Source organism: Natrinema gari JCM 14663 (assembly GCF_000337175.1).
GTDB lineage: Archaea > Halobacteriota > Halobacteria > Halobacteriales > Natrialbaceae > Natrinema > Natrinema gari.
Window position 1 is genome coordinate 3,426 of the sequence record NZ_AOIJ01000047.1, and the last position, 56,761, is coordinate 60,186.

General features: G+C 65.6%; 51 protein-coding genes (2 of these 51 only partly in view). 21 read left to right on the top strand and 30 right to left on the bottom strand.

What is annotated here, in order from left to right; genetic code table 11:
- The 4 genes from C486_RS08290 to C486_RS08305 all read right to left on the bottom strand — a co-directional run.
- A protein-coding gene (locus tag C486_RS08290) for an LUD domain-containing protein (protein WP_008455074.1) crosses the window boundary here: on the bottom strand, positions 1–117 show its 5' end (the start). The gene continues 492 nt to the left of window position 1, outside the view; only the first 117 of its 609 coding nucleotides appear in the window; the start codon lies at positions 115–117; its stop codon lies off the left edge, out of view.
- A gap of 113 nt (positions 118–230) precedes the next feature.
- Positions 231–527 carry a hypothetical protein gene (locus C486_RS08295; RefSeq protein WP_008455077.1) on the bottom strand — a complete coding sequence of 99 codons (297 nt, stop codon included), beginning with the start codon at positions 525–527 and terminating at the stop codon, positions 231–233.
- Between the two features lie 162 nt (positions 528–689).
- Positions 690–2,279 carry a sulfatase gene (locus C486_RS08300; protein ID WP_049910305.1) on the bottom strand — a complete coding sequence of 530 codons (1,590 nt, stop codon included), beginning with the start codon at positions 2,277–2,279 and terminating at the stop codon, positions 690–692.
- A 260-nt stretch (positions 2,280–2,539) separates the two neighbouring features.
- Positions 2,540–3,445 (bottom strand): phosphatase PAP2 family protein, encoded by a 906-nt coding sequence (locus C486_RS08305; RefSeq protein ID WP_008455082.1) that lies wholly within the window; start codon positions 3,443–3,445, stop codon positions 2,540–2,542.
- A 314-nt stretch (positions 3,446–3,759) separates the two neighbouring features.
- Between C486_RS08305 and C486_RS21660 the strand changes: the two genes are divergently transcribed.
- The 3 genes from C486_RS21660 (at position 3,760) to trpB (ending at position 6,221) form a co-directional block, all read left to right on the top strand.
- Entirely contained in the window at positions 3,760–3,903 is a 144-nt protein-coding gene (locus tag C486_RS21660) for a hypothetical protein (protein WP_008455084.1), read from the top strand.
- 3 nt (positions 3,904–3,906) lie between these two features.
- Positions 3,907–4,890 carry a YeiH family protein gene (locus tag C486_RS08310; RefSeq protein ID WP_008455086.1) on the top strand — a complete coding sequence of 328 codons (984 nt, stop codon included), beginning with the start codon at positions 3,907–3,909 and terminating at the stop codon, positions 4,888–4,890.
- 179 nt (positions 4,891–5,069) lie between these two features.
- Positions 5,070–6,221: a tryptophan synthase subunit beta gene (gene trpB, locus C486_RS08315; RefSeq protein WP_008455088.1), complete on the top strand. Its 1,152-nt coding sequence runs from the start codon at positions 5,070–5,072 to the stop codon at positions 6,219–6,221.
- Between the two features lie 48 nt (positions 6,222–6,269).
- Here trpB and C486_RS08320 read toward each other — a convergent pair whose 3' ends face one another.
- Positions 6,270–6,680 (bottom strand): HIT family protein, encoded by a 411-nt coding sequence (locus tag C486_RS08320; RefSeq protein ID WP_008455090.1) that lies wholly within the window; start codon positions 6,678–6,680, stop codon positions 6,270–6,272.
- A gap of 82 nt (positions 6,681–6,762) precedes the next feature.
- The gene (locus C486_RS08325) at positions 6,763–7,824 is read right to left on the bottom strand and encodes a glycosyltransferase (protein WP_008455092.1); all 1,062 of its coding nucleotides are present in this window, start codon (positions 7,822–7,824) and stop codon (positions 6,763–6,765) included.
- Positions 7,825–7,982: 158 nt separating this feature from the next.
- Here C486_RS08325 and C486_RS08330 point away from each other — a divergent pair, with 158 nt between their 5' ends.
- The 3 genes from C486_RS08330 (at position 7,983) to C486_RS08340 (ending at position 11,695) form a co-directional block, all read left to right on the top strand.
- A complete protein-coding gene (locus tag C486_RS08330) occupies positions 7,983–9,794 on the top strand; it encodes a S9 family peptidase (protein ID WP_008455094.1) in 1,812 nt (603 codons plus the stop codon).
- 96 nt (positions 9,795–9,890) lie between these two features.
- Positions 9,891–10,862 (top strand): ABC transporter ATP-binding protein, encoded by a 972-nt coding sequence (locus tag C486_RS08335; RefSeq protein WP_008455096.1) that lies wholly within the window; start codon positions 9,891–9,893, stop codon positions 10,860–10,862.
- Complete coding sequence (locus C486_RS08340) at positions 10,859–11,695, top strand: ABC transporter permease (RefSeq protein ID WP_008455098.1); 837 nt, start codon at positions 10,859–10,861, stop codon at positions 11,693–11,695. Before C486_RS08335 ends, C486_RS08340 begins: the two co-directional genes overlap by 4 nt.
- A gap of 46 nt (positions 11,696–11,741) precedes the next feature.
- Here the strand turns inward: C486_RS08340 and C486_RS08345 are convergent, their stop codons facing one another.
- Complete coding sequence (locus tag C486_RS08345; RefSeq protein ID WP_008455100.1) at positions 11,742–12,800, bottom strand: NAD(P)-dependent glycerol-1-phosphate dehydrogenase; 1,059 nt, start codon at positions 12,798–12,800, stop codon at positions 11,742–11,744.
- 163 nt (positions 12,801–12,963) lie between these two features.
- Here C486_RS08345 and C486_RS08350 point away from each other — a divergent pair, with 163 nt between their 5' ends.
- Positions 12,964–14,040 carry an HtpX protease-like protein gene (locus tag C486_RS08350; RefSeq protein ID WP_008455102.1) on the top strand — a complete coding sequence of 359 codons (1,077 nt, stop codon included), beginning with the start codon at positions 12,964–12,966 and terminating at the stop codon, positions 14,038–14,040.
- Between the two features lie 6 nt (positions 14,041–14,046).
- Here C486_RS08350 and C486_RS08355 read toward each other — a convergent pair whose 3' ends face one another.
- A complete protein-coding gene (locus C486_RS08355; RefSeq protein ID WP_008455104.1) occupies positions 14,047–15,036 on the bottom strand; it encodes an NAD-dependent epimerase/dehydratase family protein in 990 nt (329 codons plus the stop codon).
- 161 nt (positions 15,037–15,197) lie between these two features.
- Here C486_RS08355 and C486_RS08360 point away from each other — a divergent pair, with 161 nt between their 5' ends.
- The 3 genes from C486_RS08360 to C486_RS08380 all read left to right on the top strand — a co-directional run bounded on the left by C486_RS08360 (position 15,198) and on the right by C486_RS08380 (position 18,598).
- On the top strand, positions 15,198–16,202 hold the full coding sequence (locus tag C486_RS08360; protein WP_008455106.1) for an RAD55 family ATPase: 1,005 nt from the start codon (positions 15,198–15,200) through the stop codon (positions 16,200–16,202).
- A 1,295-nt stretch (positions 16,203–17,497) separates the two neighbouring features.
- On the top strand, positions 17,498–17,911 hold the full coding sequence (locus tag C486_RS08375) for a GIY-YIG nuclease family protein (protein ID WP_008455115.1): 414 nt from the start codon (positions 17,498–17,500) through the stop codon (positions 17,909–17,911).
- Between the two features lie 81 nt (positions 17,912–17,992).
- Positions 17,993–18,598, top strand: a complete 606-nt coding sequence (locus tag C486_RS08380) for a peroxidase-related enzyme (RefSeq protein ID WP_008455116.1) — start codon at positions 17,993–17,995, stop codon at positions 18,596–18,598.
- Between the two features lie 563 nt (positions 18,599–19,161).
- Here the strand turns inward: C486_RS08380 and C486_RS08385 are convergent.
- From C486_RS08385 to proS, 4 genes are all read right to left on the bottom strand, one after another.
- Positions 19,162–19,968: a DUF6498-containing protein gene (locus C486_RS08385; RefSeq protein WP_049910306.1), complete on the bottom strand. Its 807-nt coding sequence runs from the start codon at positions 19,966–19,968 to the stop codon at positions 19,162–19,164.
- 44 nt (positions 19,969–20,012) lie between these two features.
- Positions 20,013–20,924 (bottom strand): hypothetical protein, encoded by a 912-nt coding sequence (locus tag C486_RS08390; RefSeq protein WP_049910308.1) that lies wholly within the window; start codon positions 20,922–20,924, stop codon positions 20,013–20,015.
- A gap of 416 nt (positions 20,925–21,340) precedes the next feature.
- Positions 21,341–25,897 carry a glutamate synthase large subunit gene (gene gltB, locus C486_RS08395; RefSeq protein ID WP_193787471.1) on the bottom strand — a complete coding sequence of 1,519 codons (4,557 nt, stop codon included), beginning with the start codon at positions 25,895–25,897 and terminating at the stop codon, positions 21,341–21,343.
- A gap of 414 nt (positions 25,898–26,311) precedes the next feature.
- A complete protein-coding gene (proS, locus tag C486_RS08400; RefSeq protein WP_008455123.1) occupies positions 26,312–27,793 on the bottom strand; it encodes a proline--tRNA ligase in 1,482 nt (493 codons plus the stop codon).
- Between the two features lie 180 nt (positions 27,794–27,973).
- Between proS and C486_RS08405 the strand changes: the two genes are divergently transcribed.
- Complete coding sequence (locus tag C486_RS08405) at positions 27,974–28,948, top strand: quinone oxidoreductase family protein (RefSeq protein ID WP_008455126.1); 975 nt, start codon at positions 27,974–27,976, stop codon at positions 28,946–28,948.
- Positions 28,949–28,990: 42 nt separating this feature from the next.
- Here the strand turns inward: C486_RS08405 and C486_RS08410 are convergent, their stop codons facing one another.
- From C486_RS08410 to C486_RS08440, 7 genes are all read right to left on the bottom strand, one after another.
- On the bottom strand, positions 28,991–29,491 hold the full coding sequence (locus tag C486_RS08410) for an 8-oxo-dGTP diphosphatase (protein WP_008455127.1): 501 nt from the start codon (positions 29,489–29,491) through the stop codon (positions 28,991–28,993).
- 216 nt (positions 29,492–29,707) lie between these two features.
- A complete protein-coding gene (gene speB, locus C486_RS08415) occupies positions 29,708–30,595 on the bottom strand; it encodes an agmatinase (protein ID WP_008455129.1) in 888 nt (295 codons plus the stop codon).
- Entirely contained in the window at positions 30,595–30,969 is a 375-nt protein-coding gene (locus C486_RS08420; RefSeq protein ID WP_008455131.1) for a translation initiation factor IF-5A, read from the bottom strand. The genes speB and C486_RS08420 overlap by 1 nt, the downstream gene beginning before the upstream one ends.
- A 251-nt stretch (positions 30,970–31,220) precedes the next feature.
- Positions 31,221–32,330, bottom strand: coding sequence for a hypothetical protein (locus C486_RS08425; RefSeq protein WP_008455134.1), 1,110 nt, complete (start codon positions 32,328–32,330; stop codon positions 31,221–31,223).
- 124 nt (positions 32,331–32,454) lie between these two features.
- Complete coding sequence (locus C486_RS08430; protein WP_008455136.1) at positions 32,455–34,128, bottom strand: asparagine synthase-related protein; 1,674 nt, start codon at positions 34,126–34,128, stop codon at positions 32,455–32,457.
- Positions 34,129–34,215: 87 nt separating this feature from the next.
- Positions 34,216–35,862, bottom strand: coding sequence for an ABC1 kinase family protein (locus C486_RS08435; RefSeq protein ID WP_008455138.1), 1,647 nt, complete (start codon positions 35,860–35,862; stop codon positions 34,216–34,218).
- 66 nt (positions 35,863–35,928) lie between these two features.
- On the bottom strand, positions 35,929–36,300 hold the full coding sequence (locus C486_RS08440) for an Hsp20/alpha crystallin family protein (RefSeq protein ID WP_008455140.1): 372 nt from the start codon (positions 36,298–36,300) through the stop codon (positions 35,929–35,931).
- A gap of 202 nt (positions 36,301–36,502) precedes the next feature.
- Between C486_RS08440 and C486_RS08445 the strand changes: the two genes are divergently transcribed.
- Entirely contained in the window at positions 36,503–37,825 is a 1,323-nt protein-coding gene (locus tag C486_RS08445) for a molybdopterin molybdotransferase MoeA (RefSeq protein WP_008455142.1), read from the top strand.
- Positions 37,826–37,956: 131 nt separating this feature from the next.
- On the opposite strand, the gene C486_RS08450 is transcribed toward C486_RS08445, so the two are convergent.
- Positions 37,957–39,084, bottom strand: a complete 1,128-nt coding sequence (locus tag C486_RS08450; RefSeq protein WP_008455143.1) for an EstA family serine hydrolase — start codon at positions 39,082–39,084, stop codon at positions 37,957–37,959.
- A 110-nt stretch (positions 39,085–39,194) separates the two neighbouring features.
- On the opposite strand from C486_RS08450, the gene C486_RS08455 reads away from it, so the two are divergent.
- The 3 genes from C486_RS08455 to C486_RS08465 all read left to right on the top strand — a co-directional run bounded on the left by C486_RS08455 (position 39,195) and on the right by C486_RS08465 (position 42,651).
- The gene (locus C486_RS08455; RefSeq protein WP_008455145.1) at positions 39,195–41,081 is read left to right on the top strand and encodes a molybdopterin biosynthesis protein; all 1,887 of its coding nucleotides are present in this window, start codon (positions 39,195–39,197) and stop codon (positions 41,079–41,081) included.
- 155 nt (positions 41,082–41,236) lie between these two features.
- Complete coding sequence (locus C486_RS08460; RefSeq protein ID WP_008455146.1) at positions 41,237–42,238, top strand: ABC transporter substrate-binding protein; 1,002 nt, start codon at positions 41,237–41,239, stop codon at positions 42,236–42,238.
- Entirely contained in the window at positions 42,235–42,651 is a 417-nt protein-coding gene (locus tag C486_RS08465) for a desampylase (protein WP_008455148.1), read from the top strand. Before C486_RS08460 ends, C486_RS08465 begins: the two co-directional genes overlap by 4 nt.
- A 13-nt stretch (positions 42,652–42,664) precedes the next feature.
- Here the strand turns inward: C486_RS08465 and C486_RS08470 are convergent, their stop codons facing one another.
- Positions 42,665–43,105 (bottom strand): hypothetical protein, encoded by a 441-nt coding sequence (locus C486_RS08470; RefSeq protein WP_008455150.1) that lies wholly within the window; start codon positions 43,103–43,105, stop codon positions 42,665–42,667.
- Positions 43,106–43,610: 505 nt separating this feature from the next.
- Here C486_RS08470 and C486_RS21315 point away from each other — a divergent pair.
- From C486_RS21315 to C486_RS08480, 3 genes are all read left to right on the top strand, one after another.
- Entirely contained in the window at positions 43,611–43,766 is a 156-nt protein-coding gene (locus C486_RS21315; protein WP_008455151.1) for a hypothetical protein, read from the top strand.
- Between the two features lie 198 nt (positions 43,767–43,964).
- Positions 43,965–44,780: an eCIS core domain-containing protein gene (locus tag C486_RS08475; protein WP_008455153.1), complete on the top strand. Its 816-nt coding sequence runs from the start codon at positions 43,965–43,967 to the stop codon at positions 44,778–44,780.
- Positions 44,781–44,783: 3 nt separating this feature from the next.
- Positions 44,784–45,698 carry a hypothetical protein gene (locus tag C486_RS08480; RefSeq protein WP_049910310.1) on the top strand — a complete coding sequence of 305 codons (915 nt, stop codon included), beginning with the start codon at positions 44,784–44,786 and terminating at the stop codon, positions 45,696–45,698.
- A gap of 149 nt (positions 45,699–45,847) precedes the next feature.
- On the opposite strand, the gene C486_RS08485 is transcribed toward C486_RS08480, so the two are convergent.
- The 6 genes from C486_RS08485 to C486_RS08505 form a co-directional block, all read right to left on the bottom strand.
- Positions 45,848–47,326 (bottom strand): sulfatase-like hydrolase/transferase, encoded by a 1,479-nt coding sequence (locus tag C486_RS08485; protein ID WP_008455156.1) that lies wholly within the window; start codon positions 47,324–47,326, stop codon positions 45,848–45,850.
- 388 nt (positions 47,327–47,714) lie between these two features.
- Positions 47,715–47,888, bottom strand: a complete 174-nt coding sequence (locus tag C486_RS20145) for a DUF1059 domain-containing protein (protein WP_008455158.1) — start codon at positions 47,886–47,888, stop codon at positions 47,715–47,717.
- 555 nt (positions 47,889–48,443) lie between these two features.
- Positions 48,444–49,742, bottom strand: a complete 1,299-nt coding sequence (gene hisS, locus C486_RS08490) for a histidine--tRNA ligase (protein ID WP_008455160.1) — start codon at positions 49,740–49,742, stop codon at positions 48,444–48,446.
- 151 nt (positions 49,743–49,893) lie between these two features.
- On the bottom strand, positions 49,894–50,484 hold the full coding sequence (locus C486_RS08495) for a DUF7411 family protein (RefSeq protein ID WP_008455162.1): 591 nt from the start codon (positions 50,482–50,484) through the stop codon (positions 49,894–49,896).
- Positions 50,484–50,831: a DNA-binding protein gene (locus C486_RS08500; protein WP_008455164.1), complete on the bottom strand. Its 348-nt coding sequence runs from the start codon at positions 50,829–50,831 to the stop codon at positions 50,484–50,486. The genes C486_RS08495 and C486_RS08500 overlap by 1 nt, the downstream gene beginning before the upstream one ends.
- Before the next feature lie 98 nt (positions 50,832–50,929).
- A complete protein-coding gene (locus tag C486_RS08505; RefSeq protein WP_008455166.1) occupies positions 50,930–51,385 on the bottom strand; it encodes a 30S ribosomal protein S19e in 456 nt (151 codons plus the stop codon).
- Positions 51,386–51,482: 97 nt separating this feature from the next.
- Here C486_RS08505 and thiL point away from each other — a divergent pair, with 97 nt between their 5' ends.
- On the top strand, positions 51,483–52,361 hold the full coding sequence (gene thiL, locus C486_RS08510; RefSeq protein WP_008455168.1) for a thiamine-phosphate kinase: 879 nt from the start codon (positions 51,483–51,485) through the stop codon (positions 52,359–52,361).
- A gap of 44 nt (positions 52,362–52,405) precedes the next feature.
- Here the strand turns inward: thiL and C486_RS08515 are convergent, their stop codons facing one another.
- From C486_RS08515 to C486_RS08525, 3 genes are all read right to left on the bottom strand, one after another.
- Positions 52,406–53,563, bottom strand: coding sequence for a site-2 protease family protein (locus tag C486_RS08515; protein WP_049910312.1), 1,158 nt, complete (start codon positions 53,561–53,563; stop codon positions 52,406–52,408).
- Positions 53,564–53,814: 251 nt separating this feature from the next.
- Positions 53,815–54,060 (bottom strand): DUF7123 family protein, encoded by a 246-nt coding sequence (locus C486_RS08520; RefSeq protein ID WP_008455172.1) that lies wholly within the window; start codon positions 54,058–54,060, stop codon positions 53,815–53,817.
- A 250-nt stretch (positions 54,061–54,310) separates the two neighbouring features.
- Positions 54,311–55,150: a molybdopterin synthase gene (locus C486_RS08525; RefSeq protein ID WP_008455174.1), complete on the bottom strand. Its 840-nt coding sequence runs from the start codon at positions 55,148–55,150 to the stop codon at positions 54,311–54,313.
- Positions 55,151–55,251: 101 nt separating this feature from the next.
- On the opposite strand from C486_RS08525, the gene C486_RS08530 reads away from it, so the two are divergent.
- Complete coding sequence (locus C486_RS08530) at positions 55,252–56,313, top strand: CapA family protein (protein ID WP_008455177.1); 1,062 nt, start codon at positions 55,252–55,254, stop codon at positions 56,311–56,313.
- Positions 56,314–56,513: 200 nt separating this feature from the next.
- On the top strand, positions 56,514–56,761 hold the start of the coding sequence (gene pyrH / locus C486_RS08535) for a UMP kinase (RefSeq protein WP_007110927.1). 478 nt of this gene lie beyond the right edge of the window; only the first 248 of its 726 coding nucleotides appear in the window; its start codon is at positions 56,514–56,516; its stop codon lies beyond the right edge, outside the window.

The following is a 56,761-nucleotide window of genomic DNA, read 5'->3' on the forward strand; positions in this document are numbered from 1 at the left end:
AGATGTGTATAAGAGACAGCGCTCGATGGTCTCCGCGTCCGGGTCCCGATCGAAGCGGGCCGCATCGATCTCGAGGTCGTCCGCGAAGTCGTCTTTCGTGTAGTAGTCGTCGCTCATCGCCGTACCCGCGATTCGACACCGCGCGGGATCAACCTCGGGCAAGCGAATACCGGCTGTCGGTGCCGAACGGTCGGGTGGGTCCCGCTCGAGGCCGTGCGGTCGGGCCCCGATTACTCCGTGCGGGGCCGCGTGACGAGCGAGATCGTGAGAATGCCGTTGTTGTACCTCGCCTCGCGATCCTCGCCGAAGGCGAGGTCCGACGTGAGCGGTGTGACGGTTCGCTCGAGGACGTGGTCCCCTCGGTCGACGGTGAGTCGGAGGCGACGCGAGTCGGCTTCGATCGTCACGTCGTCGATCCCTGCGGGGGCGACGTCGACGACGGCCCGGAATCGGTCGGCCGCGCCCTCGTAGACGAACTGCGTCGGGAAGGGAAACGACGCCGCGTCAGGTGCCGAACTGGCGGACATGAGACGGCGTTCCGCCGACGGACGGAAGGGTCCCGGGGTGGACAGGTGGACGTTTGATATCCCCATCGCGCACGGGACGGACGCGGTGACGAGTGCAGTCCGCCCGACGCGATCACGACGGGAGAGCAAGCCGCCGTCTCCGCGGTCGTCTCGCGACACTCCTCAGAAGTAGCCGAGATCCGCCAGCCGCTCTTTGGTCCCGTCGCGCACCTCGACTTCGTCCGTGGTGCTCGCCTCGGCAAACGGGTCGAACCGGTCCTCGAGTCGCCGCCGCAACGTCCGGACCCGCTCGGGTTCCGCGTCGCTGAGATCGGTGTACTCGAGCGGATCGGTTCGCACGTGGTGGAGCCGCTCGGAGCCGTCGTCGCCGCGGACGTACTTGTACTCGCTCGTGCGGACCGCCCGCAGCCGGCGGTCGAACTTCCGAACGGATGCCGGCACCTCGCCGAACCGAGCTTCGAGACGTTCGATCGAGGGCTGGGGAGCGACGTACTCGGCGAAGACGGCGTCGCGGTCCCGGGCGTCGGACTCGGGGTGGAGCGACCGACTCGACCACTGCTCGCGGAGCTCGCGATCGTCGATCCCGGCCGTCTCGAGCAGCGTCGCCGGGAGGTCAAGCAGTTGGGCGAGGTCGGCCCGTCGCCCGCCGCCGGTGAAGGGGCCGCCGTGACAGACCAGCGGAACGGTCAGTAAGGTGTCGTAGAGGTTGTACTGGTGGCCGAAGAAGCCGTGTTCGCCGATATGCTCGCCGTGGTCGCCACAGACGACGAACAGGGTATCCGACCACTCGACCGCGTCCTCGAGGGCCGTTCGGAGCCGCCCGAGTTGGTGATCGACGTATGCGAGTTCGGCGCGGTAGAGCCCCCGGAGGAGGGCGAACTCGTGATCGGAGATGTCGTAGTCGTCACAGTCGTAGGCGCGGGGGTCTTGTCTGATCGCGGTCGCGTCCTCGTAGCTGGCTCCCACGGGGAGGAACCGTTCGGCGTACTCCCGCGGCGGGTCGTACTCGACGTGGGGTTCGATGAAGTTGCAGAACAGAAAGAACGGCCGGTCGTCGTCGCGGTCTCCGAGCCAGTCGGTGATCCAGTCGACCGCGCGGGCGGAGCCGTCATCGCCGGCTGGCTGGCACAGTTCGCTGTAGAGGATGTTGGCGGCGTTGACGACGGGGTTGCCGTCGAACAGACGCGCGCGGGTCGCGAGGAGTTTCTCCCGGAGGTCCTCGCCGCGGACGACCGCACCCATGTCGGCGTCGGACTGAATGTACTGCCAGCCCTTGCGGAGGTCCTCGAAGCCGCGATCGAAGCCGAACTCCTCGGTGATCCAGGTGTTGTTCGAGACGCCGATCGTCTCGAACCCCGCGTCGGCGAAGGCCTCGGGAACGGTTCGCAACTCGTCGTCGAGATAGGTGTGGCCGCCGTGCGTGCCGTGTTCGGAGGGATAGGTGCCGGTAAAAAACGACGCGTGAGAGGGAAGCGTCCAGGGCGCGGTCGCGAACGCGTTCTCGAACGCGGTTCCCTCCTCGGCGAGCCGCGCTAGGGTCGGCATCGGCTGTGTCCCAACCGAATCGTCGCTCGAGCCGGGCCGGTCGCCCGGAGCCGAGCGGAGCCCGACGGAATCGGTCGGGGACGTGGTTCGCTCGGCCGGCACCGACTGCATCCCGACGCTTTTCGCCCGCGCCGTATCGAGGACGACGAGAACCACGTTCCGCACAGTTCGACGTGACTCGCCGTCACGTCCGTTAGAGTCCGACATGGATACGTTATTCCACGGCAGGCAGGGAAGGTCACCAGCCCGGAGTATGCAGGGCGACGATGGCCGTTACCGGCTGATTTCCCGACGGATACGCCGAGCACTGGCCGATCCGGGATCGGGCCGCGACCCGCGATGGCCCGATCTCACGGGTCGAGCCGTCACCGCCGACCGCCCCTTCGTCCGGCTGGGTTCCACAAGCGGGCGCTGCTGGGCCCGGACGCGGACCCGGCGGGGTTCCGCGGAAGCACTCGAGAACGCGTTCAGCTACCGCTGCCACGCTCCGAGTAGAGCACGGGGAGCGTGACGAACGCGGCGACGGCGAGTCCGAGGACGCCGCTCCCGGCGAACGACGTGACGGGCCAGTAGTAGCTCGAGAGCGCGACCAGGGACACGATTCCGGCGGCGACGGCCGCGGCTCTCGCGGTGAGGGCACGGCTCCCTCGAATCGGGCCGCGACCCGCGTCTCCCGCTCGAGCGAGGGCGGCGAACTGCCAGCCGGCGAACGCGCCGACCGACGCGCCGACCAGGAGGACGGCGTCGGAGGCGGCACCGCTCGTGACGAACGCGACGGCGGCGAGGGCGACGGCCAGTCCGAACCCGAGCGTGCCCCGCCGGGCCGGATACCGATCCAGAAGCCGCCACACGAGGAGGAGGAAACCCAGTCCGATACCGACGCCGGCGACGACGTCGACGAGGTAATGTACCCCGAGACCGACCCGGGAGAAGCAGACCACAGTCACGATCCCGGCGGCTCCGATGTACCGATGGCGGCGGGTGCCGACGGAGCCGTACTCGGCCAGGCTCAGGTAGACGATCGTCGCCAGTAGGGCATGGCCGCTCGGAAACCCGTACCCGGTCGCCGTCGCAGTGGCCTCGTACAGCGGGTGGACCGCCTCCGGGAGCGCCTCGACTGCCACGAGCGTCCGCTCCGGCCGCGGCAGTGCGAAGACGTGTTTCAGCGCCGTGATGAGCGACAGGCCAGCGAGCAGTAATCCGAAGACGGCGGCGATCCGGTCTCGGTTGTCGGTCTCCAGCCAGTAGCTGGTTCCGACGAGCGCCCCGAGAAACCACACGTCGCCGAGTTGGGTCACTACCCCGAGTACGACGACGGCCCACTCGGGGACCACCTCGCGGAACGCGTCGAACCAGCCGATTCCTCGAGTCATACTTACGCTACGAACGAGGACGCATATAAGCGATTCCGCTCGGTCGGACGGCTAACCACACGCGTGTGCTCGTTCGCCTCCGCGAGGTCGGGGAGTCGGCGACGATCAGGAGCAGTGTCTCGACATCGTGCTGGGGTGTGTCGATCGGTGAGCGGTCGGAAGCGCAGGGCACCCGTCCCGGCTGGCCGACCACGAACGCCGTCGCAAGGAGCCGACGGCTCACGGCAGCCGCCGCCACAAGTAGCAGCAATTTACTCCGCTATCTCTGACGAGAGGGGGAACTATTAACTGTCGCGGTATCCGGAGTCGAACGTATGTCGACGTCGATCGAGCGGTGGCGGTTGCGTAACGGCATCAGGGCTCGCTGGGCAGCGCTCGAGCGCGACTGGCAGAGCGTCGTCGTCGGTGCCACGATCGTCGCACTCGTCAGTGGTCTCGGCCTGCCGATCCCCTGGTGACGAATGGGCGTCCGTCGGCTGCTTCCGGGGCTCGTCGCGCTCTGTCTCGGTGCCGTCCTGGCCCGGTGGGTCGCCCGTGTCGTCGGCGTCAACCACCTGCTCGTCGCCATCGCGTTGGGCGTCATCGTCTCGAACGTCGTCGGCCTCCCGGACGAGTGCGACCCCGGCGTCGCGACGCACAAACTGTGGCTCGGATCCGGGATCGTCCTCATGGGTGCGTCGATATCGACCGCGACGGTTCTCGCAGTCGGCGGTCCTGTCTTTCTCGTCGTGCTCGCTGTGACCGGGCTTACGCTCGTCGTCGTGGAACTCCTCGCGCGAAACGTCTTCGGCCTGACCGAACGGCTGGGGACGCTGCTCGCGGCCGGGGCGAGCATCTGTGGCGTCTCGGCGGTCGTTGCGGTCGCCGGTGCCGTTCGGGCAACGGAAGACCAGGTCGCCTACGCGGCGGCGACAGTCCTGCTGTTCGACGCGATTACGATCGTCGTCTACCCAATCGTCGGTGACCTGCTCGAGCTATCCGGCGCGGTCTTCGGAACGTGGGCCGGCGTCAGCATGTTCTCGACCGGGCCGGTCGTCGCGGTCGGCTTCGCCTACTCCGACGCCGCCGGTCAGTGGGCGACGATGACGAAACTCTCGCGAAACGCCCTGATCGGGGTCGTCGTCCTCGGGTACGCGAGCTACTACGCACGACGTGGCGACGACGGCACAGCCTCCGTCCGGACCCTCTGGGCGGAGTTTCCCAAGTTCGTGCTCGGCTTTCTCGCCCTCGCCGCGCTCTCCAGTCTCGGCGTCTTTTCGTCCGCCCAGCAGACCTCGATCGAACACGCGTACAACTGGTTGTTCCTGCTTGCGTTCGTCGGCCTCGGAACCGAAATCCGCCTCGCGGATATCAGGAGCACCGGACTACTGCCCGCGGTCGTCGTGTTGCTGGCGCTGCTCGTCGGGAGCCTCCTCTCGTTGACCGTCCTCTCCGTGCTGTTCTGAATTCGTCGTGAGGGGTGCCGATCCGGACTCGTCGCTCCCGATCCGTTCGGAGCCCGCGTCGGCGGTACCAGTAATACTTTCCCCTACACTGCGGGAACCGCCGCGTCGCCGCTCACTACGAGGATGCGCCCTCGAGCGCACGGAACTTACTTGACGATGAGCGCGCAACCAACCGCCATATGTCCAACGGAACGTTTGAGGGCTACGGCGGGCGACACGTGCCGGAACCGCTTCGGGAACCGCTCGAGCGACTCGCGACGGTCTACGACGACATCGCGGACACCGAGGCGTTCCAGTCCGACTTGCGGGAGCGACTCGCGGAGTTCGCCGGGCGGCCGACGCCGCTGTACTACGCCCGAAACCTGAGCGAGCGCTACGGGGCCGAGATCTACCTCAAGCGGGAAGACCTGCTCCACGGCGGGGCCCACAAGATCAACAACGCGCTCGGGCAGGCGCTGCTGGCCAAGCGGGCGGGTCGTGACCGCCTCATCGCCGAAACCGGGGCCGGCCAGCACGGCACCGCGACCGCGATGGTCGGTGCCCTGCTGGGCCTCGAGACGGAGATCTACATGGGGAAGAAAGACGTCGAGCGCCAGGCGATGAACGTCTTCCGGATGCGCCTGATGGGGGCCGAAGTCAACGAGGTCACCCGCGGTGACGAGGGGCTGGCCGATGCCGTCGACGCCGCGCTCGAGGACTTCGCCGAGAACGTCGCGGACACCCACTACCTGGTGGGCAGCGTCGTCGGCCCCGACCCGTTCCCGCGGATGGTGCGGGATTTCCAGAGCGTCATCGGCCGGGAAGCCCGCGAACAAATACAGGAGCGGACCGGCGACCTGCCCGACGCCGCGGTCGCTTGCGTCGGCGGCGGTTCGAACGCGATCGGGCTCTTCCACGCGTTTCGGGACGATCCCGTCGATTTCTACGGTGCTGAGGGCGGCGGCGACGGTGCGGACTCGAGCAAGCACGCGGCCCCGCTCGCGAAGGGGACCGACGACGTCATTCACGGCATGAAGACCCGCGTCATCGACGACGACGTCGAGGTCCACTCCGTCTCCGCGGGGCTCGACTACCCCGGCGTCGGCCCCGAACACGCCATGTTCCGGGCCGTCGGTCGCTGTGACTACACCGGCGTCACGGACGACGAAGCGCTCGCGGCGTTCCGGGAACTGAGCGAGACCGAGGGAATCATTCCCGCACTCGAGTCCAGCCACGGGATCGCTCGCGCGATCGAACTCGCGGAAGCCGGCGAGCACGATACCATTCTCGTCAACCTCTCGGGGCGCGGCGACAAGGACATGGAGACGGCGGCGGCGAAGTTCGAACTCTGAGCGCCGCCTCGAGACGCCACGGGACCACCGCTCGCGGAGCGCAGTCGGTCAGAGGTGCCCGCGGACGCGATGCCGCAGTTGCGTCGCCTCGTCGGCCTCGAGTGGGGCCCGGGGGAGCGAGAGGGACACGTCGTCGTCCGCAAAGCGGGGCACGAGGTGGACGTGCGCGTGATCGACGGTGCCGACGAGCGGCCCGCTGGTGTGAAAGACGCTGAACCCGCTCGGCTCGAGCGCCGCCTCCAGCGCATTCGAGACGGTTCGAACCGTCTCGAAGACGGCCGTCGCGGTCGATTCCTCTATCGTCAGGACGTCCGACTCGTGGGTCCGCGGAACGACGAGGCTGTGCCCCGTCGTGGCCGGATTCTCGTCCAAAAACGCGACGGTGTGTTCGGTTTCGGACAGCACGTATGCCGATCGGTCGCCCGCGACGATCCGACAGAACTCACAGTCGTCGTGCATACCCGAATACGATCATGAACGAACATATAGGTATCTCCGATCGACACTGACCGCGCACAACGACTCAAGCACTGACCGCCGCCTACAGCACGCCGTGCTCGTCGCGGAGCGTCCGGTACCGCTCGAGGTATCGGTCCGCCACCGCCGACCGGTCGTAGTCGGCGAACGCCTCGTCGTACGTGCGGTGCTCGAGATCGCCCGCGGCGAGGATGGCCTCCGCGAGCTCGGCCTCGCTGGTCGTTCGGAACCCCCGGTCCCGGCCTTCGACGAGTTCGTGCGCGCTGGAGTTAGCGTGGTACTCCACGATGCCGACACAGCCGGCGGCCAGCGCCCACAGCATCTCCGTCGGGAAGACGCAGTGGTCGGCTGTCTGCGCGAAGACGTGCGCCCCGCGGTAGGCCGCGATCCGATCCTCGAGATCGAGGTCGCCGACGAAGGTCACCCGGTCTTCGATCCGGAGGTCGGCCGCCAGTTGTTCGTACGCCGCTCGCTCGGGTCCGTCACCGACGACCGTCGCCTGCCACTCGCGATCGCGGAGTTCGGCCAGCCCCAGCAGCAGGCTCTCGAGGTTGGCACCCGCATCGAGTCGCCGGGCGTAGATCACGTCGACTCGCTCGCCCGGCTCGACGTCCCGAATCCGGTCGCAGTCGATCGGGTTCGGGATCGTCTCGATGCAGTCGCCGTCGGCCCCGAGCTCCCGGACCCACGTCCCGACGAGTTCCGACGGCGTGACGATCCGGTCGGGCCGCCCCGCCGCGAGCCGCGTCCACCGCGTGTCGTCGATGCCGCCGTCGCCGTACCACTCGAGGACGAGCGGTGCACGCGCCATCGTCGCGCCCCAGGTCGCGGCGATGACCTGGCTCGGCGGCTGGGGGCCGACGTGGATCACGTCCGGGCGCGCGGCCGCAAGGACGAACGGCAACCGCAGGAGGAACGCACTCCGGGCGTCCGTCCCGGTCGCGACCGCGTGGTATGTTATCCCGTCGTGTTCGTACGTGGACTCCTCGCCGGCCCAGAACCCGGCACAGTACCAGTGGATGTCGTGCCCGCGCTCCGCGAGGAGGTCACAGACGGTCCGAAACCGCTGGTTCGTCTCAGTATCGCGGTGATGAACCGTTTCGAACGAGACGAACGCGATTCGCATCTGCTCACAGCATCCCAGCGAAAGAATAAAAATCACCCTGTTTCCGTCGAAAGCGGGCCCGACAGTCACCGAGTCGCCGGTCGGTTCCGTCGCGTTCGTCGCGGGCGGAACCCATCCCGACCGAAACGACTACGCCCTCGAGTCCGTACGGCACTGGCATGAGCAGCTACGACATCGAGCGCTACCTCAACATTCGGAGCGCCTACGGCGCCTCGTTCGGTCCCGACGGCGAACGGCTCTCCTTCCTGCTGGACACGACCGGCACGCCACAGCTCTGGACGCTCGAGGAACCCCGCGGCTGGCCCGAACAGCGGACGTTCTACGACGAGCGGGTGACCTTCGCCTCGTGGTCGCCCGAGCGCTCGGAGCTGATCTTCGGGATGGACGAGGGCGGCAACGAGCGTGCACAACTGTTCCGGCTCGACGCCGAAACCGGCGCGATCGAGAACATGACGGCGATGCCAGAGGCCAAACACCGCTGGGGTGGCTGGAGCCACGACGGCGACCGGTTCGCGTTCACCTCGAACCGCCGGGACGAGGCCGTCTTCGACATCTACGTCCAGAACCGCGACGAGACCGGGAGCGATGCCGAACTCGTCTCCGAGGGCGACGGCTGGCTCTCGCTGTCGGGGTGGAGCCCCGACGACTCCCGGCTGCTGGTCTCACAGGCCTACTCCAACTTCGATCAGGACCTGTCCGTGCTCGACCTCGAGACGGGTGCCCGCGAGCATCTCACGCCCCACGACGGAGACGTTCGCTACCAAAGCGCAACCTGGGCCCCGGACGGCGAGGGGATCTATCTCGTCACCGACGAGGGCGAGGCGGATACGCTCTATCTCGCCTATCTCGCCCTCGAAACGGGCGATCTCGAGCCCGTCGTCGACGGCGAGTGGAACGTCGACGGCATCGCGCTGGACGACGATACCGGCCGGTTCGTCTACTCGGAAAACGTCGAGGGATACACCGAACTGACAGTCGGGGAGTTCGATGCGGCCGATCCGACCGCGTTCGAGACGTTCCCCGAACCCGACCTGCCGGGCGGCGTCTCCGGTGGCGTGAGTTTCGGCCCCGACGCCGAACGATTCGCGCTGTCGACGACCGGCGACACGGTGCACACGAACGTTTTCGTCGTCGACGTCGAAACCGGCGCGACCGAACGGTGGACCGACGCGCCGACGGCCGGCGTGCCCCCCGAATCGTTCGCCGAATCGAACCTGGTCCACGTCGAGAGCTTCGACGAGCTTTCCGTGCCCGGCTTCTTTACCCTCCCCGACGAGCACGAGCCCGGAAGCACGCCCGTGATCGTCGACATCCACGGCGGCCCCGAGAGCCAACGCCGACCCTCGTTCTCGAGCGTCAAGCAGTACTTCCTCGATCGGGGCTACGCCTACTTCGAGCCGAACGTTCGCGGCTCGTCGGGCTACGGGGCCGAGTACGCGAGTCTCGACGATGTCGAGAACCGGATGGATTCGGTTGCGGACATCCGAGCCTGCGTCGAGTGGCTCCAGGACCACCCCGCGATCGATCCGGACCGAATCGTCGCAAAAGGCGGCTCCTACGGCGGGTTCATGGTACTCGCCGCGCTGACCGAGTATCCGGACCTCTGGGCGGCCGGCATCGACATCGTCGGCATCGCCAACTTCGTCACGTTCCTCGAGAACACGGGCGACTGGCGGCGCGAACTCCGGGAAGCCGAGTACGGGTCGCTCGAGGAAGACCGCGAGTTCCTCGCGGACATCTCGCCGATCAATACCGTCGACCGGATCGCGGCACCGCTGTTCGTTCTCCACGGGGAAAACGACCCCCGCGTCCCGGTCGGCGAGGCCGAACAGATCGCCGAGCAGGCCGCCGCACAGGGCGTTCCCGTCCGGAAACTGATCTTCGAGGACGAGGGCCACGGCTTCTCGAAACTCGAGAACCGCATCGAGGCCTATTCGGCGGTCGCCGAGTTCCTCGACGAGCACGTCTGATCGGCCCGACCCGCCGTCGACCCAGGTTCAGTTGCCACCAATTCTCATGCTTTAATTTTAGCAGAATTTATATTTACCGCGACAAGCCCCTCACGTATGCCCGCTATCGAAACGACCGCCCTAACCAAACGATACGGTGAGAACGTCATCGCCGTCGACGACCTCGACCTGACCGTCGAAGAGGGAGAGGTGTTCGGGTTCCTCGGTCCCAACGGAGCCGGGAAGTCGACGACCATCAACCTGTTGCTCGATTTCGTCCGCCCGACCGAGGGGTCCGCGACGGTGCTCGGGTACGACGTCCAGCGAGAACCGAAAGCGATCCGCTCGCGTATCGGCGTCCTCCCCGAAGGCGCAACGTTGTACGACCGGCTGACCGGCCGCGAACACCTCGAATGGGTCATCGACAACAAAGGCAGCGACGACGATCCGGCCGCCCTCCTCGAACGGGTCGGCCTCGAGCCCGCGGCCGCGGCGCGATCGGCCGGCGGCTACTCGAAGGGGATGGCCCAGCGGCTCGGGTTCGCGATGGCGCTGGTCGGGGATCCCGATCTCCTGATCCTCGACGAACCATCCTCCGGACTCGACCCCAAGGGGATGCAGGAACTGCGCGAGATCATCACCGCCGAAGCCGACCGCGGCACGACCGTCTTCTTCTCGAGCCACATCCTCGGCGAGGTCGAAGCGGTCTGTGACCGCGTCGGGATCATGAACGACGGGCGACTCGTCGCGACCGGGACCCTCGACGCGCTGCGGGAGAACCTCGACCTCGCCGCTTCGATCTCGCTGACCGTCGAGCGCGTCCCCGACGCGCTCGTGGCCGACCTCGAGGCCCACGAGGGCGTCCATTCGGTGACCGTCGACGGCTCGACGATCACGGTCTCCTGTGCCAGGACGCCCGTAAAGTACGACGTCGTGACCCAGATCGGTGCGGCGACGACCGTCCTCGACATCGTCTCCGAGGACACCTCCCTCGAACGGCTGTTCAACACCTACACGAACGGCGAGCAGTCGGGCGAGGGTGACGCCGATGCCGATCTCGCCGCCATCGAGTCGGAGGTGTCGGCATGAGCATCCGCTCCGTGGCGAAGAAGGACTTCCTCGATGTCCGACGATCGAAGAGCGTCTGGATCGTCAGTGGACTGTACGCCCTGCTCGTGGTGTGTTTCTTCTACCTCGGACAGAGCGGACCGACGGAACCGAACGTTGTCTATCAGTTGTCGTACCTCACCAGCATCGGACGGGTGTTTATTCCGATCATCGCGCTCATGATGGTGTATCTCGCGATCGCCGGCGAACGGGAGTCGGGCAGTATCAGGTACCTGCTCTCGCTGCCGAACACGCGACGGGATATCGTCCTCGGGAAGTACCTCTCCCGCGGGGCCGTCGGTGCCAGTGTGATCCTCGTCGCGTTCGGCGTGGGCGCGGTGCTGGCGGTTCTCTGGTACCCGTCGCTCGAACCGACCGTCTTCGCCGGCGTCGCCGGCCTGACCGTGCTCCTCACGCTGGCGTACGTCTCGGTCGCGATCAGCATCTCCGCGGCGACGGGATCGCGATCGCGGGCGATGGCCGGCTCGATCGGATTCTACTTCATCAGTAACCTCATGATGCTCGTTCCGTCCTTTTCGATCGTCGCCGCGCTCAAGTACGTGCTGAACGGGCGGCTCGAATTGGGGCTTTCCGATTACCTGTTCGAGTTTCTCCGCATGCTCAGTCCGACGATCGCCTTCAAAAAAGCCTTCCCGCTCGTCGTGCCAAGCGAGGTTGAGGCGTTCATGGTGAACGCGGACCCCTCGGCTCCGGCCTACCTCGCGCCGGAAGTCGCCTTTGCCATCCTGATCGCCTGGCTCGTCATCCCGGCCGCGCTGGGTCTGTGGCAGTTCAACCGGGCTGATCTGGGCTAAGCGAGCCGTCGCCTTCCCGCCGGCTCTCTGACACTCCGCCCGGGTTTCAGATCACGCCCGTTTTCGTCGCGACCTCTCGTGCGGCCTCCTCGTTCATCCCGTCGCCCAGAATCGTGTAGCGGTCGCGGATCTCGTGGCACGTCGTCAGCGACTCGATCACCGTCGCCTCGTCGATCCCGAGTTCGTCGGCGGTCGTCGGCGCGTCGATACTCGCCAGCGCGTCGCGGATGTCGCGCCAGATGCCCCGGTCGCCGCCGTGGAGATAGGCGGTCATGATCGAGCCGACGCCGACCTGGTGGCCGTGCAGTGCCGCGCCGGGCGCTAAGCGATCGAGTTGGTGCGAGAAGAGGTGTTCGGCACCGCTGGCCGGTCGGGACGACCCGGCGATGCTCATCGCAACCCCCGAGGACATCAGCGCCTTGGTGACGACCCAGGCCGACTCCTCGAGCCCCGGTCGGATGAGGTCGGCGTTGTCAACCAGGATTTCGGCGGTCATCTCCGAGAGAGCGGCGGCGTACTCGGAGTACTCGACGTCTTTGAGCCGCTGGGCGAGCCGCCAGTCCATCACGGCGGTGTAGTTCGAAATGATGTCGGCACAGCCGGCGGTCGTCAGGTCCCACGGTGCGTCGGCGAGAATCCCGGTGTCGGCGACGACCGCCAGCGGCGGTTCCGCGGCGACGCTGTGGCGGGAGTCCCCGTCCGGAACGGAGCCGCGATTGCTGACGATGCCGTCGTGGCTCGCCGCGGTCGGAACGGAGCAAAAGCCCATCCCGAGGTGGTGGCTGGCCAGTTTCGCGATGTCGATGGCTTTCCCGCCGCCGATGCCGATCAGATAGGAGACCCCCTCGGCCTCGGCGACCTCGATCACCCGTTCGACGGCGTCGAAGGTCGCCTGCTCGATCGTGACGATCGCAGGGTCGATCCCGGCGGCGTCGAAGTCGGCCGCGATGGGATCGGCGGCGACCTCGCGAGGCGTCGGACTCGTGACGAACAGCGGCCGTCCCTGTAAGTGGAGATCGTCGACTACGTCGACGACCTCGCTGCGAACGTCGTGGCCGACGACGACGTTTCGCGGGAGACGGATCCACGTCGATTTGTCGAACATATCGGACCTGACACACCCCCGGGACATGTGCTTTTCCTCGTGGCCGCGCCGATCGACGCGAACCCGCCGCGATCGGTCCCGACGTGATCGACTCGAGGAGAGCCGATCCGTCCGCCACGGCGAATGCGATAGGCTATAAAATTTCCAACGATAGTGGTCGAATATGAGTGTGGCAGTCGCGTTCTGGTTCGGCCTGCTCGTCGTGGGCCACGCCGCGGGCCGACTGTACGGTTCGTACACGGTGCGACGCGGCGGTGACGATGATCGCCGATCACGCGGAACCTACCGATTGCTGTCCCTCATCGGCCTCACGGCCGTTGTCGGCCTCACACTGTCCGGTCTCGTCGACGCAACTGAGACGGCTCTCTCGTCGCTGCATCCGGCGCTGGCCGGTGGCCTGGCGGCTCCTCTCGCCTGGGTCCCGACGGGGATCGGAGCGATCATCGCAGTCCTCGTCACGTACCTCGGCGTCTTTCCGTACGCCCGCGAGCGGCGCGGCCTCGAGATTTCGGCTGCAACCGCGGTCGGTCGTCTCGCGAAATACCTCGTCGCAATCGCGGTGCTTTGTCTCGGTCTGATAGCCCCCGTGATCGTCCTCGTCGGGCTGTCGGATCCGAGTCCGGTCCTGATTCCACTCCTGTTCGCCGTGCTCCTCTTCTGGATCGCCGTCTGGACACAGTACAGCGTGCAACTCTCACAGGAGATCGTCGAGCCGACGGTCGACCAGCGACGACGGCTCGAGGCCGCCGCGGACCGGGCCGATACGACGATCCCTCTCGCGGGCGTCATTCCCGGCGAGGAGACCGAAACGGCCGGCCTCTACCTCGGAGGATCGTTCCGGAACCGGCGGGTGTACGCCACCGACTACACGTTCGACGCCCTCGACAACGACGAACTGACGGCACTGTGTGCACGAGTGACCGCGGCCGACGACCTCCGACTTCCCGAGCGTCGCGCACTCGTCGTGTCCCTCCTGCTCGGGCTGTTCCTGACCCTGACCATCTGGCGATCGATGACCGTCGCACTCCTCGCGCTCGCCATCGTCTGGCCGCTCCTGTCCTGGTACCTCCAGCGCTGTGCGTTCGCTGCCGACCGCCGCGCGGCCGACGAGGTCGGTGCCGACGACCTCGCGAGCGCGTACGAGGCTACCGAGGATCTGGCCGACGATCGCGGACGGCTCCACGAACGGCTCGCACCGAGACCGTCGACGGCGCGACGGCTCGAGCGACTCCGGCACTGACCCGAGTCAAAGCGTCTCGAGAATGCTCAACACGCGTTCCTCGGCCTCGCGATCCGGTCCGTTCCTGTCCCCGTCCCGGTCGCTTTCGAGGTGGTCGTCGACCGACCGGGCCATCGCCTCCTCGAGCGGCGTCGCCTCCCAACCCAGCGCGGCGAGTTTCGCCGTCGAGAGGACATGTGGATACGACCGATAAAGCGGGTAGTCCTCGAGGTCGATGTCACCGGCAGCGAGTTCGCGCGGCCCGGCGTGGACGACCTCGACCTCGGTAGCCAGCGTCTCGCCGATCAACTCGACCATCTCCTCGAGCGTGACCAGCCGCCGGTCGCCGACGTTGTAGGCCTCGCCGGCCGTGCCGCGCTCGGCGACGATCCGCAGCGCGCTGGCGACGTCTTCGACGTACACGCGGTGCCAGACGTTCGTCCCGTCGCCGGGGACCACGACCCGATCGAAGCGGTTCACGCGATCGATCCACCAGTCCAATCGCTCGGTGTAGTCGTGGGGGCCGTAGACGATCGGCGGTCGGACGGCCATGGCCCGAACGCCGTTGTCGGCCGCCGCGACGACCGCCCGATCGCCCTCGGCCTTCCGGTTCCCGTAGCTCTCGGCCGAGTCGTCGGTCGCCTGCTCGGCCGTACAGGGATGCAGGGGCGTCTCGCCCTCCCGCTTGGGGATCTCCTCGCGGCCGTAGGCCGCGCCGCTCGAGACGAAGACGTACGCCTCGCAGTCCTCGAAGAGCCGCGTCGCGGCGCGGACGTCCTTGGGGTGATAGGCCACACAGTCGAAGACGGCGTCGGGATCGACGGTCGTCGCCGCGGCCTCGAGCGCCGTGTCGTTCGTCCGATCGCCCTCGACGTGGTCGACCCGGTCGTCGTCCGCGAACGGGTTCTCGCGGGTCCCGCGGTTGAAGATCGTGACGTCGTACTCGTGGTCGAGAAGGTCAGCCACGAGATGGCGGCCGATGAAGCGAGTGCCGCCGATAACGAGTGCACTGTCCATACGGGACCGACGGGGCTGCCGGAGCAAAACCCTGGCGACAGGTTGTGACGAGCGCTGCCGCCGAACGGAACGGCCGGGGGAACTCGTCGACGACCGATCCGACTCGGCCCACTCGTTCAGGGGAGGGTTCTTTGATCCCCTCCGTCGTAGGGCGGCCCGGTATGTCAGCACAGCTCTGGACGGATCGCGCTCGGGAGCACCCACTCGAGTGCGACCACTGTCACTACCCGATCCCGGGCGATCCCGAGGAGAGCGACGACGGGCAGTACTGCTCGACCGCCTGCCGCGAGGCCGCCGCCGACGAGTCGACGCTGCCCGATCCCGAGGCGTACAAGCGGTTCGTAACCGGCGTCGAACCGCTCGACTCGCTCGTTCCGAACGGCGTTCCCGCCGACTCCTGTCTCCTCCTCTCGGGGGACGAGGGGACGCGCCGCGCCGAGTTGGGGGCCGAACTCGTCTGGCGCGCGCTCGAGCGGGGCGAACCCGCTGTCGTCGTCTCGTTTGCCAACCCGCCGACGGCGACGCTCGAGCGGTTTTACGGGAACGGCTGGAACGTCCTCCCGGCCCTGGAAGCCGACCGCCTGCGGGTTATCGACTGCTTCACGCACCGGCTCGACGACCGGGACGAGTTCCGCGAGCACCGGACCGACTGGGCGACGTTCGTCGGCGAGGCGGCCGGCGACGCGATCGTGCCGGTTCGCGATCCGAGCAACCGTCGCGAAGTGGCGAACACCCTCCATCGCGCGCTCGACGACCTCGAGATGACCGAGACAGGACTGGTCACGATCGACTCGCTGGACGAACTCGAGTCGTTACTGCAAGAGCAGTTGGTTCACGACTTCATCAAAGACGTTCGAGCGACGGTCTGTAAGGCGCGGTTCGTCCCGGTCGTCGCCGCCGCGACGACGGCGGGGCAAAACGGCTATCCCGAGGAAGAGTACGTCTTCGACGGGATCGTCGATCTCCGGCTGACGGATCACCTCGTGGCCGATACACGGCTCAAACAGCTCGCCGTTCGCAAACTGATCGGCGGCGAGGTGCTCCCGCAGTGGGTAACCTACGAACACGAACCCGCCCGCGGGCTGTTCGCGTTCGGTCCGAACACTGACCCACAACAGGTCTACGACCTCGGCAACGTCTCGCCACGAGCGGACGGCCCCCGATAATCTCGGCGGCGGTACTCGAGCGGCGGCCGACTCGACACGCGACGCGGTGCCGGAATCGCGTCCAGTCGCCCGCCCACAGGTCCCGTCACCTAATGACAGTCACTGACGCCCGCTATCGGCGTGCACGCGAACTCACGCTCGGGTTTTATCCGCCCGTTCGGGATAGGTCCGCCCGCAGCACGACGACCACCAGCGGCCAGCGCGTCGACCGCGCCGCATCGGGAATCGACGACCGACCGGAGTCGACGATCCACACAGCCACATCATGAACGACCGATACGACAGCGACCGACGGACGGACGAACGGAGCGAGCGATCGAACGAGACCGAGACCCGACCCCGCTATCGGGGGCGAGAACACGGCAGCGAGACCGACCGGCGTCGACAGGGCGGCGACCGCGGCTGGCTTCACGGGTTGTTCAATCGCAGCGAAGCCCGACAGGAGGAGCGGCAAGGCGAACAGCGCGGCCAGCGGGGTGAGAGAGGGAAACAGCGCGGCCTCGCGGACACAGACCGACGGCAGGAACACCGAGGCGGTCGGCAGCAGGGCGGCGTGCAGCGAGGCGAACGCGGTGAGGGGCGACCGCAACGCGGTCAGCAGGGGATGCACCGCGGTGAGGACCGCCAGGAGCACGGACGACAGCCCGGAACGCGAGGCCAGCGAGGGACACGATCGCAAGGGGGCAGCGAGCACCACGGCAGTCAGTATCAGCAGGGACAGCCCGAGCCCGGTCGCCACCAGCGGAGCGAAGGCCAGCAGACCGGTTCCCAACGGGAGCAGGAAAGCGGACGGCGCGGCCAGCGACCCGGCAGCGAGTATCAGGAGCGACAACAGTTCAGCCGCCAGGAAGACCGGCGAGAGACCCAGGGCTCCTCGAGCGGCTCCAGGAACCGAGCGCAGCAGTCCGGCGGCGGCCTCGCGTACCGCCAGCAGGGTCGCCGCTCCGAACAGGGTGACTGGACCGACCCCCGCGAGTCGGAGCGGGGCTCGAGCGATGCCCGAAACCCACAGGGACAGGACGAGGACATGACCNGTACCGCCAGCAGGGTCGCCGCTCCGAACAGGGTGACTGGACCGACCCCCGCGAGTCGGAGCGGGGCTCGAGCGATGCCCGAAACCCACAGGGACAGGACGAGGACATGACCACCCGCCGCCACGTCCACGAGCGCGATCCGACGGCCGACGAGGAGCCTCGAGGCGAGGACCGGTCGCGGTAACGGCCTCGAGCGCCGGCCTCCGCGAACCGCGCATCGAAACCGCCCCGTTTTTGCCGCGTCTCCCCGGATCGTCGCGTATGAGCGGCACGTACGTCCTCGTGATCGACGTCTCGCGATCGACGACGATCGAAGTCGGCGCACTGGGGGATCGCGAGTTCGCCACCGGCACGTACGCCTACATCGGCAGCGCGTTCGGCCCCGGCGGCTTCAGTCGCGTCGACCGCCACCGCGAACTCGCCGCCGGCGACCGCGAGACGCGCCACTGGCACGTCGACTACCTGCTCGGGCACCCCGCGACGCGCCTCGAGCGCGCGATCACGTTCCCGGACGCCGATCGGGAGTGTGAACTGGCGGACTCGCTCCCCGGCGAGTTCGTCTCCGGGTTCGGGGCATCCGATTGCGACTGTCCGGCACACTTGCTCGCTACGCCGGGCGGCGACGCCGTGCTCGAAGCGGCCCTCGACGAGGGTGGACGACTCGAGCGCGAGTAGCTCGGCTGCGGTCACCCTCGATCACAGCTGCGCCGACGGCAGTCACCGCGAATTATTACCCGGTCCTCCAAAGTGAACCCCATGTCCGACGACGACACCGAGGAGACGGTCGAACCGGAACTCGACGACGACGCCATGCGCCGCTTCCCCGTACCCGACCTCGGGGAGTTGCCCGCGGATCTCCGGGACCGAATCGAAGACGAAACCGAGCGTTCGGGGTTTACGCCGAATATCTTCTCGGCGATGGCGTACAAACCCTCGCACTTCCGTGCGTTCTTCCAGTACCACGATGCGCTCGTCGACGACACCGCGCTGGCACGCGCGGAAGTCGAGATGATCATCGTCGCGGTTTCGGGGGTCAACCACTGTTATTACTGTAACGTCGCTCACGGCGCGCTCGCCCGAATCTACGCCGACGCGCCGAAACTGGCCGATCAACTCGTCGCGAACTACCGGACTGCGGATATCAACGACGCTCACCGCACGATGCTCGATGTCGCGGTGAAGCTGACCGAGTGTCCGACCGAGATCGAGGAGGCCGACCTCGAGGCGCTACGCGAGGCCGGGTTCAGCGAGGAGGCGATCTGGGACATCGCCGCGGTGACGGCCTTTTTCAACCTGAGCAATCGGATGGCCATGTTCGCCGACATGCGGCCCAACGACGAGTTCCATACGATGGGGCGATAACAGCCGTCAGCGCGTGCTCCACGTCGCGTGGGACGACGCGGCCCGAGGTGTTGGGACGGCCCGAACGTCGACGGCGTTCTCCAATGGATTAGATAGGGCTAAAGATTAAGTTAGAGGACAGCAAAGACGTAGGTGTCAATGGAGGTGAGCGAATCACGAAGGGAAAACTGAACCAATAACTGGACCGGCCGTGCCAAGTGACGTCCGGCCAGTCAGTTTCGACCTTCGGTACGACGAGACTCCGCTTCGTGGTCAGTCAATGGAGTTCTCGTTGGTCCGACGGCCGAGCTCCTGTCCTTCGCATGGTCGTCGGCGTTTTCTGTTACGAGACGCGAGTCGCCTCGTTTTCCGTTCGTCTCCGAACTATCAGTCGGATAGATCGAAAAGAGCGTCCGGTACTGATCAAAGCACCGAACGGTCGTTCTATAGTAGCAACTGAAAGCCATTGCACACCTGATCGCACGACAGCGTTGCGATCAGTGTGTCACTCGTTTCAATTGCTACTATAGGTGATGAGGATACCGGGGATTCGATACTATCGTAAACGGAAGTGGCTGCTTCCACTATATTGTATTCCCTTCGGGTGGGGGTGTCGGCGAGAAGTTCGCGGTAAAACTGTCGTCGTCATGGATATCCGGGCGTCGTTCACCACGGTATCGGCTCCATTCGAACGCCAGTTTGAGTGCGAGGAACGTTCCGGCGACCACTACCTTCCAAGCGGTCAACACGGTCGAGTCGGGCATACTGGCCGGAAGTCCGAGCCCGATGATGAAAAACATCGCAACCGCGTAGAAGACGAACCCAAGCGCGAAGTACAGGTACAATGCGTAATAGTTTTCCTGGACATCGAGGGCCATGGACGCCGTCAACTCCCGATAGCGGCCGGTGCCGTAGTAGTACCGCGAGAGCGTGACGAGGTGTGTCCCGACGATGAACAGCCCGATTGCGAGCACGGATGGGACCTCGAACACGGTGAACTGTGCAAAAAAGTCGATCACGCTTTCGTCCGAGTCGGCCACTGCACCCCTTCCGATCCCCCAAACCGTTATGGACCCCCCTGTCGCGACCGCGATCAGCAGTCCGACGATCGTCTTTGCGGCAACGTCTCTCAGGTTCTCGGAGTAGACAGGAGGAATAACCCGGCCGGATGTCCAGCGCTCCTCGCGTTCCTCGATCCGTCGTTCCGGCGTCGCGAACATCGCAAGGCCGCCGTAGAAGAGAATCACTGTCACTGCCTCGAGCCAGTAAAGTAAGACGACCGCAGTGGGCGACCAATCGAGCAGGAAGGACCCTCCTACCGGGAGTACAGTGGCAACTGCGATCGGAAAGAACGGGGTCCGTTCGTTTCGCCTCAACGGCTTTTCAGACATACTACAAGATGTTAACGTAATAAACGAGTGTCAGAGGTTAGAGGTTACGATATGGTATCGTAGCCAATCCACGGGAGCTTGAGTTCGACACCCGTACTTACCACCGTTCCACAGGCTGTACAATCCCAGGCTGGACACGGATCAGCACAGATATCTAAGGCACCGACAGCCATCGCGAGCCTGAACTCGTCCGGGATAGTTCCATCACCTCTAGTGTATACTCTGATTTCTCCGCATAGCCTGATATCTACTTTGGGCAGCCAGCTCGGCAGTTTGGCCGAGGGCTCGAGACAGTACCCGTCGTACTTATCCGGTCCAGCCCAGAACCCGAACCCACCTGGACTTACTTTAACCGTCTGTCCCAGGGCCGAAAGAGAAATATCGAGGAAGATCTCTCCGCCTATTTTAACGTCTGATTTGGCAGAGAATCGCAGACCTGCTTTGACGGAGACAGTGACTTTCTCACCGCGAATTTTCGTGCTTCCGAGTTCCTCTTCGACGGTAAAGAGGTCGGTGACGTACGGTTGAACGACGTCGTCGGATTTTCCACCGCCAACGGCTAAGGGGAGAGTCTGATCGTCCTCCTCGCCTTCTTCGATTATTTCATAGAACGTGCCTGACGGTGGCTCTGCGTTCTTGTTCTTCCCGTAGTAGATATCAGGATGACCGCGGCCGGGCGTATTGGACTTGTCAAGATCCTGTATTTTCGGTGCTTCTTCACCGAACTGCTGATTCACGTCCGGGTCAACGATGATGTGGTCCGATTCCTTCAGGGCAGCCAGGAGTTCATCCTCGGTCAATTCCGTTCCGTTCTGGTCGAATCCATGTGCGGTGACAGTCGGAACCCCGAATACCGCACTGCCAAGCCCGGACGAAGCCATCAGCGCCCGTCGGCGTGTCAGTCCGTTTTTGCCCGATTCAGTATCGCTGTCTGAACATTCTTCTTCGTTAAACATACAACTGCGCATATTATAGGGGTAGATTTAAATTTTTGCATGTATTTAATATTGAATACTATTTAGATATATTTCGATAGCGGAAAAAGCGCAATCGAACCGATGAAGTGCCGATACGAAAGCACCGAGATGAGCGGGGGGTTCCCGTAACTGTGTCCTAGAACCGAGAAGTCCTAAGGGGAAGTATACCGTCCAAGGTGTCGAACGACCGTCCGTGCAAAGCTTCGTTGCTTACCCTCGAGGCAGGGTACTGGCGACGCGGAGACGAACGAAGACTGCCGCTGGTCGATGCGAAGCGGCTGCCTTGAATGACGAGGTAAATTCACTGACTCCGCCATCGGTTCGTACCACGTCTACGAAGTCACTCAAAAAAGAACAACTCTCGCGAACGGATCGTGCCTTCGAGTGCGGCTCGATCAGTCGTCGCTCGCCGCGAAGTTGGTCGATTCGGCTTCGGCCGCGGCCGCCGGTTCGCCGGGCAGTTCGTTGCGGACGTCGTCGCTGCCCTGCTCGGTGATCGCCTCGTAGTAGGCGTCGGGCATGACCTTCACGAAAGCCTCGAGCGCGCGCTCCCAGTTGTCCAGCAGGCGTCGGCCGCGTTCGGAGCCGGTGTAGGCGACGTGGTTCTCGACGAGTCGACGGAGCATCCGCTCGTCTTTCTCCTCGAGGGAGTCGTGCAGCGAGACCATTCCGGTGTTGGCCTTCGCCTCGAACTCGTCGTCGGGGTCGTAGACGTAGGCGACGCCGCCGGACATGCCGGCCGCGAAGTTCGTGCCCGTCTCGCCCAGCACGGCGACGACGCCGCCGGTCATGTACTCACAGCCGTGGTCGCCGACGCCTTCGACGACGGCCGTGGCACCGGAATTGCGCACCGCGAAGCGCTCGCCGGCGACGCCGTTGACGTACAGCTGGCCGTCGGTCGCGCCGTAGAGGGCGACGTTACCGATTGCGACGTTCTCGGTCGGCTCGTAGCTGGCGGTCTCGGGCGTTCGGACCGTGAGTTTGCCCCCCGAGAGTCCCTTGCCGACGTAGTCGTTGGCGCTGCCATCGAGGTGCATCGAGACGCCGCTGGCGAGAAACGCGCCGAAGCTCTGCCCGGCGGTTCCCTCCGCGTCGATAGTGATCGTATCCTCGGGGAGGCCGGGTTCGCCGTAGCGGCTGGTGATGCGGTTCGAGAGCATCGCGCCGACGGTGCGGTCGACGTTCGTGACCTCGGTCTCGAGGCTGACCGGTTCCTGCTCCTCGATGGCGTCGGCCGCGGCCTCGATGAGGTCGCGGTCGAGTTGGTCCTCGAGGTCGTGGTCCTGCTCGCGGAGCTTCCGTCGGACATCGCTGCCGGGGTCCGCGAGGACGTCCGAGAGGTCGACGTTGCGGGCCTTCGGGTGGTCGACGTCGTCGCGCTGCTCTACGGCATCGACTCGGCCGATCATCTCGTCGAGGGTTTCGTAGCCGAGTGCGGCCATGATCTCGCGCAGTTCCTGCGCGATGAACGTCATGTAGTTGATGACGTGTTCGGGCTCGCCGGGGAACCGCTTGCGCAGGTCCTCGCGTTGGGTGGCGACGCCGACCGGACAGGTGTTCTTGTGACACTGCCGGGCCATGACACAGCCGCTGGTGACCAGCGAGGCGGTCCCGAAGACGTATTCTTCGGCACCCAGCAGGGCGGCGACGGCGACATCGCGCCCGGTCTTCATCCCGCCGTCGGCGGAGACGCGGATGCGATCACGGAGCCCGGTCCGACAGAGCATTTGGTTCGCCTCGGCGAGACCGAGTTCCCAGGGGAGGCCAGCGCTCTTGATCGAGGTCCGCGGCGAGGCACCCGTCCCGCCGTCGTGACCCGAGATGTGGACCACGTCGGCGTTTGCCTTCGCGACGCCGGCGGCGACGGTGCCGATGCCGGCCTCGGAGACGAGTTTGACGTTGATGTCTGCCGCCTCGTTTGCGGCTTTGAGATCGAAGATCAGCTGTTTGAGGTCCTCGATCGAGTAGATGTCGTGCAGCGGCGGCGGCGAGATCAGACCCACGCCGGGCGTGGACTTGCGCACGTGGGCGATCATCTCGTTGACCTTCGAACCGGGGAGGTGGCCACCTTCGCCGGGCTTTGAGCCCTGGGCCATCTTGATCTGCAGTTCGTCGGCATTCGAGAGGTACGTCGAGGTGACGCCGAACCGGCCGGAGGCGACCTGCTTGACGTTACACTCGCGTTCGGTGTTGAACCGCTCCGGCGGCTCGCCGCCCTCGCCGGAGTTCGACTTGCCGCCGAGCCGGTTCATCGCGATCGAGTTGTTCTCGTGGGCCTCCGGCGAGAGCGAGCCAAGCGACATCGCGGCGGTCGAGAACCGCTGGACGATGTCTTTGATCGGCTCGACTTCCTCGACCGGGATCGGATCGCGGTCGGAGTCGAACTCGAGCAGGCCGCGCAGCGTCTGGAGGTTCTGTTGTTGGTCGTTGATCTGTTCGGCGAACTCCTGATAGCGCTCGTAGTCGTTCGAGCGGACGGCCTGCTGGAGCGCCCCGACGGTGTCGGGGTTCCACTGGTGGTGAATCCCGTCCGAGCGGTGTTCGAACTCGCCGTGCCGATCGAGATCGGACTCCTCGTCGTCGCCGAACGCGGTCGCGTGGCGCTCGCGGAGGTCCGCCTCGATCTCGGCGAGGCCGATCCCTTCGGTGCGGTTTTCGGTACCCTCGAAGTACTCGGCCACGAGGTCGGAATCGAGACCGACGGCCTCGAAGATCTGGGCACCCTGGTAGCTCTCAACCGTCGAGATCCCCATCTTGGCCATGATCTTCAGGAGTCCGTCCTCGACGGCACCGACGTAGGCGTCGATCGCGACCTCGGTGTCGGCACCGTCGGGACCAGCGGTGATGTCCCCGATGGTCTGGTAGGCCAGGTACGGGTTGACCGCGCCGGCACCGTAGCCGACCAGCGTCGCGAAGTGATGGACCGTCCGCGGGTCGGCCGACTCGACGACGAGGCCCACGTGATTGCGCAGGCCGTTGCGCACGAGGTGGTGATGGACGCCGCCGGTCGCCAGCAGGCTCGGAATCGCGATCCGGTCCTCGTCGACGGTGCGGTCCGAGAGAACGATCACGTCGTGGTCGTCGTCCTCGATCGCCGCGACGACGTCCGCCCGGACGCGTTCGATCGCCGCCTCGAGGTCGTCGCCGGGCTCGTCGCGTTCGGGCTCGTAGGTGATGTCGATCGTCGCGGCCGTGATGCCGTTGGCCGTACAGTCGCGGATCGACTCGAGTTCGGCGTCGGTCAGGATCGGCGAGTCGAGGACGAGCTGCCGGGCGTGTGCGGGCGACTCGTCGAGCAAGTTGCGCTGGAAGCCCAGCCGCGACTCCATCGAGGTGACGAGTTCCTCGCGGATGTAGTCAAGCGGCGGGTTCGTGACCTGTGCGAACAGCTGTTTGAAGTAGGAGAACAGCGGTCGGTTGAACTCGGTGAGGACGGACAGCGGCGTGTCGTCACCCATCGAGCCGACGGGGTCTTTCCCCTTCTGGGTCATCGGCTCGATCAGGTTCTCGAGTTCGTCGTGCGTGTAGCCGAACACGGCCTGATAGTCGCGCAGCGCCGAGATGTCCGTCTGTGGCGCGCGGTCGTTCGTGGTCCGGATGTCGTCTAAGTGGACTTGCTCCTGGGCAACCCACTCGCCGTAGCGGTCGTCCGTGAGATCGTCGAAGACCTCCTCGTCGGGAATGACCCGTCCCTCCTCGGGGTCAGCGAGGAAGAGTTGGCCGGGTTGGAGCCGGCCCCGTTCCTCGATCTCCGCGGGGTCGGTCTCGAGCGCGCCGGCCTCGCTGGCCATGATCAGGCGATTGTCGGTCGTCACGTCGTACCGACAGGGACGCAGGCCGTTGCGGTCCAGCACTGCGCCGACGCGTTCGCCGTCGGTCGCCGCGACGAGCGCGGGACCGTCCCACGGCTCGACCAGCGAGGCGTGGAAATCGTACCAGTCCTTCCGGTCGTCGTCCATCGCGTCGTCGCCGCGCCAAGCCTCGGGGACGAGCATCCGGAGCGCGTGCTCGAGGTCGCGGCCGTCCTGCATCAGCAGTTCGAGCGCGTTGTCGACGCTCGCAGTGTCGGACTGGTCGGGGTCGTCGATGATCGGCTTGACCGCCTCGAGATCGGAGAGCACGTCGCTCTCGATGTCGGTCTCACGGGCACGCATCCAGTTGATGTTGCCCTGAATGGTGTTGAACTCGCCGTTGTGGATGATGTTCCGGTAGGGATGGGCGAGATGCCAGGCTCCGAGCGTGTTCGTCGAGAACCGCTCGTGGACCATCACGAACGTCGATGCCATCCGCTCGTCGGTGAGATCGGGGTAGTAGGCGGGGACTTGAACGCCTTTCAGCAGCCCCTTGTAGACGACCGTCTTCGCGTCCAGCGAGACGACGTAGAACCGCTCTTTGTTCTCTATATCGGCGTCCTCGACGGCGTTTTCCAGCGCGCGTCGGGCGACATAGAGCCGGCGGTCGAAGTCGTCCTCGGAGAGGTCGTCCACCGGCGCGACGGCGACGTGCCGGACGTCGGGCTCGGAGTCGACCGCCGTTTGCCCGAGTTCGTCGTTGTTCGTTGGGACGTCCCGCCACTCGAGGACGTCGAGGTCGTAGGTAGCGAACGTCTCCTCGACCAGCGAGACGAGTGCCTCGCGCGCCGCGGTTGCCTGCGGAAAAAAGAGCGAGCCGACGGCATAGGTCTCCGGGAGGGACACGTTGAGAACGTGATCGAAGAACGCGTCGGGCGTCTGGAGCATGATACCGGCCCCGTCGCCGGTGTTCTTCTCCGCACCGGTCGTCCCGCGGTGCTCGAGGTTTTCGAGGAGTTCGAGTCCGTCGGCGACGATGTCGTGTCCCCCGTCCCCATCGAGGTCCATAACGACACCGACACCGCAGTTCGACCGGGCGTCCTCGGGGTCGGCGAGCCCCGCCGAACGCTCGGTGGATGATGCTATATGTGGCTGTGACATGCACACACGTAGCTGGAACGACTATATGAGGCTAACCCATTATGACTAAGCGTATTATTAACACATATGATCCGATATAAGGTATAATTAGTGACCTTAACTACTGCCGCCAGGAGACCCTCGTCAGTTCGTCCGCGTCCGTCTCGGAGAAGCGTCGCGTAGTCCGTGCGGCCGGTCAATTAAACTCCCGTCCGGGAAGCGGGCCTTCCCGGTAGCGGGGAATGTCAGAGGCACGTAGTGTTCACCCACCAGAGTGAACACCACATACGCTTACTCAGTCTCCCCGGGTAAGGCACCACGGGTTAAAGGATTAGGTGCGCTTGAAATAGTCTCACACAATGAGCCGACGGACATCGAGTTCGGTTCGCATCCGAACTGCGCGGCGTCGAAACAGAACCACCGATAGCGAACCGGTCAGTACGACTTCGCGAAGTACGCGATTTCGTCCGCGGGGTCGCCACAGACACCACACTCGTCATGCTCGGGTTCGGGCACTTCGCCGGCCGTCGAGCCGCCTTCGTCCTCGAGCGGTTGCATGACGATCTCGGCGGCGATCTTCTCCTTGATAACCTCCTCGCAGGCCTCGTCACCACACCACGGCGTCTTCACGTAGCCGCCGTGTTTGCCGATCGTTCCGAGGATCTCTTCGGGGCTGTGTGCCTCGCGGACGTTCGCTTCGAGGGTCTCCTCGGCGGATTCGTAGAGTTTGTCGAAGATTTCGTCTAAGTGCTCGTCGACGGCGTCGACGATTCCGTCGCGGTCCGCGACCGATTCCGCGTTGTCCGGCCGGTGGACCAGCGTGACCTCCGCGTCCTCGACCTCGTGGGGGCCGATCTCGAGTCGGAGCGGGACGCCGTTGAGTTCGTGTTCGTTGAACTTGAACCCGGGATTGCGCCCGTCGCGGTCGTCGAGTTCGACGCGGAACCCGGCCTCTTCGAGGTCGTCGGCGATCCCCTCCGAGTACTCGAGGACGTCCTCCTTGGTGTCTTCCTGCCAGATCGGGACGATGACGACCTGCGTGGGCGCGACCGTCGGCGGGAGCACGAGTCCCTGATCGTCCGAGTGCGTCATGATGAGTGCCCCCAGCGCACGCCAGGAAAGGCCCCACGAGGTGGTGTAGGCGGTCTGTTCGTCCTCGTTTTCGTCGGCGAAGGTGATGTCGAACGCCTCGGCGAAGCTCTGCCCGAGGTTGTGGCTGGTCGCGCCCTGTACGGACTTACCGTCGGGCATCAGCGCCTCGACGGTCGTCGTGGTGTCCGCGCCGGGGAACTTGTCGTGTTCGGGCTTCTTGCCCCGGAGGACCGGAATCGCCAGCACGTCCTCGTAGACGCGCTCGTACTGGCCCAGTCGGGTCCAGACCTCCTCCCACGCACCCTCGTTGGTCGCGTGAGCGGTGTGGCCCTCCTGCCACATGAACTCCTTCGTCCGGAAGAAGGGCTTGGTCTCCGTCGCTTCCCAGCGGACGACCGAACACCACTGGTTGAGCCGCATCGGGAGGTCGCGATGGCTGCGGGTCCAATCGGCCATGAAGGGCGCGATGATCGACTCACTGGTTGGCCGGACGGCCAGTCGCTCCTCGAGTTCGTCGTGGCCGCCGTGGGTCACCCACGCGACCTCCGGATCGAAGCCTTCGACGATGTCCTTTTCGCGCTCGAGGAAGCTCTCGGGGATGAACATCGGGAAGTAGACGTTGTCGACGCCGGTGTCCTTGAACCAGCCGTCGAGTGACTCCTGAATCGCCTCCCAGAGGGCGTAGCCACGCGGTTTCGTGACGATGAACCCGCCCATCGGTGCGTAGTCGGCGAGGTCGGCCTTCTGGACGACTTCGGCGTACCACTCGCCGGGCTTGTGCGATTTCGACTCGGTGATGCCGAGTTCTTGACTCTCGTCGCTCATTGTGTCGACATGCAGGCAGCGCGGGCTTAAACTATGCGAAGGGCGAACGCTCGCTCGCCGGGGATCGAACGATAGTCTCACTGGCCGGCCATGCTGCAGCGATAGCCATTATAAACCGCAACTTCATTTCCCCCGGTTGTCGCAGCTTTATGCGCGTGACAGCCGTATACGGTATCGACAATGAAAGCAATCGAAGTCGAGGCATACGGCGACAGCGACGAACTCTCGGTCGTCGACGTACCGACGCCCGACCCGGACGCGGGCGACGTTCGGATCGACATCGAGGCGGCGGGAATCAACTTCGCGGACATCATGCAGCGACGCGGTCACTACCCGGACGGCCCCGACGCACCGTACGTCCCTGGGATGGAAGCCGCGGGCGTCGTCGACGCGGTCGGTGCCGGCGTCGAGGACCTGTCGGAAGGCGACCGCGTCGTCGGCATGCTCGATACCGGCGGCTACGCGGAGTCCGTCACCGCCCCCGCGGACCTGCTCTTTCCCATCCCTGAGGCGATGAGCTTCGAGGAAGCCGCCGGCTTCCCCGTCCAGTTTCTGACCGCCCACGCCTGTCTCTTCGAGTGGGGCGGCCTCGAGGAGGACGAATCCGTGCTCATCCAGGCTGCGGCTGGCGGTGTCGGCACCGCAGCCGTCCAGCTGGCGTCGAACGCCGGAGCGGAGGTCTTCGGCACCGCGAGCACGCAGGAGAAGCTCGACCTCGCCGACAACCTCGGCTGCGATCACCCGATCAACTACACCGAGACGGACTTCCGCGAGGTCGTCGACGAGGAAACCGACGGCGAAGGCGTCGACCTCGTCTTGGAAAGCGTCGGCGACGACGTCTTCGAGCGCAGCCTCGACGCGATGACTCACTTCGGCCGGATGGTCACCTACGGGGTCGCCAGCGGCGTCCCCGCGGAGGTCAGCAATCAGCGCCTGCTCTTCGAAAACAAGACCGTCAAGGGCTTCCACCTCGGCCAGGCCGCCATGCACGATCCGAGTCGCGTCATGAAGGCCGTCCCGGAACTGACCGACGGGTTCGCCAGCGGCGACCTCGAGGTCATCCTTGGCGAGTCGTTCGCGCTCGAGGACGCGGCCGAGGCCCACCAGTACATCGAGGACCGGAAGAGCTCCGGGAAGATCGTTCTGAAGCCGTAACCCGCCGTACTACTCGTCGGAGAGGCTGACGGTAGAAGCCGATCACAACGAGACGTTCCACTCGAGGTCGTGATCGACGAACTCGGCCTCGTCTAACGGCTCGCCGCCCTCGAAGCGGAACTCGCCGACCGCGGTGTTTCCCTTGAGGATCCCCGGCAGCCACAGTCGGTCGTCCTCCCACATCTGGTCGTAGGGCACGTCTTCGACCGAAACCCACTCCGGATGGGCCTCCTCGGACGAGGTCGGTTCGCCGGTAAACGAGCGAGTCCGATAGACGTGACAGAACGTGTGTGTCTCGCCGTCGAGGCGGAACGTGAGTTCGCCCGCCTTCTCGAGATCCCGGGCCTCAAGGCCGACCTCCTCTCGAGTTTCGCGGATGGCACATTCCCGTGGGGTCTCGCCCGGTTCGCACTTGCCGCCGGGGCCGTTGTACCAGCCCTCGCCGAGTCCGCGGCGTTTCTCGATCAGGAGGACCTCGTGATCGGGTTCGTTGGCTCTCGTCGGGTCGCCCCGAAGCGGGAAACACAGCGTCGCCTCGATCATATTCAACAGTTCGTTTGGAGGACGAAAAACGTGGGTTATTGCTCGAGTCGAACGGGCCCATCGGACGCGAGTGGTGGTCTTGAACGAGCGAGCGCAACGTCTCGCAGTTCAGTCTTCACAGACGGACTGGACCGAGCAGTGCCGGGAAGCGATGCATCGCTACCGATCGAGCAGCCGACAGCGCGCGCCACCGCAGCGTTTTCCAGGAACAGCGGGTCACCCGTCGGCGTTCGAAAAGACGAACTCCCGGACCAGCTTTCCAGCCAGCGCGGCCGCCTGCCCGTCGTCGCGGTCGTTGACTTCGACCACGTCGAACCCGCTGGCCTGCGGTGCGACCGCGCGTACCACGTCGCGAAGTTCGCGGGGCTCGAGGCCGAACGGCTCTTTGGTGCCGGTTCCCGGCGCGTAGCCGGGGTCGGCGGCGTCGATGTCGACGCTCAGGTAGACCTCGCGGTCCACAAATCGGTCGCCGGGCGTCCACTCGCTCACCTCCTCGGGCGGGACGACGGTCACGTCGTCGTCGGCCGCCCGCTCCCACTCGGCTTCGCTGCCGGTTCGAGCACCGAGGACGATCGCCTCGGCGATGGAGTCGACGTCCTCGAGAATCCGGCGGGTGACGGCGGCATGCGAGAGCGGGTTCCCGTCGTAGGCGTCGTACAGGTCGAGGTGGGCGTCGAGACAGACGAACACCTCGGGTTCGACCGCGCGAACGCCCGCGAGCGAGACGGTGTGTTCGCCCCCCAACAGCAGGGGCACGGCGTCGTTCCAGACGGCCTCGCGGAGCGTACTCGTCAGATAGTCGAGATATGCTGCGACATCGTCCCAGGCCCGAACGTCGCCGCGGTCGACAACGCCAAGTTCCGAAAAGTATCGGTCCGTCCGGTGGTCGTAATCGTCGAACGGTTCGGCAAACGATCGGATGCGTCGGGGTCCAAAGCGGGTCCCCGGCTGAAAGGTCGTCGTAGCGTCCAGGGGCGCACCGACGACCACGAAGTTCGCGCCGCCACGGGTGGACGCGTGCCCTCCCGTGTCGGTGTCGCCGTCACGATCGGACTGTGCCGCCGCGTCGGTCCCCTCGCGTTCGTCGGTCGCCCCGGGAAACATCAGACGATCTTTCGCTGGTCTTCCATCTCGAGGTATTCGATGTTCTCGTCGGGGGAGACATCGATATCGTCAGGGATACGCATCGTGATGGTCTCGTAGGTCCCCAGATCCATGACCTGCATGTCGTCGTCGTCGACGGAGACGACCTGTCCGTTTTTGCGCTCGATGATCGGGACCCAGATCTTCGCGTCGACGGGCTGGGAGAGCGATCGTTTCTTGCCGTCGAAGACGCCCTCGGCCTCGACGCGAGCCTTGGCGCTGCCGTGTTTGCCCGGTTTGGCCGTCGAGTAGGCGTTGATCTTACACGGCGTATCATCGATCATGACGTAGCTGCCTTCCTGGAGGTCGCGAACTTCGGTCTGCTGTTTCGCCATGTCCCGGCGTAATCAATCGACGTGCATAAACCGTTTGGAATGCGCGCTGCGGCGGGTTCTGCCCGACAACGGCTCTCACGGCAGCGCCCGTCACGCTCCGGGAACGGGTCACGGCCGCCGACCGGTCCCGTGGGAGACGACCTCGGGGCCAGCCGTCGAACGGTGGCCCGTCCCCGATCGCCAGCGTCGCCTCGACCGCGTCGGCCGCCGCGGCGAACAGCCAGGCCAGGGCCGCCGTCGGCGCTGCCCGTTCAGCACCCGTCCCGCGATCCCGACCCGGACGACTCCCACCGGAACCCGGCCACATCGACCGGGGCCTCGAGCGGACTCGTCGGCAGCCCGTCGCCGACGGCGGGGTCGTTGTACGCCCGCGGCGCGATGTCGTTCGGGCCGTCGGGATAGAACACCGACGCCAGCAACTGGAGGTGGCCGCGACCGACGCCGAGTTCGAACTGGCCGCCGCCGTACAACCGAATGTCGTGTTCCTCACAATAGGCGAGAGTTTCACACAGCGACTCGAGCGAGCCGAACCGCGAGGGTTTGATATTGAGCCAGTCGGGCTCCCAGGGCAGTTCGTCGATGTCTTCGAGCCCGTGAATCGGAGCGTCCCAGGAGACCCGCTCTCGGACGGCGGGGTCCGCGAACAGCGGTCGCGTCTCGTCGTTCAGCGACGGGTCCTCGATGATGGCCCCGGGGAACGCCGTGAGAACACGTTCGTACAGGGCGGGATCGGCCGGCACGTCGACATCGGTGCCCTCGTACTGGCCCTTCAGGTCGAGGATACGGACCCCCTCCGTCCCGACCGTCTCGTCGATGGTCGCGACAAGGTCGTCGTCCCACGCCGGAATCGGATCGAGTTTGAACTCGAGGGCGGGGACCCGTTCGCGCAACGACTCGAGTCGGTCGATCGTCGGCGGGTCGCCGAGTCGAGTGCTGGCGACGAACCGGACGGGGTCGTAGCTGCGATCCAGTTCGCTCCCGAGATCGGTCCCCGCCTGCCGGAGCGCGAGGTCCAGCGCGGCACTCTCGATGCCCCAGCGCCGGTAGTTCCGAAAGACAGCCCGATCGGGCGCACCGCCTGGAAAGAGATCGAGGGCGGCGAGCCGCGCGGAAAACGAGTCGATCGTCCACTCGCCAGTCAGGTCGGGCAGCCCCGTCTCCGCCAGCCGGTCGTGGTCGTCGGTCTCGTAGGTGACGTCCTCACCGCGTCCGGTGACCGCGGCGTCGCCGTTCGATCCCGGTCCCGAAAGGGTGATCTCCGTCGTGACGCGGGTGAAATCGCTCGAGGTCGCACGTTCGCGGCGCTCGGTCGACACTTTGTCGACCGTCACCGACAGGTCGGCGAGCCGATCGTAGTCCATACCGGTCGTTCGGGCCCGAGGACGAAAGGGGCTTGGCGGGCTCGCGGCGTCACTCGAGACACCGGCCTGCGTCCGCTCGACCGTCCGTACCGGTTCGGGACGGCCGTCTCCGGTGCCGGCGCGGTCACACCGGCTCCCCCTCGGAGCGGGGCGTCTTCGATGGTACCGACACGGTCCGGGTGTGGGCGACCGGCTCGAGGTCGGCCGCGCGGAGGACGCGGTCGCGCCAGACGGCGTAGCCCGCCAGGTTCCACGCGAGGCCGGGGGAGCGGTCGACGATCGCGCCCGAGATGTCCGGGGCGAACTCGGGGACGTCGTAGCGGTCGAAGATCGACTCGAGCGGCCCCGATCCGAGAAATCGCTCCGCGGGGAAGTTCCCGTTCCCCTTGGGCTTGCGCCGGTCGTACGCGGGGTACCACTCGCCGAGCAGTCGCTTCGGGAGGTGTTTGGGCTCGCCGCCGCGGACGTACCGCTCGGGCGAGGGGAGTCCGAGCGCGAGTTCGGCGACGGCCTTGCCCGCGAACGGCGTGTACATCTCGCGGCCGCGGGCGAGGGCGGCTTGCCGCCAGACGGTGACGGCGTCCTCGCAGAAGAAGTCGACCCACTGCCCGACGTGGACGTGTCGGGCGTACCGGGTCCCCGACGCCGCGGGCACCCGGTCCATCGCGTACTCGTAGCGCTCGCGCTGGCGTCGCTCGTACTGCCGGCGTCCAATCGTCTCGACGACCGCCGGGACGTCCGTGTAGACCGCGAACTGCAGCCCCTGTCCGTCGGGATCGGACGGATGCCGCCGGAGTCCCTCGAGTACGTCCCGGTGGTGCCGGAGTTTCTCAACGACCGGCGGGACGTAGCCGAGGTAGCGCGTCCGCCAGACCGTGCGAGCGGTCTCGAGCGAGCCGCCAAGGCCGAAGACGGCGTCCGCGACCTGACCGCTAACCAACGTGTCGGATCCGTCGTACTCGCGGTAGATGCCGTCGAACGTGGGCGTCTGGAGTTGATGGGGCGGCAGCCCCAGCGCATCGACGGCCGCCTCGAGCCGCTCGAGGTAGTTCGATTCGGCCATCTCGACGACCTCGCGGTCGGTCTCGATGAGGTCGCTCGCGCGGTCGGCGTACGTGCGTTCGAACGCCAGTTCGGGCGTGTCGAACGACGCTGTCACGCTCTCGGTTGGGGTCGTCAGATAGGGCTCGAGGACGGTCGAATCGACGCCGCCCGAGAGCATGAGCGCCGCCTCGTCCGCGACGGGGGCACAGACCGCCGACAGGACCTCGTCGAGCCGCTCGTGTGCGCTCGCTGGCGCGAGCCCCGACTCGGGCGTAAGCGTCTCCGTCAGTTCGGTTCGGGGCGTCGTCTCGCCGGGCGTCCAGGTGAGCGTCTCGCCGTGACCGAGCCGATGAATCCGCTCGACGTAGGAGTCGATCGGTGTCGTCCGGTAGAGCAGGTGGTCAGCTTTCGCCCGCTCCGGGACCGTTCGATCCGCCGGCTCAAGGCGGGCGAGGGCGTTTCGAAACAGGTCGGTGACGACCGGCTCGCCGCTCGAGTCGCGGCAGTAGAACACTTCGTAGGCCGACGTGATCCCGCGGTGGGCCTGCACTGTCGGTTCGGCCGCCCGCTCCGAGAGGACGACGATCGTTCCCTCGCCGGGCAGGGAGTCGTGAAGCGCTTTGACCGCCGCGAACGGGGCGCCGCGTTCGATCGCCGTGCGGAGTTCGCGCCGGTGTGTCCCGGCGATGATCCACCGGCGCTCGTCTCGGGTAACGACCTCGGCGTTCGGATTCGCGAGCAACACTGTCGCCATTACCGGCCCGAACCGGCAGACGGGACATTGTAATGGGATGGATACTCCGTGCGAACCGACAGTCAGCCGCCGATGAACGCACCGGTGTCACTCCTCGCCGCGGCGCTGGCGCAGGTTCTGTCGCGTGAACTGCGGTCGCGCGCCGATCGACCTCGGCGAGCGAAACGACCGATAGAGCTGAATGACGACGATCACCGAGAACCCAGCCGCGACGACCGACGCCCTGGGTGCCTCGAGGGCGTACAGGACACCCATCGAGAACAGCGACATGGTAAGGAGCATGCCATAGACCAGTCGCTTGGCGAGTTCCTCGAAGACGTTTTGCTCGTCCTCGACGCCGATACGGACGAAGAGATCGTCCCGGTCGAGCCGATCGAGCGCGCGCTCGGTCTTGGGCGCGAGGCGCGTCAGTGACTCGCCCGACCGGCGGAGCTGTCGGCCCGTCTCGTCGATGTATTTCCGGATGGACTCCTCGCGGTATCCCTGCTCGGTCAGGTACTCGGTCGCAGTCGAGATGAAGTCGAAGTCCTCGTCTAAGGTGACACACACGCCCTCGACGACGGTTGCGACCCGCAGGATCAGCGCGAGGTTCTTCGGCAGTCGGAGGGGGAACTCGTAGATGGAGTCCTCGATCTGTCCGACGATCTGGTTGACCCGGTACTGTTCGATGTCCTCGCCCCGGGCGTCCTGGATCGCGATCTCCATCACTTCGGCCATGACGCCCCGATCCGCGTCGGGCGAGAGGGTCCCGATCTCGACGAGCGCGTCGAGAATGCCGTCGATGTCCTGATTGGCGACGGCGATGTAGAAGTCGACGATCTTGTCCTGAACGAACGGGTCGACCCGTCCCGACATGCCGAAGTCGTAGAAGACGATCCGCCCCTCGTCGGTCACCGCGAGGTTCCCCGGGTGCGGATCGGCGTGGAAGACCCCGTCGTCGATGATCATCTGCAGATACGCACGCTGTAAGTCCGTCGCGACCCGCGTGCGATCGATCCCCCGGCGCTCGAGTTCATCAACATCGTTGATCTTCGTTCCCTCGATGTACTCCATCGTGAGCACGCGCGGGCCGGAATGGCTCTCGATCACGTCGGGGATCAAGAGCCCATCGTCGTCGGCGAAATTCGACTGGATTTCGGTGAGCATCGCCGCCTCACGTTCGTAGTCCATCTCCTCACGGATCGTCTTCGAGAACTCCTCGGCGAGGTTCTCCAGCGAGAACGAACGGGCGTCGTCGACGAAGTACAGCAGGAGCGGCAGGGACCACTTGATGACCCGCAGATCGGCCCGAACGAGGGCCTCGATGTCCGGCCGGCGGATCTTGACGGCGACGTCGTGGCCGCCCCCACCGCTCGTTTGGGCCCGCGCGTGCTCGCTTTCGGGGTCGAGACGCGCCCGATAGACCTGTCCCAGACTCGCGCCGCTTATCGGTTCGGTATCGAACGCCGCGAATCGCTCGTCGACGGGACCGAGTTCGTCCTCGAGAACGCGTTTCGCCCCGGGCCAGGGTGCCGGCGGCACGTCGTCTTGCAGCGACGCGAGGACGTCGATGTACGCCGGCGGAAGCACGTCGGGACGCGTCGAGAGCAACTGGCCGAGTTTGATGAACGTCGGCCCGAGGGTCAACAGCGACTCGAGGAGGACCTCCGCTCGGTGGCGGTGCGTCTCCGGATCAACCCGACGGGGACGGCCAAACAGGAGGAACCGCCGCCGGTCGCGGGCGTAAGCGAGCAACAGCGGAAGGAACTGCCACGTGACGACGGCGAACCGCTTGTATGCGCGAAGTGAAACCAGCCTCGGTCACCCGGGTTCGGAGCCCTCGTCGACGATGTCGATCGTCGTCTCCTCGCGGGACCCGCGTTTCGGCAGCGTCAACTCGAGGACGCCCCGGTCGACGGCGGCCTCGGCACCCGCATCGGACGCGTCGTCGGGCAGCGGGAGGTCGACATCGAGAAACAGCGACCGGTTTTCCTCGAGATACTGGTAGTCGCCGACGGGATCTTTGTCCCGCTGGGCGTCGATGGAGATGCGACCGTCCTCGATCGCGATATCGAGCGACTCGGCGGAGACCCCCGGGATGTCGAGGACGAGGAGATAGGCGTCCTCGCTCTCGAGCAGATCGAAGAAGACGTCCTCGGAGAGGTCCCGCAACGCGTCGCGGAGCGCTGACATGGATACCGGTTCGAACTCCGATACGAAAAACCCCGTGGTCGCGGCGACCCAAGACCCCCCGCAAGCGATCTCCGAGCGGTTTCAATGACGGCCAGTGAGCGGGGATCCGTCGTTTCACACCGAGCTGCCGATTCTCCCCTGAGCGACCGCGCAGCCGACGGGTTCCCCCACGCTTTTGCCGTCCGGCGACCCGAGTCAGGGTATGGAAGGAGCCGACCGCGAGCGCACAGAGGCCGGGTTCAAGGTCCGGACACCGGTCGACGAGGCGCGCCGGATTCTGCAGACGGCAGTCGCGAGGGGCGGGGACGCCGATTCGGACGTGCCCTGCGGGACCGAGACCGTCGATGTCGACCGCACGGACGGTCGCGTCCTCGCCGCACCCGTTACGGCCGCTCGAGACGTGCCCCACTATCGACGGGCGGCGATGGACGGCTACGCCGTCCGGGCCGCGGACACTTTCGGGGCCAGCGACCGCTCGCCGGAAGTGCTACGGATCGCCGAACCCGCCGCTAACACTGTCGGAATCGACGAGCACGCGACCGCCGACAGCATCGCTCCCGGAACGGCCGCGCGAGTCCACACCGGCAGCGCGCTTCCCGAGGGAGCCGACGCCGTCGTCATGATCGAACGGGTCACCGAACGCGAGTCGGTCGGCGAACTCGAGGTCGAGGACGCGGTCGCGGAGGGGGAAAACGTCGCGCCGGTCGGCGAGGACATCGAGGAGGGCCAGCACCTCTACGACGCGGGCCACCGGCTTCGGCCGTCGGATCTCGGCCTGCTGCGGTCGGCGGGCTACGGCCGCGTCGCGGTCGCCCAGCAGCCGACCGTCGGCGTCATCCCGACCGGCGAGGAACTCGTCGCGGGCGATCCCGGTCCCGGCGAGGTGATCGAGACCAACGGGCTGACGGTTTCGCGGCTGGCCCAGCGGTGGGGCGCTCGTGCGACCTATCGCGACGTGGTCACCGACGATCCCGAGTCGCTGCGCGTGGCGATCCAGCGGGATCTGACGAAGGACGTGGTCGTCACTACCGGCGGTTCCTCGGTCGGCGAGCGCGACCTGCTGCCGGAGGTGATCGACGACCTCGGCGAGGTACTGGTCCACGGTGTCGGGCTCAAACCCGGCCATCCCGTCTGTCTGGGGCTCGTCGAGGAGACGCCGGTGCTCGCACTGCCGGGCTACCCCGTCGCCTGCATCGTCAACGCCGTTCAGTTCCTCCGGCCGACGCTCCGCTGGCTCGAGGGGACCGCGCCCGACCCCCACCCGACGACGCGGGCCCGCATCGAGCGTAAGATTCCCAGCGAGCCCGGCACGCGGACGTTCGCGCGAGTGAAGCTCGAGGCCCGTGACGTGGACGACCTCGGCCCCGACGAGCCACGATACGACGCGATCCCGACGCGGGCGAGCGGGTCGGGCGTCCTCTCGAGCGTCGCGCTGGCCGACGGCTGGGTGGTCATCGACGACGACCGCGAGGGGATTCCGGCCGGTGAGACAGTCGCCGTCGAAAACTGGGAAGTCAATCCCTAGTACGTCACGGGAAAACCGAGCACGGATTTCGCGGCCGTGAGCCGCCGATCCGGAGCAGCGAGTCGCTGTTCACAACCTCCCGGACCCGGTCGGTTTCGGCCGGAGTTCGGTCGACGCTCCGGAGGCCGAACTCATCGGAGTGCTTGCCGAACCGCGTCCGCCAGCGCGTTGACGCGAGCGACGTGTTCGTAGGAGCCGTCCCGGACCCCGTTGGTCACGTAGGCAAAGCCGATGTTCTCCTCGGGGTCGGCCCAGCCGACGCTGCTGCCCAGTCCCGCGTGGCCGAAGGCGTGCGCGGGCGAGAGCGAGCCGTAGGGTGCGACCGTCGTCCCGCCCTTCCAGAACCCGAGTGCGAACCGTCCTTCGCGGCCGAGCGTCCCGTCGGCGTCCGTCTCGGCCTCGAGACGCGTCATCCGGTCGACGGTCTCGGGCTCGAGCAGCTGCGTCCCCTCGAGTTCGCCGCCGTTGGCGAGACAGGCGTAGAAACGGGCCATATCGCCGGCGGTCCCGATCCCGTTGGCGGCGGGGATCACGGCGCGGTGGATTTCCTCGGAATTGAACGGTGCTGCGACCTCGGTGTGATCGCCCAGCCCTTCACCGGGGTCGCGACAGCGGTCGAATTCGTCGAAGCCGACCAGGGTCGCGACATCGTCGTCCTCGTCGTCCCGGAGCCCAATTCCGGTGTCGTCCAGTCCGAGCGGGTCGAAGACGCGCGCTTCGGCGGCCTGCTCGATCGGCATCCCGGAGATGCGGCGGACGAGTTCGCCGACCAGCCAACCGAACGTCAGCGCGTGATAGGCCGGCGTCTCGCCCGGCGTGAAGTTCGGCTCCATCTCCTCGAGGTGCTCGACGACGGCGTCCCAGTCGCCCCAGAGGTCGGGCCGGTCGTCGATCTCGCCGCGGGTGAGCCCCGACGTGTGGCTGAGTACCTGCCGGACGGTAATCTCGGCCTTCTCGGTTCGTTCGTCGGCGAACGTGGGCCAGTGGTCGATCACTCGATCGTCGTACTCGAGGTTCCCTTCCGCGACGAGCGAGTGCAGCGTGACCGCGGCGTAGGGTTTCGTACACGAAAAGAGAACGTGTCGCGTCCCGCGGGTCTCCGCCGGGCCGTCGGGCGCTTCGACGCCGCCCGCCAGATCGATTACCGGCTCGCCGTCGACGTAGACGGCGAGTTGGGCCCCGTGGTGGAGGCCGGCCTCGAGCTGACGATCGAAGAGATCGGCGATGCGCTCGCGGTCCCGTTCGGACAGCCGTGACATGGCACGGTACTCTCGGGGCGGACGCTTAACCGTTGTCGTATGGGAACATGCCACAGCTGTCTGTCCTCGAGTCGACCGACGTTTTTAGCCGCGGCGGCCGAAGGGGCGCTATGAACCGCAAGGAGTTTCGCGATCTCGCGACCCCCGACGAGGCACGGGCGGCGATCGACTCGCTGGCCCTCGAGGGTGGTATCGACCGCGTCCCGCTCGAAGACGCCCGCGGCCGGGTTCTCGTGGCGCGGCTCGACGCCGAACTCGACGTGCCGGGCTTCGACCGGGCGAGTCTGGACGGCTACGCGCTCCGGGCCCGGGACACGTTCGGCGCGGACGAGGCCGATCCCGCCCGCCTCGAGATCGTCGGCGCGGTCCACGCTGGCGAGAAGTCCGACGTGGTACTCGAGGAAGGGCAGGCCGCCGAGATTTCGACCGGCGCGGTGATGCCCGACGGTGCCGACGCGATGGTACCGGTTGAGCGCACCGATACGGACGGTGGCGGTGACGAGGTGCTCGTCCGCACATCGGTCGCCCCCGGTGACAACGTCATGTTCGCGGGTGCGGACGTGGCCGCGGGCGAACGGGCGCTCGGTCCCGGGACCACGATCACGCCCCGCGATATCGGCCTGCTGTCCGCGCTGGGGATCGACGAGGTGCCGGTCCGAGCCAAGCCGCGGGTCGGCATCGTCTCGACCGGCGACGAACTCGTGCGGCCGGGTGACGACCTCGAGAGCGAGCGCGGCGAGATCTACGACGTCAACAGCTACACCATCGCCGCCGGGGTCGAGGATGCGGGCGGCGAGGCGGTACTCTACCCCCACGCCGGCGACGATCAGGACGAGCTGGAGGGGGTTCTGCGGACCGCGGCCGACGAGTGTGACCTCGTCCTCTCCTCGGGATCGACCAGCGCGAGCGCAGTCGACGTGATCTACCGCGTTATCGAGGAGCAAGGCGAGTTGCTGTGCCACGGCGTGAGCATCAAACCGGGGAAACCGATGCTGATCGGGCGGTTGGACGACTCCGCGTACGTCGGCCTCCCCGGGTATCCCGTCTCCGCGATGATGGTCTTCCGGACCTTCGTCGCGCCGGCGATCCGCGAGGCGGCCGGCGTGCCGGCACCCGCTGCCGCGACCGTTTCGGGGACGTTAGCGCGGCAGGAACGCTACGAAGAGGGTCGCCATCGGCTCATGCCGGTCGGCCTGGTCGAGAACGGCGACGGCGAGACGCTCGTCTACCCCGTCGACAAGGGCAGCGGCGCGACGACCAGCCTCGCCGACGCGGACGGCGTCGTCGAAGTCGGTCCCGAGACTGACTATCTCGAGGCGGGCGAGTCCGTCATGGTCACGCTGTTCTCGCCCGACGTCCGGCCCCCGACGCTGTTCGGGGTCGGCGAGGACGACCCGACGTTCTCGCGGGTGCTCGACGGCCTCGAGCGCCCGCGCTATCTCTCGGTCGGCAGCCGACCCGGCCTGCGACGGCTCCGCGAGGGCGTCCCCGATGTGGCGGTGGTCGCGGGACCGCTCGGGCGCGAGTCGGAGGCGGCCGAACTCGGCGGCTGGGAGCGTGAGTGGGGGCTGGTCGTCCGTCCCGGCAACCCCGACGAACTCGAGGGACTGGCCGACCTGGTCGACCGCGACCTGCGCTTCGTCAATCGGACGAGCGACTCCGGACTCCGCTCGAGTCTCGGCGCTGCGGTCGCCGACTTTGCCGAGAAACGAGGAACGGACCGCCACGAAATCGTCGACGCGATCGACGGCTTTGACCTCGGACTGCGCGCTTACGAGAGCCCCGCCCGGAAAGTCATCGACGGCGATGCCGATGCCGGGCTGGGCCTGCGCGAGACCGCCGACAGGCTCGCTCTCGGCTTCGTCCCTCTCGGCGAGCAGCCGGTGCGGGTCCTCGTGAACCCCGATCGCACCGCGAAGGCCGGCGTTCGGGAACTCGAGACGGCGCTCGCGGACGTCCGCGATGTCGCAAGCGGTGAGCGAATGACCGAGCGGTAGCGCAAGACCGGCAGTCCCGCGAACCATGCGACGGGCACCGCGTCCGTGCGTCGCACTCGGCTGGGCAGGGTGTGGCCATCGCACGCAGCTCGCCCCGTTCCCACCGTCGTTCCTCGAGCCCGCTGTTTTTGGTCGCGCACGCCCTACGGACGGCCATGCGAACCGTCACGACGCTCCCCTCGGCCACCGAGACCGTCGCCGCGCTCGGCCGCGACCCCGTCGGCGTCTCCCACGAGTGCGACTATCCCCCGGCGGCCGCCTCGGCCCCTGCGGTCACTCGCTCCCGGATCGATATCGACGAGTCGGCCTCAAGCGCCGAGATCGACCGGCAAGTCCTCGAGACCGACGATACCGAAGCCGGCGTCTACGACATCGACATCGAGACCCTCGACGCTCTCGAGCCGGATGTAATCGTCACACAGGGGATGTGTGACGTCTGTGCGGTCGACGTGGCAGTGATCGAGGACGCCGTCGACCGAATCGGTGCGGACCCCGAAATCGTCACGACCGATCCACACAGAGTTGGCGACATCCTCGGTGATATCGAGCGGATCGGCCGCGCGATCGGCCGGGAGAAGCGGGCCCGGGAACTGCGACGGGACCTCGAGTCGCGGATCGAAGCGGTCCGGAGCCGAACCGCCGATATTGCCGCCGAGGACCGCCCACGCGTGGCGATCTTTGACTGGACCGAGCCCGTAATGGTCGCGGGTCACTGGACGGCGGAACTGGTCGACTGGGCCGGCGGCGAGTACGGACTCGCCGATGCCGGCGATCGGTCGTGCCCCCGTGAATGGGACGCGATCCGCGCCTACGACCCCGAGGTCGTACTCGCTGCGCCCTGTGGCTTCGCCCTCGCACAGACCGCGCGGAATACGACGGATCTCACCGAGCGCGATGGCTGGAGCGACCTGACGGCCGTCCAGAAGGGCCGCGTTTGGGCGATGGACGGCGACCACTACCTCAACCGGCCGGGCCCCCGGTTGGTCGACACGCTCGAGGCGCTGGCACCGATCGTTCAGCCGGCCCTGTTCGACGGACCGGCCGCGGATATCGCCGTTCCGTTCGCCGATCTCGAGACGCTCGGTTCTGAGACCGACCCCGACGACGATCCTCGAGTCGACGCCGCGTCTCGAGCCGAGATTGACTCGCATCTGTGATCGTCATCCCGGCTGACATCCGTGCGACGATCCTCGAGCGTGCCCGCGAGGGCGACCCCGATGAAATCTGTGGAGTTCTCGGTGGCGAGTACGAACCTGATGGAAAGAGCCGCGTGCGGTCACAGTACCCGGCCACGAACGTCGCCGAAACACCGCGGACGCGGTACGAAATCGATCCCGAGGAACAGCTGGCGATCTTCGAGCGGCTTGAGAATCGCGGCGAGGAAACCGTCGGCTTCTATCACTCTCATCCCCGCGGCCCGCCGCGGCCGAGCGCGACCGACGCCGCGCGGGCGACCTGGCCCGACCGGTCGTATGTGATCGTCTCGCTCGACCCCCTCGAGATCGGATCGTGGCGCTGGCGGACGGGGAGCGAGGGACAGTTCGATCGAGAGCGACTGGTCGGTGACTGACGCGACGGGACGGTCACTCGTCCGCGCGACGCTCGAGTTCGTCCGCCCGCTCTCGCGTTTCGGCCGCCTGCTCGCGGAACTCCTCGATCCGCTGGGTCAACTTCTTGCCGGCGGTGTATTTGAACTCGTCGGGCATCATCCCGTACTCGATGTCGAGCGTGATCAGCGTATCACAGCCCTCGATGATCTCCGGGGCCCAGCTCCCCCGTGCCAATTTCGACTCGTCCGTGATCACCGCCTCACCGTCTTCGACGTCGATGAACGCACTGACGATGTTCCAGATGTTCGGATCGCTCGAGCTGACCTCGTCGAACAGTCCCTCGAGTCGCGAGTCCTTGAGTTCCTCGTCGCGCAGTTCCGCGAGCAGGTCCTCGAGACCGTCGGCGATCTCGTCGTATCTGGCGGCGTCCTCGCGGAGGGTGGTCGGTGATTCGCTCGAATCAGTCCCCGTCATCGTGTACCCTCCGTTTCGTCGGTAGCTGCGAACATATGCGGATCGTACCCGCTTCGGCACCGTAAACGTACGCTTCCGTGACTGGCTCGTGTTCGAGTCTGTGGAGCGCGAGGGAGCTCCGCGCGAGCTACTGGGGTTCGGTATCCATCTTCATGCGGCTAGTTCACGACTAGTAGTTAGCCAAAATAAAAATGCCCTCCAATCAGCTTTCATACTATTTCCGGCTCGAGGTACCACAGCAAATGCCTCGCCAGGAGGTAAAATTTACCCTCTTTTTAAATACCAAATACTATTACGACGGGGATGAAATGACTGCGATAATATAGCGATGGGACAGTCGTACTCCTCGCGGGTGGGACGATCCGACGACGACGCTGAGTCGGACTCGTCCTCACACGTACATCAGGATGTAGAAACGAAATCGCTGGGTCCCGCGGATGCATCGGTTCAGCGACTGAGCGGCGCTGAGACAACATCTTCCGAACCGGTCCGGTCTCCGAGATCGATGGGAGCACTTGGCTCGTCTCCCGAACTCGTCCAACACGCGGAGGCAGTGTCCGAGTCAACAGACGCGACCAGTACGCCGAAGGCGATCGGCTCACTGGGTTCGTCGGCGGACCTGCTCCAGCGAGTGACCGACCGGGCCGGCCCGTCCGCCTAGTCGAAATCCAACAGTCCGGATTCTACCGAGCGTTGGGCCGGCAGGTCTGACGGTCCGCCGTCACTCCAGCGGAGTACGGCAACCGCTCAAAATACGGGGCCAGCAGGTGAGACACAGGTACCCGATGCCGTCCGAGACGTGATCTCCTCGTCTGGGCGTTCTCTGGATACTTCCATCCAGCGGGCAGTCGAAGACCGGATGGGCGATTCACTCGGTGACGTGCGGATTCACACCGGCCCGAAAGCCGCGCAGGCGTGTGACCAGATCAACGCGCGAGCGTTCACGGTCGACAATCACGTCGCGTTTAATGCCGGCGAGTACGACCCGTCGTCGCCGGACGGCCAGCACGTACTGGCGCACGAACTTGCACACGTTCGCCAGCAGACTGGCGGCGCGGTGTCGATGCTTCCCCAAGAGGATCTCGGCCTCGAGATTGATCCGGATCCGCAGTTAGAGCGGGAGGCCGAGGAGACCGCTCAGCAAGTACTGCAGGGTGGCGAGTTGGGCATTCAGCGGATGGCCACTACTGAGATCCACGTCCAGCGGAAGGATTGGAACTCAGGGCCGTCGAATGTAGAACGGTTATCGACGGACGAGGGACCGGGGTTCGTCGAGGAGACGGTCGACGACCTCACCACCAAGACCTACAGGCTGACGCGCGAACAATTGACTAATCTGGTCGAGCAGATCGACAGCGCCGAAGAACTACCGGCCTACATCGAGGCAAACGATATCGACGCGGCGAGTCGACTCCAGGACTCGATGAGTAGTGGTGTCAAGGGCGCTACGAAAGGGTGGAAAGCGGGATCCATGGCGGGATCATTCGCTGGGCCGACCGGGACCATCGCCGGCGGACTCGCCGGAATGTCCATCGGCTACGTCTTCGCGAAGAAATTCGGCGATACTACCGCCGGCGAAATACAAAAGCGTCTCCGGGACTTACTCGATCTTAACACCAGTCAGGAATTCGACATTGGTGATGATACCGATTCAAGTCGTTTCGAGGGGAAATAAGACATGAAAGCAAAAATTGTTGGAGAAGATGACCGTGGCGTTGGTGTGGAGATCGTCGACAATAACTCTATCAAACATACGATTTCTGTTTCATTTGATGGGGACATTCCGGGACATGGACAGGACGGATATCCGAGCAAAGCGGCCGAACGAACACCTGAAGGCAATGAGAGCGTTAATCAGGTCCGCAACTATGCGAAATACTTCGTCTCTCAGGAGACGGAATACGAAACAGTTCCGTGGGATCTCAATCCCGATCGGTTCGAGGATGTCCGTCAAGCGCTCATGGCACTCTCGAGCGATGAAATCGAGGAGTTGTTCGGCGACTTGTTGGCCCAGAGCCTGAGCCACTATCGTGACGAGCCGAACGTGGATACCGCCGGGATCTCCCGCCCGTTCGACCTCCCTGCGGACAAGATCGGAACGGAAGATGCGGTGCTGTACAAACAGGAGATCTATCTGGACGACGCTGGCGACATCGAGGCCGTCTTGGGCGTCCTGATCACCTACTACGTCGCAAGGGGCGAGCGGACGACCGTTCGCCACGGCGAAACCCCCGACCGTGATCCAGATGCGTGCGTGGAAGTGTCGCCTGCGCCGTTCGTGGCCCCCGAACCGTTCCGGGACTACCTCGTCTACAATCTACGCTGTCAGATTCGGGATTGCTACGTCGGGATGGGGCTGGAGCCACCCGAAGCGTACAAAGTCCTGGGTCCCGGCCAGTACCGCTTTACCGGGAAATATCAGCACTTCGATTGCTATCCGAAGTACTACGACAAAGACGCTTCGATCCCCGGCTACAGCCACGATTTCGTGCCCGAACTCCCCATCTCGGACGCGGAACTCGGCGGCCTAGTCGATCCGACTAGCGAGACCTCTCTGTACGATCAGATCAAGGGCGCGCTCTTCAGCCGGTAAGCGGCTTGATCTCCGTCCCTCCGGCGGCTGCAACCGAGCCCTGACGGCGGTGGCCGCCACGAACTTCAACTCCGCCCCTCGAGCAGTCTCCCCCGGTCCACGTCACGTTCAACCCCGGTAAGTCGGTCCGTCTTTTCGAGGCAGTGCGTCTATGAGGCCGTCTCGAGTGCGTCCGTCACCCAGACGCGGTTCGGATCGGCCGTCTCGTCCATCCACTCGACCAGTCGGGTCCGCATGTCTCGCCGCACGTCGACGTATGCGGGGTGGTCGATCAGGTTTTGTAGTTCCGCCGGGTCAGCCTCGAGATCGTACAGTTCGTCGATATCGGGGCCGTTATAGACGTACTTGTAGCGGTCAGTGCGGACCATCCGTTGGCTGTAGAGGCCGAACTCGTCGCCGTGATACTGGGCGAACGCCGAGTCACGCCAGTCGTCGCTATCGGCCGGTTCGCCGCTGTTCTCGAGCACCGGAACGAGGCTCCGGGAGTCGAAACTGTCGGGGGCCGGCACGTCCGCTAATTCGAGGAAGGTAGCCGCGAGGTCGTGGAGATGGACCGGGACGGAGCAGGTCGCGCCGCCGTCGGTGACCCCCGGCCAGCGGATCTGTAGCGGAATCCGGTAGGTGTCGTCGTACATCAGGGGCCCCTTATTGAACTGGCGGTGACTGCCGGCGAAATCGCCGTGATCGGAGGCGTGGACTACGACCGTCTCCTCGGCGAGTCCCTGATTTTCGAGGGACGCGAGGATGCGCTCGAGTTGGTGGTCGATCATCGTGATAAAGCCCCAGTACTTCGCAAGCGCTTCGGCCCACAGCTCCCAGTCGAAGTCGGCTACGCCGCGGTAGGCGAGGTAGTTCTCGTGGACCTGCGGTTTCCCGTCGTAGGTCTCCGCGTAGCTGTCGGGCGGCTCGATGTCGTCTGGATCGTACATCGAGGCATAGGGTTCCGGGACGACGTAGGGGTGGTGCGGGCCGTAGAAGTCCGTCCGGTGGAAAAAGGGGCCGTCTCGGTCGCCGTCGGCGTGGGCCTCGATGGCGTCGATCGTCCGCTCGGCGAGAAAGTACGCGCGCGTCTCCTCGACATCGATGGTCGACTTCGCGGCGACGAACGTCCCGTCGTCGCCGTCTCTGGGATTCTCGCCGGTGTAGATCGCTTCCTCGAGCGCGACCTCACCGACGGGCGTGCCACGCTCCCTGCGGTACTCGCGGAACGCCTCGTCGATGTCGTCGTGGTGCGTGTCGCTCCCGCCGAGATACGAGAAGCCGAAGTCGGCTGGCGTCCGATCGCGACCGGCGTGCCACTTCCCCGTGTAGGTGAGGTCGTAGCCGGCCGCGACGAGTTCCTCTGAGAACGTCGGCAACTCGTCGGGGAGATCCACCCGGATCGCATCGGGTTCGTGGCAGTTGTTCAACATCCCGTGGCCGTGGGGGAACTGCCCGGTCAGCAGCGACGCACGGGCGCTCGAGCAGATGCTGATCGGGGTCACCGCCTGCTGGAATCGAACCCCCTCGCTCGAGAGAGAGTCGATCGCCTGTGTTTCGACCGGCAGCCCGTCGGGCGCGCTGGCGTCGTATCGCTCCTGATCGGTGAGGACGAACAGGACGTTCGGACGGGAGTTGGAGTCGGCCATCGGTCCTCCTACACCGCGGTCGCAGTTAATGATGGGACTTGCCACGGAATCGCGATCCTCCGAACTCCGGCTTTGTGACAACAGTAATCGGCAGTATGGATTCTTTATTTACAGTTTAGAGTTGGATCCTGCAGTACGGACAAGGAAAACAGTTCCCGAATCGGTCATCGAAATGTCGAATATATTAAAATCATCTGCTGAATGCAGAGATTGTACGCAGTATAGTGAACGGGCGTCACAGAACGGTTCCGATACACCTGATAGATACCCCATCGATTCGCTCAGTATGGGGAGTTATGGTACCGTGGCAGTGGATTGTTTTCAGCGTTCATAGAGGTCGGCGTAAAGAACGCAGCAGAAAGAGGGAGTACCCGGCATCAGGTGGTCGTTAGACGACTTGCATATGGTCGTTCTGGAGTTCGTCCTCCGTGTACTCTTGCCCGTGAACCTCCTTCATGTGTTTTTGAGCCAGTTCGACCGCCTCTTCTTCGTTTTCCGATTGAATAATGAATCGACACGTATCTGATACCGATTCACAATCGAGCTTGTGTGCTTGTGCCATGGAGTCTCGCCTCTGTTTCTCCCATTTAACTGGTGTTCGATAGCACGACTTGTGCTACTGAACCCCATGACACCTACTTCGATACGATACTTAGTGGTTTCTGGCGAAAGCAATTCATAATTCACGCGGACAATCCAGCGCTCGACCGCCGATCGGAGTACTCGTAGGTCGGTGTTCGATCGAGTCTTCCGTTGGAGCAGTATTCGGTATGCCTCGAGATGAACCGTTTGAACGGACCGAATACGCGCTGTGTATTCAGCACGACGCGACACGCCTCACTCGAATCCGAGCGAAGGCTCACTGGCCAATAAGCACGTGTAGTAACCGACCCTCTCGGTTCTGTTTCAGGGATAATTTTGACGACAGCAGTCACGCGACGAGGTGACTGATAAAGCACGACCGCGTGAACCCCCAACGTTCATCGCCGGCCACTCGACGGCCGGGCGCCGCGAGGCGGACGGTCACCCCGAGAACGACGGTGACTGTCGGGGAGTCAAATCGCAGTCAGCAGGGCGACCCGGGTCGGGAACGGGAGAGCAACGGCCAAACCGCGAGTCAGGCGAAGTCCTCGAACGTCGGTCGCTCGCGGTCGCCGGGGAACTCGTCGACGGGCACCTGCGTCTGGTCACCAGACACCATGTCCTTGATCGTCACCTCGTCGTTCTCGAGGTCCTGTTCGCCGACGATGACGACCGTCTCGGCGTTGATCGAGTCGGCGTACTCGAGTTGCGCACCGAACGACCGGCCCGCGATATCGGTCTCGACGACGTAGCCCCGATCGCGCAGTTCGCCAACGATCCGGGCCGCTTCGGCGCGCGTGTCCCCGATCTGGAGGACGTAGTAATCGGTCGTCACCGACTCCTCGGGCCAGACGCCCGCTCGCTGGCAGAGCAGCGACAGCGTCGCATGCCCCGGTGCGACGCCGACTGCGGGCGTCGGCTGCCCGCCGAAGTTCTCGATGAGGTCGTCGTAGCGGCCACCCCCGAAGATCGCACGCGAGACCTCGCCCGCCGAGTCGAAACACTCGAAGACGACGCCGGTGTAGTAGTCCAGGCCGCGGGCCGTCTCGAGCGAGATCGTACAGTACTCTCGAGCACCGAAGTCCTCGGCCGCGTCCAGGACGTTCCGTAAGTTCTCGACCGCTGCCGTCACGCGCTCGGTGTTCGCGAACGCCGCGACGTCGTCGAGGTCGCCACCTGCGATGAGGTCGCCGAACTCGGCGGCCTGCTCGGCGGTCAGTCCGGCGTCGATCAGCAGATCGTGGTACTCCGCTCGCGAGAGTTTGTCCGACTTGTCGACCGCGCGGATCGCCGCTTCCGTGTCGACGTCGGTTTCGTAGCTCTCGAGGACGCCCCCGAGGATATCCCGGTGGGAGATCCGGAACTCGAAGTGGTCGCCGGTGAGTCCCAGCCCGGTCAGGGCGTCGGCGGCCCACGCGAGGATCTCGGCGTCGGCCTCGGGCTCGGCAGAGCCGAAGATGTCGACGTTGGTCTGATAGAACTCGCGGTATCGACCCTGCTGGACCTGCTCGTAGCGCCAGAACGGGCGCGTCGAGACCCACTTGATCGGCTTCGACAGCTCCTGTTGTTTCGCGACGACCATCCGGGCGACGGTCGGGGTAAGTTCCGGCGTTAACGTGACGTGGCGGCCGCTCTGGTCCTCAAACGCGTAGAGTTCGTCGACGATGTCGTCGCCGCTCTTGTCGGTCCACATCTCGGCGCGCTCGAGCGCCGGGGTCCCAATCTCGCGAAACCCGTACTCGCGGGCCGTGTTCTCCAACACATCGATAGCCGCCCGCCTGGCGGACATCTCGCCGGGGTAGAAGTCACGAAAGCCCTTGATCCGGTCGTACATGGAAACCCGTTCGGGGACGGCGAACTTCTATCCTTTCGTTCGGGGGCGGTCGTCCGACCCCGGGTTCGGCAAGCCCCAGTCCGCAATCGGGATCGATGGCATTGCCACCGATCCGGTGACCGGTTCCAGCGTCGCTATAGTAGGTCGTGAGCTAGCGGACGTTCGTCACATACGTCTGATCGTGATCGGGGAAGTAGTCCGCGATCGCCGCTCGACCCTCCTCCTCGGCGATGAGCGCCCGGAGTTCCGCCTCGTAGTCGGCCCGGTCGATCTCCTCGCTGGGGCCGACCGTCACGTCCAGTCGCGCCTCGACCAGTCGATCGACGGCCGATCGACCGAACCCCGACAGCGGCGCGATGTAGTCGACATCGTGGCGATCCTCGAGACTCTGTGCTTGGGCCCGCGAAACCGTCGGGACGCGGTCGTCGCGGCGGGTTCCGTCCGCGACGGCATCGAACTCCCGGGCCGCGAGTTGCTCGAGGGCGTGCTGGTGGACCAACTGAATGCCGGTGCGCGGATAGCCGTCCTCACGAATCCGGTCGACGGCGTCGTGGGCGACCTCCGGGTCGCACTCGAGCCGTTCGAACGCGAAGCCGGCAGCCGCAGCCGTCTCGCGGGCGTGTTTCCAGTCGTCGCTGACGCCGAAGTGGGCCGTCAGCAGCGTTACGTCGTAAAACTCCTCGAGCAAGAGTGCGGCCAGCGTCGAGTCCTTGCCGCCGCTGTAGAGCAGTCCGAGCTCCATTACCGGCGCTGAATGTCGAAGCTCTGCGAGTCGGGTTTCAGCTCCTTGAGGAGCTGTTTCATCTTGTCGTCGTCGATCTTGCCCTGAATGCGGCCGCTCCGGGCGAGGCTGACGACCTGCCGCTCGACTTGCTCGCCGAACTGGGGCTTGCTCATTTTGACCGTGTTGAGTCGCTTGCGGGCGTCGTCGGTCAGGTGCTGGCGCAACACGGCCTTCTTTTGTGCCTCGGCTTGCTGCTTGGCCGCTTCCTGTCCACCCTCGCCCTGGGACTCGGCGCGGTCCTGTAGCTGCTCCATTTTCTTCTGTCGGAGCTCCTCGAGTTTTTCCTCGTCCGGTGAACCACTCATAGTTATATCGTACTTGTCCGGCACGCCGGAAAATGATTACGGACGACGGGAGCGATGGCTCTGGGCGGTGAACCCGACACGAAAACTGGAATCGCAGATTACGCGTATCGCTCGAGTTCCGGACGATCGAGTTCGTCGAGCACCTGACCGGCGGTGTCGTCGAGCAGGCTCTGTCCCTCGGCGGTGATCCGACGACCTTCGCCCTCGGCGGTCTCGACGAGACCCTCGTCCTCGAGTTGCTGGAGGATGGTTCGGATCAGGTTCTTCGAGCCGTCCGCGCGTTTGTCGGGCGCGACCCGGTAGCGGTTGGAGCCGCCCTTCGCGCCGCCGTACTCCGTCGAGAGTCGCTCGACGCCGATCGGGCCGCGGTCGGAGACCTTTCGCAGGAGGCTCGCCGCGCGGGTCGCCCAGAAGTCGTCCTGTTCCGGGGGGAGTTCCTTGTCGACGCCGCTCTTGGCGAACGCGCCCCACTCCGGTTCCTCGAGTCGATCCGCGAGATCGTCGGCGAGCGCCTCGATGAGGTCGTCCGCCGGAACGTCGTACATCGTAGCCATTGGCGTGTGATTTCCGTCCGCGGCATTTAAGACCATCGTATCTGTGCAGCCGACGCCAGCCCGGACCGTTTTTCGCCCTCGAGTCGAAACGGGGGGTATGGACGAACGCGCCGCCCTGCGGCTCCTTTCGGACGAACTCGCGGCGGCCGGCGACGACGCGGCGATCGTCGACGGGCTGGTCGTGACGACCGACATGCTCCACGACCGGACCGATTTTCCGGACGGAACGACCCGCTACACGACCGGCTGGCGCGCCGTCGGCGCGTCCCTCTCCGACATCGCGGCGATGGGCGGAGCGGCCACGGCCGCGGTCGCCGCCTACGCCGCGCCGACCTTCGACCAGGACGAACTCCTCGCCTTCGTTCGCGGCGCGAGGGACGTCTGCGAGCACGTCGGTGCCGAGTACGTCGGCGGCGACCTCGACGGCCACGACGAGTTTACCGTGTCGACGACCGCGATCGGCCGCACTGCCGACCCCGTTCGCCGGAGCGGGGCCCGTCCCGGCGATGTCGTCTGCGTGACCGGAACGCTCGGCCGCAGCGGGGCCGCGCTCCGGTTGTTCGATCGAGGCCACACCGACCGGGCGAACGACCTCTTTCGCTTCGACCCCCGAATCGCGACGGGCCGGACACTCGCAGCCCACGCGAGCGCGATGATGGACTCGAGCGACGGCCTCGCCCGCTCGCTCCACCAGCTCGCCGAGGCCAGCGACTGCGGCTTCGCGATCGACGCCGACCGGGTTCCGATCGCCGACGCCGTCCACGATGTCACCGACGGTGACGGGGACGCGCTCGAGGTCGCGACGACGTTCGGCGAGGACTTCGAGCTCGTCGCGACGCTCCCCGAAGACGCGCTCCCGGCGGTCCGGGATGCGGCCGCTGTTCCACTGTCGGTACTCGGATCGGTTCGCGATGCCGCCGACGGAATAACCATGGACGGCGAAGCGCTTGCGGATCGCGGGTACACGCACGGCTAGTCCGGTCGCGGTCCGACTCGGGCCGGCGATCGATCGAGCACCGCTCAGTCGATGATCATGACTGGAACCGGCATGAAACAGAGTAGACCGACCCCGAACGTGACGACCCCGAGGAGGAATCGGCCGGAGCCGAGTCGGTCGTCCCGAATCGGGGTTGCCGCCCCCATCGACGCGAACAGGGCCGCCAATAGTCCCCAGAGGATCCAGACGAAGACGGTGTTGATGCTGTAGTCTCGGAAATAGTAGAGGTACCCGGCGAGCGCGAACAGCGCGCCCGGCACGAGCGCCGCGATGGTCTCCTGATAGTCGCCCACCATCGCCCGGAGAATGTGACCGCCGTCGAGTTGCCCCACTGGAATCAGGTTGAGGAAGGTGACGAACATGCCGACCCAGGCCCCGATGACGACCGGGTTCACTCCCATCGTCGGATCGTTCCGGTACAGCGGTTGATCGAACCCCGCTGCGAGCAACTCGAGCAACAGCGGGTACCCCAACTCGATCCGGATGGCATCGGGATTCTGTACCACCGTCTCGGAGACGGCCACGGGCGGCAGGTGGAGTCCAATGACCGTCACGACGACCGTCGCCACGAGGCCAGCCAGTGGCCCGGCGACGCCGATATCGAACAGTGCCTTCCGGTCCGGCATTCGACCTTTCATCTTGATCACGGCACCCATCGTCCCGATGAGCGTCGGCACCGGGATGAAATAGGGTAACGAGGCATCGACCTGGTGGTACCGACTCATGACGTAGTGGCCCATCTCGTGGACGCCGAGGACACCGAGAATCGCCGCGGTAAACGGCCACGCTCGCCAGATCGTGGCCGGATCCGCGAACGGATCGAGTTGATACCAGAACGCGCCGGCGAACAGCGTCGAACACACCGTCGCGAGCAAGAGCCCGAGGTTCGTCCACGGGATCCCGTCGATCCCGACGCTGGTCGGTTCGGCGACGAGCACGTACTCGCCGTGGCGTGTCTCGAGTTCGGCGTCGTATCCGTGCTCGCGAAACGCCGCCCAGAGCTCGCGCATCACTCGCTCCGGGTGGGTCAACGGATCGCCATAGTACACCAGCCGCCCGTCTTCCCGCTGGACCTCGTAGACCGCAAACACCGACTCGATACGATCGATCGGCGGCCCGTCCTCGAGCGAGGGCCCGTCGCGTCCCGCCGTTCCGAATCCGGACCGATCGATGTCCTCCATCATCCGTGGTTCACCGTCATCGGGTATAAATCGACTGCCGTCGGCAGGCCCGGCCGTTTCTCATCGCCGAGACGGCGGTCGCAGTGTCACTGGGGTGTCCGGCAGGGCCGAACGGAAAAGGCGACACAGCAGTGCTGATACGTCCGCGGGCGGTCGTGCCGACGACGGTAGTGTGCCGACACGAGGGGCGGGAACCGTCGTCCGAGCGGTTCGGGACACGTTCGGACGCGTGAGAGGGCTGAACGCGCCGATCAGGCGGGTGCGACACGCCACGTGGTCGCGCTCGTGTACGACCACTTCTCGATCTCGAGGTCGTTGACCGAGTCCGAGAGCTTGACCATCATCGCGCCGATCTCCTTGGGGGACATCCCGACATCGTCCGCGATGAACTTGCCTTTGAAGTACATCTCACCGTCTTCAGCACGGTCGCGCAGGTAGCGTTTCAGGCGGCGTTCCTTGCTTTCCGTGGAGGAGTGGGCTGTCGTGCTCATCGACATCCATCCGTTGGCGGGGAGAGATGTTATAAAGGGTGGATGATTAGCGGCGTTTCGATTGTCTTCAGCGATCTGGGGGGTAACAGACGTTTTATTCTCGATTAAGAGACTGTTTATCGATCCATGAGAGGGCCGGAGACGTTTTAAAACCGAATCTAATACATTATAATCTGTATAAGCAACGTGATTCGGTTACGGTCGCGTTTTCCGACCGTTTCGATGTTTGCGCGCCGGTTCTATCGGAATCGAACGATCAGGATCGGTCGTGAACCCAGAATTCGTCCTCGACCGTCACCTCCTTTTTGAACAGCGGGACCTCGTCTTTCAGCCGGTTGATCCCGTCCTCGACGGTCCGAAACGCCTCTTCCCGGTGGCCCGCGAGCACGACGACGAAGACGATGTCCTCGCCGTCCTCGACGATCCCTGTCCGGTGGTAGAGTTCGACCTCGAACACCCCGTCTCGAGTCTCGAGATCGGTTTCGAGGGCCGCCATTCGCTCGTCGGCGACGCCCTCGTACTTCTCGAACTCGAGGTACTGGGTCGGGGCGTCGTCCGCGCTGTCCTTCGCGCGGACCCGGCCCGTGAACGTCGCGATCGCGCCCGCCCGGTCCGCCCGCGGCGATCGCTTGACGCGAGCGACCAGCGACGCGAGGCTCTGGTAGGGCTCGGCCGACTCGAGGGCCGGGACGAGGGCGTCGAGGTCTAAGTCGCCGGGGCCGTCGACGGCTGCGATGACCGTCTCCCCTGCCTCGCGTTCGGCAGCGGCGGCCGACCCCACCGCGACCGAGGGGTACTGCAGGGACGGGACGCCGACGACGACGGCGTACTCACAGTCGGTTACCAGGCTCTCGAGCGCGTCACCGACGGACATCCCTGTCCCCGACGCGGTCCAGTCGCCGTCGACGCCGAGGTCGTAGGTGACGTCACCCCCGAGCGTCGTCGATTCGCGCGCGTGCGTCCCGTCAGCGATCGTCGCATCGTATCTGACGACGCCGACGCGTCCCCGCTCGGCGAGCCGATCGACGATTCGGTCGACGACCGACTCGAGCGCGCCGTCGTCGGCTCCCGCCTCGCGAACGCCGAGTACGTGCATGTGCGAGCTATGGTCGGGTCGGACTTTGTAGCTGTCGCCGGGCACGCACCGCGGTCGGGCCGTGACCCGGAGTTTTGCAACTGGACGGCGAACGATCGCATATGTCCCGCCGAATCGGCTTCACGGGCGACGTGATGCTCGGGCGGCTCGTCGACGACCGCCAGCACGACCGGCCGGTCGACGCCGTCTGGGGGACCGTCTGCGAGCGCCTTCGCGAACTGGACGGGCTCGTGATCAACCTCGAGTGCGTGCTCTCGACCCGCGGACGGCAGTGGCAACGGACACACCGGCCGTTTCACTTCCGGGCCGACCCCGAGTGGGCGATCCCCGCCCTCGAGCGTGCCGGCGTCGATATCTGTGCGCTGGCGAACAACCACGTGCTCGACTACGAGGAGGTGGCGCTACGGGACACGATCGACGCGCTCGACGACGCCGGGATCGCCCACGCGGGTGCGGGAGCGACGATCGACGAGGCGCTCGCGCCGGCGGTGCGGACGATCGGCGGATCGGACGCGGCCGGTGATCCCTCGGGCCCGGAGTCGGACGCGACACCGGCAGCTGGAAACGACGGTCTCGACATCGCGCTCATTTCGCTGACGGACAACACGCCGGAGTATGCGGCCGATGACGACTCGCCGGGGACCGCCCGGATCGAGATCGATGTCGATGACCAAGCAACGCGACGGCGCGTTCGCGAGGCGCTCGAGCGCGCCCGCGAGACGAATCCGGATCTGCTGGTCGCCTCGCTGCACTGGGGGCCGAACATGGTCACCGAGCCGCCGGCGTCGTTCCGGGACTTCGGCCGCTGGTTGGTCGAGAACGGCGTCGACGTGATTCACGGCCACAGCGCCCACGTCGTTCAGGGGATCGAACGTTACAACGGGAGCCCGATCATCTACGACGCGGGCGACTTCGTCGACGACTACCGGGTCGACGAGGAGATGCACAACGACCGGAGCTTCCTGTTCGTTCTCACGGTGACTCCCGACGGCCGGCCGATCGAACTCCGATTACAGCCGACCGTCATCGACGGCTGTGCGGTCCACGAGGCCGGCCCGGAGGCCGCCGCGTGGGCCCGCGAGCGGATGCGAACGCTATCGGCTCCGTTCGGGACCGAGTTCGACCGGGACGGTGATGCGCTGGTCCTACCGCTCGAGAACTGAGACGGACTGCCGTGCCGAGCGTCCGGCACCGCCACGAGTCGCCCGTCGAGTCGCCGGTGCCGACTGATGGCGACCGTCTGAGAGCCGGCCCCGGTTTCGCTGGGACGGGCGTCGAACCGGTCGCGCTCGAGGGGTGTGTCACCACGCCGTCCGGGCAGTTGACAACCCTTAAGATAGCAACTCCGCTACACCGGGGTAGTATGAAAGTGGTCGTCTCTATCGGCGGAAGCGTCCTCGTGCCCGAGCCCGGCGCGGACCGGGTGGCCGAGCACGCGGCCGTCATCGAAGACCTCATTTCGGAGGGGTGTCGGATCGGTGCCGTCGTCGGGGGCGGCGGCGTCGCCCGCGAGTACATCGGGGCCGCTCGAGACCTCGGGGCGAACGAGATCGAACTCGATCAGTTGGGTATCGACGTCACGCGACTCAACGCGCGGCTGCTCATCGCCGC

What these genes read in the sequence shown, in the direction of transcription:
- C486_RS08305 (WP_008455082.1), bottom strand. Translation starts at nt 3,445, where the DNA reads ATGACTCGAGGAATCGGCTGGTTCGACGCGTTCCGCGAGGTGGTCCCC.
- C486_RS08495 (WP_008455162.1), bottom strand. Translation starts at nt 50,484, where the DNA reads ATGGAGCTCGGACTGCTCTACAGCGGCGGCAAGGACTCGACGCTGGCC.
- C486_RS08380 (WP_008455116.1), top strand. Translation starts at nt 17,993, where the DNA reads ATGTCCGACGACGACACCGAGGAGACGGTCGAACCGGAACTCGACGAC.
- C486_RS08470 (WP_008455150.1), bottom strand. Translation starts at nt 43,105, where the DNA reads ATGACGGGGACTGATTCGAGCGAATCACCGACCACCCTCCGCGAGGAC.
- thiL (WP_008455168.1), top strand. Translation starts at nt 51,483, where the DNA reads ATGGACGAACGCGCCGCCCTGCGGCTCCTTTCGGACGAACTCGCGGCG.
- C486_RS08355 (WP_008455104.1), bottom strand. Translation starts at nt 15,036, where the DNA reads ATGGACAGTGCACTCGTTATCGGCGGCACTCGCTTCATCGGCCGCCAT.
- C486_RS08345 (WP_008455100.1), bottom strand. Translation starts at nt 12,800, where the DNA reads ATGTTCGACAAATCGACGTGGATCCGTCTCCCGCGAAACGTCGTCGTC.
- C486_RS08360 (WP_008455106.1), top strand. Translation starts at nt 15,198, where the DNA reads ATGTCAGCACAGCTCTGGACGGATCGCGCTCGGGAGCACCCACTCGAG.
- C486_RS21660 (WP_008455084.1), top strand. Translation starts at nt 3,760, where the DNA reads ATGTCGACGTCGATCGAGCGGTGGCGGTTGCGTAACGGCATCAGGGCT.
- C486_RS08405 (WP_008455126.1), top strand. Translation starts at nt 27,974, where the DNA reads ATGAAAGCAATCGAAGTCGAGGCATACGGCGACAGCGACGAACTCTCG.
- C486_RS08460 (WP_008455146.1), top strand. Translation starts at nt 41,237, where the DNA reads ATGCGAACCGTCACGACGCTCCCCTCGGCCACCGAGACCGTCGCCGCG.
- C486_RS08480 (WP_049910310.1), top strand. Translation starts at nt 44,784, where the DNA reads ATGAAAGCAAAAATTGTTGGAGAAGATGACCGTGGCGTTGGTGTGGAG.
- C486_RS08525 (WP_008455174.1), bottom strand. Translation starts at nt 55,150, where the DNA reads ATGCACGTACTCGGCGTTCGCGAGGCGGGAGCCGACGACGGCGCGCTC.
- C486_RS08325 (WP_008455092.1), bottom strand. Translation starts at nt 7,824, where the DNA reads ATGCGAATCGCGTTCGTCTCGTTCGAAACGGTTCATCACCGCGATACT.
- C486_RS08410 (WP_008455127.1), bottom strand. Translation starts at nt 29,491, where the DNA reads ATGATCGAGGCGACGCTGTGTTTCCCGCTTCGGGGCGACCCGACGAGA.
- C486_RS08445 (WP_008455142.1), top strand. Translation starts at nt 36,503, where the DNA reads ATGGAAGGAGCCGACCGCGAGCGCACAGAGGCCGGGTTCAAGGTCCGG.
- C486_RS08455 (WP_008455145.1), top strand. Translation starts at nt 39,195, where the DNA reads ATGAACCGCAAGGAGTTTCGCGATCTCGCGACCCCCGACGAGGCACGG.
- C486_RS20145 (WP_008455158.1), bottom strand. Translation starts at nt 47,888, where the DNA reads ATGGCACAAGCACACAAGCTCGATTGTGAATCGGTATCAGATACGTGT.
- C486_RS08320 (WP_008455090.1), bottom strand. Translation starts at nt 6,680, where the DNA reads ATGCACGACGACTGTGAGTTCTGTCGGATCGTCGCGGGCGACCGATCG.
- C486_RS08390 (WP_049910308.1), bottom strand. Translation starts at nt 20,924, where the DNA reads ATGTTTAACGAAGAAGAATGTTCAGACAGCGATACTGAATCGGGCAAA.
- gltB (WP_193787471.1), bottom strand. Translation starts at nt 25,897, where the DNA reads ATGTCACAGCCACATATAGCATCATCCACCGAGCGTTCGGCGGGGCTC.
- speB (WP_008455129.1), bottom strand. Translation starts at nt 30,595, where the DNA reads ATGTTTCCCGGGGCGACCGACGAACGCGAGGGGACCGACGCGGCGGCA.
- C486_RS08485 (WP_008455156.1), bottom strand. Translation starts at nt 47,326, where the DNA reads ATGGCCGACTCCAACTCCCGTCCGAACGTCCTGTTCGTCCTCACCGAT.
- proS (WP_008455123.1), bottom strand. Translation starts at nt 27,793, where the DNA reads ATGAGCGACGAGAGTCAAGAACTCGGCATCACCGAGTCGAAATCGCAC.
- C486_RS08350 (WP_008455102.1), top strand. Translation starts at nt 12,964, where the DNA reads ATGAGTGTGGCAGTCGCGTTCTGGTTCGGCCTGCTCGTCGTGGGCCAC.
- C486_RS08515 (WP_049910312.1), bottom strand. Translation starts at nt 53,563, where the DNA reads ATGGAGGACATCGATCGGTCCGGATTCGGAACGGCGGGACGCGACGGG.
- C486_RS08310 (WP_008455086.1), top strand. Translation starts at nt 3,907, where the DNA reads ATGGGCGTCCGTCGGCTGCTTCCGGGGCTCGTCGCGCTCTGTCTCGGT.
- C486_RS08420 (WP_008455131.1), bottom strand. Translation starts at nt 30,969, where the DNA reads ATGGCGAAACAGCAGACCGAAGTTCGCGACCTCCAGGAAGGCAGCTAC.
- C486_RS08300 (WP_049910305.1), bottom strand. Translation starts at nt 2,279, where the DNA reads ATGTCGGACTCTAACGGACGTGACGGCGAGTCACGTCGAACTGTGCGG.
- C486_RS08340 (WP_008455098.1), top strand. Translation starts at nt 10,859, where the DNA reads ATGAGCATCCGCTCCGTGGCGAAGAAGGACTTCCTCGATGTCCGACGA.
- C486_RS08530 (WP_008455177.1), top strand. Translation starts at nt 55,252, where the DNA reads ATGTCCCGCCGAATCGGCTTCACGGGCGACGTGATGCTCGGGCGGCTC.
- C486_RS08505 (WP_008455166.1), bottom strand. Translation starts at nt 51,385, where the DNA reads ATGGCTACGATGTACGACGTTCCGGCGGACGACCTCATCGAGGCGCTC.
- C486_RS08385 (WP_049910306.1), bottom strand. Translation starts at nt 19,968, where the DNA reads ATGTCTGAAAAGCCGTTGAGGCGAAACGAACGGACCCCGTTCTTTCCG.
- C486_RS08335 (WP_008455096.1), top strand. Translation starts at nt 9,891, where the DNA reads ATGCCCGCTATCGAAACGACCGCCCTAACCAAACGATACGGTGAGAAC.
- C486_RS08475 (WP_008455153.1), top strand. Translation starts at nt 43,965, where the DNA reads ATGGGCGATTCACTCGGTGACGTGCGGATTCACACCGGCCCGAAAGCC.
- C486_RS08500 (WP_008455164.1), bottom strand. Translation starts at nt 50,831, where the DNA reads ATGAGTGGTTCACCGGACGAGGAAAAACTCGAGGAGCTCCGACAGAAG.
- C486_RS08330 (WP_008455094.1), top strand. Translation starts at nt 7,983, where the DNA reads ATGAGCAGCTACGACATCGAGCGCTACCTCAACATTCGGAGCGCCTAC.
- C486_RS08440 (WP_008455140.1), bottom strand. Translation starts at nt 36,300, where the DNA reads ATGTCAGCGCTCCGCGACGCGTTGCGGGACCTCTCCGAGGACGTCTTC.
- C486_RS08450 (WP_008455143.1), bottom strand. Translation starts at nt 39,084, where the DNA reads ATGTCACGGCTGTCCGAACGGGACCGCGAGCGCATCGCCGATCTCTTC.
- trpB (WP_008455088.1), top strand. Translation starts at nt 5,070, where the DNA reads ATGTCCAACGGAACGTTTGAGGGCTACGGCGGGCGACACGTGCCGGAA.
- C486_RS08295 (WP_008455077.1), bottom strand. Translation starts at nt 527, where the DNA reads ATGTCCGCCAGTTCGGCACCTGACGCGGCGTCGTTTCCCTTCCCGACG.
- C486_RS08520 (WP_008455172.1), bottom strand. Translation starts at nt 54,060, where the DNA reads ATGTCGATGAGCACGACAGCCCACTCCTCCACGGAAAGCAAGGAACGC.
- hisS (WP_008455160.1), bottom strand. Translation starts at nt 49,742, where the DNA reads ATGTACGACCGGATCAAGGGCTTTCGTGACTTCTACCCCGGCGAGATG.
- C486_RS08430 (WP_008455136.1), bottom strand. Translation starts at nt 34,128, where the DNA reads ATGGCGACAGTGTTGCTCGCGAATCCGAACGCCGAGGTCGTTACCCGA.
- C486_RS08425 (WP_008455134.1), bottom strand. Translation starts at nt 32,330, where the DNA reads ATGGACTACGATCGGCTCGCCGACCTGTCGGTGACGGTCGACAAAGTG.
- C486_RS08375 (WP_008455115.1), top strand. Translation starts at nt 17,498, where the DNA reads ATGAGCGGCACGTACGTCCTCGTGATCGACGTCTCGCGATCGACGACG.
- C486_RS21315 (WP_008455151.1), top strand. Translation starts at nt 43,611, where the DNA reads ATGGGAGCACTTGGCTCGTCTCCCGAACTCGTCCAACACGCGGAGGCA.